Source organism: Dysgonomonas sp. HGC4, from assembly GCF_001261715.1.
Taxonomy (GTDB): Bacteria; Bacteroidota; Bacteroidia; order Bacteroidales; family Dysgonomonadaceae; genus Dysgonomonas_A.
Window position 1 is genome coordinate 1 of record NZ_CVRU01000026.1, and the last position, 51,211, is coordinate 51,211.

The 51,211-nt window shown below is 36.3% G+C and carries 30 protein-coding genes and 1 tRNA gene; 16 read left to right on the forward strand and 15 right to left on the reverse strand.

The genetic code is table 11. The features are described from left to right. Positions 1-239: 239 nt before the first annotated feature. From HGC4_RS02700 to HGC4_RS02735, 8 genes are all read right to left on the reverse strand, one after another. Positions 240-1,424 carry an AlbA family DNA-binding domain-containing protein gene (locus tag HGC4_RS02700; RefSeq protein WP_050708581.1) on the reverse strand — a complete coding sequence of 395 codons (1,185 nt, stop codon included), beginning with the start codon at positions 1,422-1,424 and terminating at the stop codon, positions 240-242. 89 nt (positions 1,425-1,513) lie between these two features. After that, positions 1,514-1,759: a hypothetical protein gene (locus HGC4_RS02705; RefSeq protein WP_050708582.1), complete on the reverse strand. Its 246-nt coding sequence runs from the start codon at positions 1,757-1,759 to the stop codon at positions 1,514-1,516. 17 nt (positions 1,760-1,776) lie between these two features. Then, a complete protein-coding gene (locus HGC4_RS02710; RefSeq protein WP_050708583.1) occupies positions 1,777-2,715 on the reverse strand; it encodes a Fic family protein in 939 nt (312 codons plus the stop codon). A gap of 455 nt (positions 2,716-3,170) precedes the next feature. Then, positions 3,171-3,881, reverse strand: coding sequence for a LytR/AlgR family response regulator transcription factor (locus tag HGC4_RS02715; RefSeq protein WP_050708609.1), 711 nt, complete (start codon positions 3,879-3,881; stop codon positions 3,171-3,173). Between the two features lie 84 nt (positions 3,882-3,965). Beyond that, positions 3,966-5,081 carry a sensor histidine kinase gene (locus HGC4_RS02720; protein ID WP_050708584.1) on the reverse strand — a complete coding sequence of 372 codons (1,116 nt, stop codon included), beginning with the start codon at positions 5,079-5,081 and terminating at the stop codon, positions 3,966-3,968. Positions 5,082-5,146: 65 nt separating this feature from the next. After that, on the reverse strand, positions 5,147-6,199 hold the full coding sequence (locus HGC4_RS02725; protein ID WP_050708585.1) for a sensor histidine kinase: 1,053 nt from the start codon (positions 6,197-6,199) through the stop codon (positions 5,147-5,149). A gap of 135 nt (positions 6,200-6,334) precedes the next feature. Beyond that, the gene (locus tag HGC4_RS02730) at positions 6,335-8,680 is read right to left on the reverse strand and encodes a TonB-dependent receptor (RefSeq protein WP_050708586.1); all 2,346 of its coding nucleotides are present in this window, start codon (positions 8,678-8,680) and stop codon (positions 6,335-6,337) included. 35 nt (positions 8,681-8,715) lie between these two features. Next, a complete protein-coding gene (locus tag HGC4_RS02735; RefSeq protein WP_050708587.1) occupies positions 8,716-8,907 on the reverse strand; it encodes an HU family DNA-binding protein in 192 nt (63 codons plus the stop codon). 306 nt (positions 8,908-9,213) lie between these two features. On the opposite strand from HGC4_RS02735, the gene HGC4_RS02740 reads away from it, so the two are divergent. The 11 genes from HGC4_RS02740 (at position 9,214) to HGC4_RS02790 (ending at position 29,184) form a co-directional block, all read left to right on the forward strand. Continuing rightward, positions 9,214-9,735, forward strand: coding sequence for a GNAT family N-acetyltransferase (locus HGC4_RS02740; RefSeq protein ID WP_050708588.1), 522 nt, complete (start codon positions 9,214-9,216; stop codon positions 9,733-9,735). Positions 9,736-9,835: 100 nt separating this feature from the next. Further along, positions 9,836-11,455, forward strand: coding sequence for a DUF6377 domain-containing protein (locus tag HGC4_RS02745; RefSeq protein WP_050708589.1), 1,620 nt, complete (start codon positions 9,836-9,838; stop codon positions 11,453-11,455). Between the two features lie 291 nt (positions 11,456-11,746). After that, positions 11,747-14,719, forward strand: coding sequence for a SusC/RagA family TonB-linked outer membrane protein (locus HGC4_RS02750; protein WP_050708590.1), 2,973 nt, complete (start codon positions 11,747-11,749; stop codon positions 14,717-14,719). Between the two features lie 18 nt (positions 14,720-14,737). Continuing rightward, complete coding sequence (locus HGC4_RS02755; RefSeq protein WP_050708591.1) at positions 14,738-16,420, forward strand: RagB/SusD family nutrient uptake outer membrane protein; 1,683 nt, start codon at positions 14,738-14,740, stop codon at positions 16,418-16,420. Between the two features lie 286 nt (positions 16,421-16,706). Continuing rightward, positions 16,707-17,999 carry a histidine-type phosphatase gene (locus HGC4_RS02760; RefSeq protein ID WP_050708592.1) on the forward strand — a complete coding sequence of 431 codons (1,293 nt, stop codon included), beginning with the start codon at positions 16,707-16,709 and terminating at the stop codon, positions 17,997-17,999. Between the two features lie 130 nt (positions 18,000-18,129). Beyond that, positions 18,130-19,506, forward strand: coding sequence for a CotH kinase family protein (locus tag HGC4_RS02765; RefSeq protein WP_050708593.1), 1,377 nt, complete (start codon positions 18,130-18,132; stop codon positions 19,504-19,506). Positions 19,507-19,721: 215 nt separating this feature from the next. Next, positions 19,722-20,009, forward strand: coding sequence for a putative quinol monooxygenase (locus HGC4_RS02770; RefSeq protein ID WP_050708594.1), 288 nt, complete (start codon positions 19,722-19,724; stop codon positions 20,007-20,009). Between the two features lie 213 nt (positions 20,010-20,222). After that, a complete protein-coding gene (locus tag HGC4_RS02775) occupies positions 20,223-21,092 on the forward strand; it encodes an OmpA/MotB family protein (protein WP_050708595.1) in 870 nt (289 codons plus the stop codon). Between the two features lie 1,114 nt (positions 21,093-22,206). Next, positions 22,207-23,679: a DUF4992 family lipoprotein gene (locus HGC4_RS02780; protein ID WP_082204045.1), complete on the forward strand. Its 1,473-nt coding sequence runs from the start codon at positions 22,207-22,209 to the stop codon at positions 23,677-23,679. Positions 23,680-23,723: 44 nt separating this feature from the next. Next, entirely contained in the window at positions 23,724-27,041 is a 3,318-nt protein-coding gene (locus HGC4_RS02785) for a SusC/RagA family TonB-linked outer membrane protein (protein WP_050708597.1), read from the forward strand. A 13-nt stretch (positions 27,042-27,054) separates the two neighbouring features. Next, the gene (locus tag HGC4_RS02790; RefSeq protein ID WP_373419302.1) at positions 27,055-29,184 is read left to right on the forward strand and encodes a RagB/SusD family nutrient uptake outer membrane protein; all 2,130 of its coding nucleotides are present in this window, start codon (positions 27,055-27,057) and stop codon (positions 29,182-29,184) included. A gap of 274 nt (positions 29,185-29,458) precedes the next feature. Here HGC4_RS02790 and HGC4_RS02795 read toward each other — a convergent pair. Beyond that, a tRNA-Leu gene (locus HGC4_RS02795) sits at positions 29,459-29,540 on the reverse strand. Positions 29,541-29,705: 165 nt separating this feature from the next. On the opposite strand from HGC4_RS02795, the gene HGC4_RS02800 reads away from it, so the two are divergent. Then, entirely contained in the window at positions 29,706-30,707 is a 1,002-nt protein-coding gene (locus HGC4_RS02800; RefSeq protein WP_050708598.1) for a Stealth CR1 domain-containing protein, read from the forward strand. Continuing rightward, entirely contained in the window at positions 30,704-31,687 is a 984-nt protein-coding gene (locus HGC4_RS02805) for a glycosyltransferase family 2 protein (protein ID WP_050708599.1), read from the forward strand. Before HGC4_RS02800 ends, HGC4_RS02805 begins: the two co-directional genes overlap by 4 nt. Before the next feature lie 7 nt (positions 31,688-31,694). On the opposite strand, the gene HGC4_RS02810 is transcribed toward HGC4_RS02805, so the two are convergent. Then, complete coding sequence (locus HGC4_RS02810; protein ID WP_050708600.1) at positions 31,695-32,987, reverse strand: Nramp family divalent metal transporter; 1,293 nt, start codon at positions 32,985-32,987, stop codon at positions 31,695-31,697. 157 nt (positions 32,988-33,144) lie between these two features. Here HGC4_RS02810 and HGC4_RS02815 point away from each other — a divergent pair, with 157 nt between their 5' ends. After that, complete coding sequence (locus HGC4_RS02815; protein WP_050708601.1) at positions 33,145-38,724, forward strand: alpha-2-macroglobulin family protein; 5,580 nt, start codon at positions 33,145-33,147, stop codon at positions 38,722-38,724. Between the two features lie 193 nt (positions 38,725-38,917). On the opposite strand, the gene HGC4_RS02820 is transcribed toward HGC4_RS02815, so the two are convergent. From HGC4_RS02820 to HGC4_RS02840, 5 genes are all read right to left on the reverse strand, one after another. Continuing rightward, complete coding sequence (locus tag HGC4_RS02820) at positions 38,918-39,862, reverse strand: DMT family transporter (protein WP_050708602.1); 945 nt, start codon at positions 39,860-39,862, stop codon at positions 38,918-38,920. Next, on the reverse strand, positions 39,859-40,494 hold the full coding sequence (locus HGC4_RS02825; RefSeq protein WP_050708603.1) for a nitroreductase family protein: 636 nt from the start codon (positions 40,492-40,494) through the stop codon (positions 39,859-39,861). Before HGC4_RS02825 ends, HGC4_RS02820 begins: the two co-directional genes overlap by 4 nt. A gap of 671 nt (positions 40,495-41,165) precedes the next feature. Beyond that, on the reverse strand, positions 41,166-42,551 hold the full coding sequence (locus HGC4_RS02830; RefSeq protein ID WP_050708604.1) for an efflux transporter outer membrane subunit: 1,386 nt from the start codon (positions 42,549-42,551) through the stop codon (positions 41,166-41,168). A gap of 47 nt (positions 42,552-42,598) precedes the next feature. Then, positions 42,599-45,727 carry an efflux RND transporter permease subunit gene (locus HGC4_RS02835; RefSeq protein ID WP_050708605.1) on the reverse strand — a complete coding sequence of 1,043 codons (3,129 nt, stop codon included), beginning with the start codon at positions 45,725-45,727 and terminating at the stop codon, positions 42,599-42,601. Beyond that, positions 45,724-46,902: an efflux RND transporter periplasmic adaptor subunit gene (locus HGC4_RS02840; protein ID WP_050708606.1), complete on the reverse strand. Its 1,179-nt coding sequence runs from the start codon at positions 46,900-46,902 to the stop codon at positions 45,724-45,726. Before HGC4_RS02840 ends, HGC4_RS02835 begins: the two co-directional genes overlap by 4 nt. 378 nt (positions 46,903-47,280) lie before the next feature. On the opposite strand from HGC4_RS02840, the gene HGC4_RS02845 reads away from it, so the two are divergent. Together HGC4_RS02845 and HGC4_RS02850 are read left to right on the forward strand one after the other, a co-directional pair. Further along, positions 47,281-49,272, forward strand: coding sequence for a DUF3857 domain-containing protein (locus HGC4_RS02845; RefSeq protein ID WP_050708607.1), 1,992 nt, complete (start codon positions 47,281-47,283; stop codon positions 49,270-49,272). Further along, complete coding sequence (locus HGC4_RS02850; RefSeq protein WP_050708608.1) at positions 49,269-51,191, forward strand: DUF3857 domain-containing protein; 1,923 nt, start codon at positions 49,269-49,271, stop codon at positions 51,189-51,191. Before HGC4_RS02845 ends, HGC4_RS02850 begins: the two co-directional genes overlap by 4 nt. The last annotated feature ends 20 nt before the right edge of the window (positions 51,192-51,211 follow it).

Here is a 51,211-nt window from a genome sequence, read left to right on the forward strand (position 1 = left end):
TCTTTTAATAATTTATTGATAAATAGAAGTATGTAGTTGGAGCTTATAAATAAATTTCTACCGTTGAAGGACGCAATTGAGATAACACAATTTATATTTGTCATCTTAATGCTGTATTAATATTGTATGGCAAGTGTATAGCTGTTTTAAAAAAGAGAAATTGATAGTACTTTTTTTGCCTCAGATACTTATAATTTGTAATCTCATCTTCCGTAGGGGGGCTTTTGATAAAGTCGTAATTAGCAATCTTCGGATTGTATTCTCACTTTTAAAATTCTAGAGATATAATCTTTTATATTCTTTGCATAAATTTGGCATTCTATTTCAAATTCATTTATTTCAATGTTGTTCATGACTGAAATTCGAAGCTCTTCTTTAAATGAATCGGTTGATAAGCCATGTTTTATATCTCCTATATTATTTTCAATACTATACATCAACTCTTCTTCCCCAACAGTAGGATAGAATAGGTTTATATTTGTTTCTTCTTTATTAGAATGAGGCATTTTTTTAAAAATAATGATACCATTTATTTTGGGAAAAAGAATTTTAATCGTGGCATCTTCAATATACTTTGAACCACAATTCTTAATTGATAAATTTAGCTTGTTTGATTTTTTATTAAAAACATATGAGTAATCATCATGATAATATATACTCTCTACATTTAGCAATTCATTTTCTAATTCGTCAATAGTATAATCCTCATATGAAATTCCATAACCTAAGCTTTCCGCCATTATTCGCCTCATATTATATAATTCAGGACGACACTGTGTTCCTAGACTATTATATAATTTAGCCTCTTCTTTCTTTTTAGCTAATATTTCTTCAATTTTATCTTTCTGAACTTTTGATGGAAGTTTAGTATTGCCCGCTTTCCTTAAAATAAATTCATTACCGTTAGCATTTTGGGGAACAATTATAATATCATCTTGATAATAATTTTTACTCTGTTTGATCTCATATATTCTATCATAATCTGATCGAACCAATGGAATTTGGAATGAACCTTTCCTGATGTATCCTTCGCCTTTTCGTAAATGTTTATTTCCAAAATTATAATCTTTTTTTATCAAATATGGCTGATCCAAGCAGTTCGATATTTTTAGTATCCCAACAGTTTTGTCATCTATTGTATATGGAAAGTAGTCTATATCTATCTCGGGTTCAATATTTTCATATATAAATTGTTGGATAGTTGCTGAGTCAGTGGGTTGATTAATTCCTTTAATTTCTCTTTTACCATCTGAATTATGCTTTACACCAATAATAATGAATCGATCTTCTAGTGTATCAGCATTAGCCATTGATAGAACATCTTTTAATAGATCTATATTCTTTTCCTTTGTGTATTCTATTGTTTTAAAGTCAACAGAAGTTCCTTCGTTTTCATATCGTATAATATCTTCAATATTAGTCATATTATTAGTCGAATAAGATGGTGATAATTATTCCAATGTGCTAACCTAATCTTAAAGAAAGCGTATAAAAAACGTTTCTATATTATATATTACAACTTATTTCCATTTTTATCTTTGAAGAATATTTCATCGTTGTTTTGAATAAAAAGATAAAAGCCAAATGACAAAAATGCCCATTGTATATAATCTTCAAAGGTTGTGTTTTCTCTAAAAAACATCGCTCTGATTAGCCAAAACCATATGTATATATTACCTGCAAGAATATATATTCTTTTAAAGAATAAATCTATTTTGAACTTTAATTCATTTTTCAATTGTCTTTTATCTATAGACATATTTTTATTTTTGATGATTAATTCTTTATAACTTCCCAATATCCACCTCTAGCTGATCCATGACGGACGATAATGCCTTCCGATACCATTTTTTGAAGATGATATTTAACCCCATCGGAAGTTATACCTAATATAGACGCAAGTTCACTGCGTGTAATCTTAGAATTGTTGCGTAACTGTTCTATGATTTTGTCACGTGTAGAGCGTGGAGTATTACTTTCAAGTGCCAATGTTTCGTCAATCACCCCCAAAATAAACTCAATGAATGGTGTACAACCATCCTCTCCTCCACTAATGGCAATTGCTTTATAATATTCCTTGCGATATTTATAAACAATATTCTCAATCGGTAGATTTTTGAATACAGGTCGCCAATTAGCGAGAATAAGCGTTTGCCATAATCTACCAGTTCGTCCGTTGCCATCTGAAAAAGGGTGTATAAATTCAAACTCATAGTGAAATATACAACTCTTTATCAGAGGATGTTCTTCTGTGCCATTCAGCCACTCGAAAAGATCTTTCATTAATTGAGGCACACGTTCAGCTGGCGGTGCATAATGAATAATCTCTTCACCCGAAGCCACCCCAACACCTCCCGATCTGAAATGACCTGCATCATCAATCAATCCTGCTTCCATTGTAAGATGTGCCTTAAGCAGATCTTCGATATTATTCGAATTTAGTGTTTCAAGCAATTCATAGGCTTTAATGGCATTGCGAATCTCTTGCACCTCATTAATAGGAGCTATGACAGGTTTACCATCCAGAATAGCTGTAATTTGATCTATAGTCAAAGTATTTCCCTCAATAGCCAAAGATCCTTGAATTGTTTTTATGCGGTTAATTCGATGTAGTCTTAATTCCTCTTGAGCATAAAAACTACCCACCGCCTCACTTATCTTTGAAACGAGGTCTATAATCTTTGGTGTTATCTTATATGGTGGTATATATGACATTCAACAAAGTTAGAAAACAATTTCAATTCAGGGTAGTTAATTGGGTAGTTTTTATTGGGTAGCATTACCCAATAAAAACTACAATCCAAATATTTATTCATTGATGAAATATTGGACAATATTTACATTACTTCCTATATAATATTTCGTCTAATAAATAAAGATTTGGTACATTGGTGAGAAATACGTAACTTTCTGATACAGAATAGAACACAAACAGAACTTATAAATCGATTTGTACCGTTAAAGATTTAAAGTATTGAGATAGTGTAAGTTATATTTGTTGTATCGGAATTGAAATATTTGAAGCAAGTGGCATCGCGACACGGCAATTATCTTCTAATTGTACCATACTGGAATTGAAATGACATCACTTATTTGCAAGAGAATCAAAATAACAACTTCTAATTATACCATACTGGAGTTAAAGTAGTAAAGGATGCTCGGTCACACATTTATGTCCTTTTTGCTACAAATTCTTCAAAGAATGAATCTCTGTAAAAGCTGCCTATTGCAATTTCGTATTTCTGGATAAAAATATCATTGTTATCAAACGAATCAATATGGGTTGTATTTACAATATATGATCTGTTTATCCTTAAGAATATGTTTTTGGGAAGTAGCTCGTGCATTGTTTTCAGATTCATTCTGGTAATAATGCGTTGTTCAGCTAACTGGATAATGACGTAATCCTTTAAACCTTCAATAAAAAGGATGTCTTTTAGGCTTACTTTAAAATATCGCCGGTCGGATTTCACGAAAATATATTCATCTTCTATGTTTCCTTCACTTTTATTTTCCTCCGATAGTAAAAGACTGTGATACGAAAGGGCTTTGTCTACCGCTTTTTTTAGTCTATCTGTTTCTATTGGTTTTACCAGATAATCTATTGCTTCTACTTCATAGCTATCTAATGCGTATTCGGAATAAGCTGTGGTGAAAATAATTAGTGTGTTTTTAGGTATGTTTCTCGCGAATTCTATTCCGTTTATACCCGGCATCTGAATATCTAGAAAAACCAGATCGACTTGATTACGCATCATAAATATTGAGGCTGCTTCTGCACTGTTAAAGCTTTCGAGCAATTCCAATTCAGAAATCTGATCAACTATTTTTTGTATACCTTTTCGAGCTATCGGCTCATCGTCAACAATAATACATCTCATAATATAAGTAATATTATATAGGTATGCGATATTTATCGGCATAACTATTTCTGGTTGTTATACTGCCAAAGTAATAAAAGGGTCTTAGACCTTAAATTGTAAATTGACAGTATAGGTGGTGTCTGTTTCGCTTGACTCTAAAGAATAATTATCCCCGTACAATAAGTTTAAGCGTCTTCTGATATTGGTTAAGCCTAGTCCTCCGACTTTTTGCTGAATGGCTTTAGAAGGCTTCGAGTTTTCACATTTAAATGTTAGCTCATTGTTCTTTAGTTCAAAATAAAGATGAACATAGGATAGATTATTATTATCAGGATTATGTTTAACCGCATTTTCTACAAAGGGAATAAATAATAATGGAGGTACTTCTATATTATCCAAATCACCTTCCTTTATAACACTATACTCGAAGTGATCGCGACGTGTTTTCTCAAGATCCAGAAAACTGGTCAGAAATAGTATGTCTTCTTCCAAATTTACTTTATCTTTTGTGCTGTCGTTGATCTGATAACGAAGCATATCGTCCAATTTATTTAATATCTGTGAAGCTATTTCGGGATCTTCACTTACCATTATGTTGGCGTTATTCAGCATATTAAATAGAAAATGTGGATTTATCTGACTCTTTAAAAACTTGAGTTCCGATTGCAATGTTTCCGATTTCAAGTCGCTGATACGTTGATTGTTGATTATCCAGTGTCGGAAGAGCATAAATGCAGACACTCCGGCAATAAGAAGTGATGTCCCGAATATAGATGAGGTGACTCCAAATAAAACAGCTAAGGCTAATTGAGGTTTATCTTTTTCTGGCTGGTGATCAATGGGGGTTCCTTCGGATTCTATAGACAGTTCGCGAGCAATACCGGGTGTGCTGTATAGTACCTCTTGCATCAGCACAATTGCGATTATTGAAAATGTTACTAAACCAACGGCTGATAGAATATACTGGGTAAATTTATTCTTTATCAAAAATTTGGGTACTAGTACATAGATATTAAAGTATATCATCAGCATAGTTATACCTAAATATATAATAGAGATACCAATACGATCAGCTGTCCAAACAATTTTGTCGGGCACATCCCATAATATATTCATTGCAACAACTATAGAGATGAGCAATAGAACTAAATGCCTATAAATTTGGAATTGAGGCTTTAGTAAAAAATCGTTTAAAGTATCCTCTATCTTTTTTATCATTATATCTTCATATTTAGGTAAAAATAGGGGGCTGCATCAATATGTTAAGCAGGTCTATTCGCAACCTACGATCTTAACTCTAGTTTTATGATACCATCTGTTGTTGATAATGTGTAATTACCGTTGTACAATACCTCTAGCCGTTGTCTGATACCTGCAAGTTCGTCTATTGATGGTATTTCATAATTGTCTGGCTGGTAGGTGAAATAGACGATACCACTATCTGACCTAAAGTGTAATTGTATAGTTGATTCTCTATCTTGGGTTTGTATCTGATTTATTGAGTTTTGTACAAAAGGAATGAATAACAGAGGCGAAACAAATACCCGATGTACATCTCCTTCTGAGGATATAGAGTAATCAAACCTATCAAAATATAATTTTTCTAAAGCAAGATAATTGCTGAGGAAGTTGATTTCGGAATTTAATAATACCTTGTCTCTGCTGCAATCATAGAGCTGATATCTTAACAAATGGCTTAATTTTAGAAGCATATCTGAAGCCAATTGAGGATTGCTTTTTGTTAAAGTACTTGCCCTGTTTAATATGTTGAAAAGAAACTGCGGATTTATCTGATCTTTTAATTGTTCGACTTCTGATTGTATCTGTTCATTTCGAAGTTGATTAACCACCTGCTCGTTTTCCATCCAGTATTTTAGTAAAATAACCATCGAACCTCCTGATATACACAACATGTTAATGGTAAAGTTGGATATGGTATCAAGAAATGCTACGTGATTGATATACGAGCTGCGTATATGAGGTATATCTAACAGGGTGTATACAATATATTCTTGAGCGCTCATTCCTAAAACGAGCAGCAATACCATGGCTGATAATATAGTAATGTATGAAAAGTATCTTTTCTTTAAAAGTAATCTTGGAACTAGTATATAGAGATTTAAGTAGACAATAACTATATATACAACAGTGGTGATGAATGCGAGTAAATATATTTTAGAACCTAATAATTCCTGATTGGGCTGATAAGTAATGTATGTCTGATTAAATGATATAACAATCAGTACAAAGACAATCAACAGTACATGTCTTAAAATTCTGTATTTAGAATTGGTAAGAAAGCTATATAAGAATGTTGTTTTTATTGATTCTGACATATACTGTTGATTTTAACCTCGAAATTAGTCTTTTTATGTTTTACTTGTGCAATGTGCAATGTTTATTGCTGCTTTTTATGACTGTAACGATCTGTGAATGTCTTTGTTTACTCTATAAATATAAGGGATGATGCTTTAGAACTCTAATTTGTAACTGATGTTGGGTATAGATGTTGCTTGTCTGTGAGGTTCTATTTCTCCCGTTTTCAGATTGTACTGGTGTCCGAAATATTCTTTGAACCCTGTTGTATTAATCGATTTGATAGCAAACTCATGAGTCACCTTTTTCTTGTTCATTCTAAAGTTGATAGTTGCATTTGTTACAAACATGGGTGAAAACTGTTTCGAATAAGCTCTGGTTTCGTCATACTGAGTTTCTTTATCGGGGCGATTTAATGTAGCTTTGACATCAACAGGGGAATAACGTTCTCCGCCTTGTAACGTAAATTTCAGATTAGCTCCAAATGTGTTTTGTTCGTTATGCCCCATAGTCCACTCTTTACCCACTAAGACATTGAAAGCAAAGTTGCGATTAAATTTGGTATTATACCAAACTCCGTCTCCGCCTCGGTATTTAGAATTGAATACCGATCCTGTTACCATATAATAGAGTCCTTTATCCAAATATCTCTCAAGAGTAATGTCAATACCATAATTACGTCCTTTTCCTTTGTTTACAAGAGCGTCTTCTACATAAAATGTACTGCGATTAAGTACCGAGAAAGAGCTGTCTGCCATTACGGGAACATCGTATAAGTATTGAAAATAGGGTTCAATCTTAAGGTTCACATTTTCTGATATATTGTAATTGAAAGTAAGCATAAGATGGTGAGCTTTTGTAAAGTCAAGATCTTTATTGATAGGTTTACCTTCCGAGCCTGCTGTTTTTACGTAAAATACATCCATTTTTTCCATACGGCTATGTAAACCATAGGCTAATGCAAATGAAGTTTTAGTACTTGTTTGCCATTTTATACCCAGACGAGGTTCTATAGTAAAATGATTATTTAAAGTAAGTAATTGACCATTTACTCCCAGATTTAAAGTAACCTTATCGTTAAGTCCTATCGAAGAACTGGTATAGCCCGAAATCAGATTCGTATTTCCGTCTCCCTGAGAAATAGTTTCAAGGGGTTGATTTCTGTAAGGAGCAAGAGCGAGATCCATATTATAATACATCTTAGTGAATGTAAAACCTGTTTTATTGGTATGTTTAGAACTGAATTTACAATTCAAATAAGTCGAAAAAATAAGATTGGTATAACGGTTCTTTAAAGCTAAATTTGGTGTTGAGTTGAGCTCTCTGTCGTACACATCTTCATCAGCATCGTTACTCGAATAAGTTGTAGCCAATGTTGTTTTTAATTGTGCATTGTTGTTGAAAAAATAACGGTGGGTTACCCCCGCAGCAAGCATATACTGTTTGGCTCTAGCTTTTTTGTTGTCATCGATAAATTCCCATTTGTCAGGATTCTTCTCAAGATCGTCCGAGTATTTGTCTATTAATCCAGTTCCCCATACCGAGAATGTACCTGCTTTCTTTGTAGGAAAGTTCATCTTGAAATTCAAATCTTGATAATCTAAATTACCCGCCAGTTTTAATAAACTTGTTGTGGAATAACGATAATTGAATATATAAGACGAGTTATTCTTTTTACTGATAGGACCTTCTGATGCTGCATCGATACCTAATATACCTATCTGAAATGTGTTTTCTCTTTTTTGATTGTTACCATTTCGCAGTTTCATATCAAATACGCCCGATACTGCGTTGCCGTATTCGGCAGGAAAAGCTCCTGTGAAAAAGTCCGAATTACCCAGAACGTTACTACTTAATGATGATAATATGCCTCCTCCTAAGGTCGAAATATCTGCAAAGTGGTTGGGGTTTGGTATTTCTACATCCTCTAGTTTCCATTGCAATAGATGAGGAGCATTACCATGTATGGATATTCCATTGTTGGATACACTCGATACAACTCCCGCAAAAGAACTTACTAAACGTGCAGGGTCATCCATTCCTCCTGCAAATCGGCTGGCTTCCTCCACGCTAAGCATACGCGCTCCTGTTGTAGCCATATTGTTTAGAGGTGCATTTTTATTTGTTTGTACATGAACAACTACTTCTCCCAGCTCATTTATATTCTCGGTTAAAGGTATTTCTAAATAGATCTCTTTGGCTGAGGTTACCAGTATCTCACGGAAAATATTCGATTCGTATCCTACTGATGTTGCCTGTAAATTATGCCTTCCTAAAGGAACATTCTTTAATACGAACTCTCCATTATCGTCTGTTGTTACACCTATTTCTGGCAAATCTAAAAGACCAATAGAGACATACGACAAAGGTGCTGATGAATTTTTATCAATAACAATACCTCTGATAGTTTGAGTAAGTTGATTACTCCCTTTTTGGGCAAATACTCCTATTGAAGTAAGAAGTAAGCCTAGTATAATTATTAGTTTTGTATTATAATACATAATATCTTGTTTTTTGAGATTTTGATCTCATGTTTTTATTTATTGTCTTTTTTGTTTTTGATGAAGCTCATCATTTTATATACTGTTTCGAAAGCTGCACCTACTCCTTTTGAATCGGATAAGTGGTTACTTACCACCTCCTCAAAAGCATCTAGAACTTTTCTGCAATCATCTTCATCAATACCCGATTTCTCTGAAACCTTTAAAACTACCTCTGCTTTATTCATCTTGTTATCTTGTTTTATTTTTAATTATGATACGAAAGTAGGGTTTGAGCTAAAGGGATATTTAAAGAATATACAGAGTCCTCTTTTTTGTATACGTAATATGGTTTTCTGTATACATAGATATTTTGGTAGGCACGAAATCTCTGCTTAGAATGTAGTATATTCGCTTTCTTTCTGAGGAATATCAGACCTGTCTAATGTTTTAGAGTAGGGGTGAATTTATGTGTTTACCGACTATGAGTACACATATCACTCTGTTTCCTCAAATAAGAAAATACCATTAAATACTTTCATCTACCTGAAATTATGATTGTTGAAAAAGCGACACAAGAAGACATAAACGAACTAGAAGCTCTCTATAATAACTTGAATGATTATTTAGAAGCGAATGTTAATTATTCGGGATGGATCAAAGGCGTTTATCCCATTCGAGAAACTGCTATAAAAGGAATTGAAGGCGATAATCTATTTGTGTTGAGAATAGATAATACGATTGCAGGAAGCATTATTTTAAATAATGAGCCCGAAAAGGCATACGATGAAGTAGAGTGGGGTGTTGATGCTGATTATAAGGAGATTTTTGTTATACATACCCTTGTAGTGAGTCCACAGTATATGCAGCAAGGTGTAGGTTGTGAGTTGATGACCTTTGCACATGAATATGCTCTCAAACAGAATATGAAATCAATACGTCTTGATGTCTCTATACACAATATGCCTGCTATTGCCTTGTATGAAAAACTGGGATATAAATATATGGGAACTGTTGATCTTGGCTTGAATTATGCTCATCTCAAATGGTTTAAGCTGTATGAGCTGCTTTTGTAAGAAAGTGTATTTGACAATAAGATGACTTCTTTTAATATAAAAAATATTGATAGAAAGCCGATTCTATATATCTTCGCTTTGTATCTTTAAATTACCCTGAATGAGAAAAAACATACTACTTGCATTTTTTTTATTACTGAATATCTGTGGATTTGCTTCTAACGAAATAGATTCTTTATTAAAAGTGCTGGACGCTACGATAAAGGAACGTCCTAGGTATGAGCAAAAAAGAGAACTTCGCATAGACAGTCTAAACATAGAATTAAAGAAGATAACAAACCTTGATGAGCGTTTTAACCTGTATCAGAAACTTCTGAGAGAGTACCGTAACTACAATATGGATTCTGCTTTATGGATAGCTAATGAGAGGCTGGAGATTGCTCAGAAATTAAATAAAACGGAATACATTTCTACTGCTAATATGAATATTGCAGAGATATTGGGTATAATGGGAATGTATAAAGAATCGCTCGATATAATAGATCAAGTAGATAGTCAGAAGTTAGACGATAAGCAGAGGGCATATTATTTTCACCTCTATCATTCGATATATACGTTAATGTTCGAAAATTCGTTTTCGCAAAAAGAAAAAACGCACTACGAGAATCTACTTAGCCAGTATAAAGACTCACTTTTGTTAGTTAATGATCCGCAATCATTAGGGTACGCCCTTGTCTGGAACGGAAAGTTGGTGGAAAAAGGCAAGTATGATGAAGCTCTGGCGTTGATGAGAGAGTGTTTTCAGAAATATGGAGAAGATCAATCGCTAGTAGGAACGGTAGCATATGGTTTGTCGGATGTTTATAGAAGAATAGGAGATCATGAACAGGAAAAAAAATATCTGATAATCTCCGCAATTGGAGATCAACGAAAGGCTGTAAAAGGATATATTGCATTGCGTAAACTGGCAATTCTACTCTATCAAGAGGGCGATCTGGATAGAGCATATACTTACATAAAGTGTGCTATGGAAGATGCTATTTTCTGTAAAGCACGCTTTCGGACTCTTGAAATTTCACAAACACTGCCTATTATTGCTGCTGCCTATGATAAGAAAGTGAAGCAAGAAAAGGAGAATCTCATAAAATATCTGTTTCTAATCTCTATACTCTCTGTTGTTCTGGTGATTAGCTTGTTTTATATTTACAAGCAATTGAAGAAGCTTTCCGCAGCCCGAAAGTCAATAAATAAGATGTATGAAGATGTAAAGCGCATGAATGGAGATTTGAATGATCTAAATAAAAAGCTATCCGAATCTAATTTAGTGAAAGAAGAATACATCGGCTCGGTATTTAATCTTTGCTCAACGTACATCGACAAGATGGAAGCGTATAGAATAGACATCAATCGCAAATTAAAATCGGGACAAATAGCCGAGGCTACCAAGATGACAAATTCTACGTCGCTTGTTTCCGACGAGCTGAAAGAGTTCTTCCGCAATTTTGATGCAATATTCTTAAATATATATCCCAATTTCGTAGAAGAATTTAATTCGTTGTTGTTAGAGAACGAACAGATAGTACCTAAGGCAGGTGACATTTTAACTCCCGAACTTAGGGTTTTTGCACTCGTTCGACTTGGTATAACAGATAGTAGTAAGATTGCAAGTTTCTTACACTACTCTCCTCAAACGGTATACAATTATCGACTTAAAGTACACAATAAACTCGTAGTCTCGAAGGACGAATTTGCAGTCGCAATTCAGCAAATAGGCAAATAATACCTGAAAATATTATACCTATACACTAAATACAATCTACTTTGTTTTGTTTTAACTAATTAGGCAATCATCTATATTATAGGTGATTGCTTTTTTTATTTGAGGTATTCCGTTTACTTATAGCTTCTACTATGCTATACAAAGCGATAAAAGGTATAATAGATTTGTGTTTCGTTAACTCACAAATCTTAAAAGCACTAATTCGTTATACCAAGAGGATCTAATTGCCAGTTCGAAGATTTAAGAGAAGCCGAGAGAAAATCTAATAACCAGAAATATGTTAATCTAACCATGATGAAAGAAAAGTCGATTAAAAACAAAAGAAGAAGAACAAGGGAGATGTTCTTGCTCTTGTTAGTAGGAATATTTACATTCTCTACTTCCTTAGCTCAAAATTCGGGAGCCATTCAGGTCTCTGGAACTGTAACAGATAATAAATCTGGCGAAACAGTAATCGGAGCAAGTGTGAAAGTGAAAGACAGTTCTACAGGAACTATAACTGATTACGATGGAAACTTTAAGCTGGATGCGCCTGCAAATGCAACTTTAGTAGTTTCATTTTTAGGATATAAAACAAAAGAAGTAGCCGTTGGTAATAAAACGAAACTCTCAATAATTCTGGATGAAGACTCAGAGTTGTTAAGTGAAGTTGTTGTTATTGGTTACGGACAAGTAAGAAAAGGCGATGCTACGGGTGCATTAACTTCTATAAAGCCCGATGAGCTGAACAAAGGACTTCAAATAACGGCACAAGATGCGTTAATCGGTAGGGTTGCCGGTGTAAATATTGTTCCGGGCGATGGAGCTCCGGGTAGTGGCGGAACTATACGTATTCGTATGGGAGCATCCTTATCTGCAGACAACGATCCTTTGATTGTAATTGATGGAGTTCCGGTAAGTAATACCTCTATCAGTTTTATTAACCCTAACGATATAGAAACCTTTACGGTACTAAAAGATGCTTCGGCTACTGCAATATACGGGTCTCGTGCTTCTAATGGGGTAATTATCATTACAACTAAAAAAGGAAGCCTTGGGGGAAGTTCTAAACCTCAGATTAATTATAGCTCAAATTTCACGGTAAGTAAAATACCGAGTTATTATGAAGTTTTGTCTGCCGACGAATACCGCGAAATATACAAGAGCGGACAAATTAGCGCACCCTCTGATTTTAAATTAGGAGCTGCATCAACAGATTGGCAGAAAGAAATTTACAGAACAGCATTTGGTAATGAACATAATCTTTCTGTAACAGGTACTGCAAAACAAGTTCCATACCGTGTATCAGTAGGATACCTGAGTCAAGATGGAGTATTGCATGCAAATAATTATAAACGTTTTAACGGTGGATTTGGCTTATCTCCAAAATTCTTCAATAAACATCTATCTGTGGATATCAATGTTAAAGGAAGTATGGAGCGCAGCCATCCGGTATCAACGGGTGCAATCGGTAGTGCAATTTCATTTGACCCAACCCGTCCCGTACATGAAAATTATGCGGGTAACGTAGGTCTCGGCTATTATATGTGGATGGACGATGCCGGAAAACCCAAAAATCTGGCTGCAACTAATCCTGTATCAGAACTTGAGCTAACCAGTAAACTAAATACCATAAACCGTTCTCTTGGTAATATGGCTATTGATTACAAAATTCACGGCTTTGAAGATCTTCATCTGAATGTGAATTTAGGATATGATATACGCCGAAATAAAGAAGAAGAAACAATTCCCGATCTAGCCCCTTCTATGTACACGTCAAACAGAAGTGACGGAAGAGGTAAGTTTCATTTAGAAGATAACAAAAACACTAACTATATACTTTCTACCTATGCCAACTATGTTAAGGATATAAATCCGAAACATAATATTAGCGCGATGGCAGGTTACGAATGGCAACGATTTTGGTATAGTACCAATCCTAGAGATGTCGTGAAAGATGTGGTTGATACTTCGCTTCCTGATGAGGATGTGTTATATCTACTTTCGTTCTTCGGCCGTTTTAACTATTCGTTCGATCAGAAGCTGCTTTTTACAGCAACATTGCGTGGAGATGCATCGTCTCGTTTCTCTCCCGATAACCGTTGGGGATATTTTCCCTCTCTAGCATTGGGGTATCGTTTGACCGAAGAGAAATTTATTCGTGACATCAAACCTCTATCGGATCTGAAACTTAGAGTAAGTTATGGACAAACCGGACAGCAGGATATTGGTGGATACCATCCTTACCTATCTCTTTATACCATATCGTCGGATGCAGCTAAATATCCATTTGGAGATGAGTGGCTATATATGTACAGACCAAACGGATACGACCCGAATATAAAATGGGAAACAACAAGTACTTATAATGCCGGTTTGGATTATGGATTCCTTAATAACCGTATCTATGGTAGTATAGATGTTTATAAGCGTTACACCAAAAATTTATTGAATAACATTTATGTTCCCGCAGGAAGCAACTTCACCAATAAATTGGAAACCAATATTGGAGATATGGAAGGGCAAGGGCTCGAGTTTGCTTTAAGTGGTATACCTATCAAAACGAAAGATTGGGAATGGACTATTAGTGGAAACTTTACTTATGGAAAATCGAAGATTACAAAACTGAATACGATTGATAGTGAAGACAGCTATGTGAAAACAGGAAGTGTAAGCAGAAACGATCTTCAAATCCATAAAATTGGCGAAACACCCAATACCTTCTTCTTACTTAAACAAGCGTATGGTGAAGACGGCAAACCTCTGGAAGGACAATATATTGCAAAAGATGGTTCTATAACAACTATTCAGAGTGATGATAATAAGTATGTGACGGGTAAGAGTTCGAGAACGCCTTATTACTATGGGCTTTCTACTCACTTGACTTACAAAAAATGGGATTTCGGTATCAACGGACATGGTAGCTTCGGAAATTATGTATTCAACTATCAACAAGCAAAACAATCGTTAATCGGTGTGTATGGTGATGGAATATCGAGTAACATATCTAAAGTGGCGTTAGAGAGAGGTTTTTCTAAAGAACAATATTTCTCAGATCATTTTCTTGAAAGTGGCGCATTCTTTAAGTTTGATAATATAACATTGGGTTATACATTCAATAAACTTTGGAACACATCAAGCTCTTTACGTATGGCTTTCAGTGCACAAAACATAGCTATAATATCTAATTATTCAGGAGCAGATCCTGAGATATACAACGGTATTGATAACAATACATACCAACGTCCGAGAACTTATACTTTATCATTAAACCTAAACTTTTAATAATCGGAGGAATCATTTATGAAATTACAATCATTTAAATATATATGTACAGTAGTTCTTATGGGATTACTATTTACCTCTTGTCTTGACGACTTGAATACTGAACCTCTTAATAAAAAGAAGCCTCTAAATACAAATGTGTATACTACGGTAGACGGTTATAGAGGAGTACTGGCAAAATGTTACGGTTCTCTAATCTTAAACGGACAGGATGGACCTGATAAAGATGGTGATGTAGGAGGTATGGATACCGGATATAGCGGATATACACGATCGTTGTTTTATTTGCAGGAATGTTCGACAGACGAAATAGTTCTTCATTCAGGAAGTTCACAAGGTAGTTGGGATCTTTTGTTTATGAATTGGAATGCATCAACTAAGATTATCAGTTACTCATATTATCGTCTCTTTATGTCTATTAATTATTGTAATGAGTTTCTGCGTGAATCGACAGACAGTAATTTGAAAAGTAGGGGATTATATGAGGACCTAAAAGACGAAATGCCTTATTATCGTGCAGAAGCACGCTTTATACGTGCGTATTGTTATAGTATGATTTGCGATCTTTACGGATCGGCTCCCTTTGTGGATGAAACAATGGCAATCGGAACTATTCCCCAACAATCGACCCGTGAGAACATCTACAACTATGTGGTTGCAGAAACGGAAGCGTTAGCTGCTGATCTAAAGGCTCCGGGAACAAATCAATATGGACGTATCGATCAGGCTGCAGCATGGTTTTTATTATCTCGTGTATATCTAAATGCAGAGGCATGGGTAGGCAAGAAAGAATACGAAAAAGCATATCAATACTCAAAAAAGATTATTGATAGCAATACATATCCTTTGGCTTCCGATTATCGTCATATTTTCCTTGCGGACAATAATACGTGTAAAGAAATTATTTGGAATTTGCCACAAGATGGGGTGAATAGCATTAATAGTGCAGGTACAAATTTTATTCTTAAGGCTTTGACGAATGGTTCGATGAATGTTCACACAGGACTTTCTTCTTCTTGGGGCAATGCTCGTATCAAAACTCAGTTGGTAGATATGTTCGATGTGTCTGACCAAACATTCGATGAAAAAGATACATGGGGTGATAAAAAGAAAGACAAGAGAGCTCAGTTTTATAGCACCAAGCATACTAAAGAAACTTGGATAGTAGGTAGCAACTTTCAAGCAACAAAGTTTGAGAATGGTTATGCTACTATAAAGTGGCGTAATATGACTAAGGATAGAAAGCCTTTGGAGGCAGAGGGTACTACATATAGCTCTATTGATTACCCAATGTTCCGTACAGCAGATGCTTACTTAATGGCAGCAGAAGCAGTTCTGAGAGGAGCTAGTGGCAGCCGTTCGGATGCATTGAAGTACGTAAATGAGATTAGAGACAGAGCTTACATGTCGGGAGCTTATGGTGATGGAGTTTCGGGAAGAATAAATGACAGTCAATTGACTCTTGATTTTATTTTGGACGAACGTGCACGTGAACTGCATACCGAACTTGTACGCCGTACAGACCTTATCCGTTTTAATAAATTTACCAAAGGGTACAATTGGGACTGGAAAGGTGGAGACGGATCAATAGGAGCCTATGTGGGTAAAGATGTTGATGATAAATACAACCTCTTTCCTATTCCTCAAGATGAGTTCTCTGTGAATCCTTATTTAACTCAGAATCCGGATTACTCAAAATAAACAGGCAAATATAATACAAGATAAAAGCACGATATCCTTTTTTTAGGGCGCGTGATGCGTCCTTTCATGTGACGAAAGCTGCCTTGAATTTTGAGGCAGCTTTTAGTAACAGATTTTGATTATGATAGGCTTTTAATCTGAATAGATTGAATTTTAAAGAAGTAAACCAAGTAACTGTAAGTATTTCTATATAATATTGATATCTCTAAGAGATGCTTATATAATATACTTAATACTTACGAATTAATAAATAGGTCTGTGAGACCTTATTCCTAAAATGTAAAGAATGAAAAGATTAAATCAAAAGAGTTGCTATTTCCTTTCTTTCCTCTTGTTTCTCAATATTTGTTCCGTGTCGGCACAAACAACGAAAGAGGAAATGTTTGCAACACCCGAAAAAACAGGTAGCGTATATTATGCCTATCCGTCAGACGAAATAGTGGCTCAGACTTCAGTTCCAAAAGGATACGAACCCTTTTATATAAGCCATTATGGTCGTCATGGCTCGCGTTATCTAATAAGTGACGAGGATTACAAATGGGTACTCGATCTTTTGGAAGATGCCTATAAAAAAGATGCTCTTACACCACTAGGCGTAGATGCCTATAATCGTTTGGCTAAGGTTTGGATAGAAGCTGAAGGACATGGAGGCGATCTTTCTCCTCTGGGAGTGCGTCAACAGAGAGGTATTGCCGAACGTATGTATAAGTCATTTCCGCAAGTATTCACCGATAATGTTAAGATGTCGGCTCGTTCAACAATTATTATCCGTTGCGTGCTTAGTATGGATGCTTTTAGTGAGCGTTTGAAAGAATTGAATCCTACGTTGGATATTGAACGCGAATCGAGTAATAAGTATATGAAATATATGAATTATCATACAGAAGCTGCTTTATCTTTCAGAGCAAAGAATGGTGGGATCTGGCGTGAGGAATATCGCAAATTTGAAGAAGGTCATACAAAGCCACAACGATTGGTATCTTCCTTATTTTCCGATAGTACCTATATTACTAAAAAGGTAAATCCTTTTTCTTTTATGTGGGCTTTGTATTGGATTGCCAGCGATATGCAGAATATGGAAACCAAGCTGTCTTTTTATGACTTGTTTGAGAAACAGGAACTTTTTGACCTTTGGCAATGTGTGAACTATCGTCATTACGTGTGTGATGCAACATCAGCACAAAATGGAGGTATAATGATGGGGAATGCTAAGCCTCTTCTTAAGAATATACTTGATAGTGCAAATGAAGTAATTAAAGGAGGAGGTAAAGGAGCAACTTTTCGCTTCGGTCACGATGGTAACTTGATGCCTTTGGCAGCTCTTCTGCATTTAGAGGACTGTTATGCAAGTGTAGCTGAACCTTCAGAATTTTATAAAGCATGGAGTGATTTTAAAATTGTGCCAATGGCAGGAAACGTTCAGATGATATTCTTTAAGAAGAAAAATTCGGATGATATCCTTGTGAAATTTCTCCTTCAAGAGAAGGAAACTCTTATCCCTCCGATAAAAAGTGATATACTACCTTACTATCATTGGAAGGATGTTGAAGCATATTATACATCTTTACTGAATAGCTGATTACTAGTCTTATAATTCGAACTCAGCCCATTTCTTATTGTATCTAAAAATCTTAACAAATTCATTGAACACAAAGCATCCGATTGTTGTTAAATAAGATGCATTCGTTTATTAATTAAAACTTTACAAAATGAAAAAAGATGCATTAAGAAATGCTGAGCTCGAAAAAATTTTCGACTTGGAATCCCTTCCCGTGGTAACTCTGGAGATAAAAGTAGCTGATTGGAATCGGTTACTTGATGCCTTCGATGAAGCCCCCGGAGATAATTACTGGATACCGGGTGATTTTGTGTTTGGAGGCAATCCTCAGATTCCAAGCCAAACAGTATCAAATGTTGCTTTGAGGGTTAGAGGTAATAGTAGCCGTAATCGCCCTGAAGGGGAAAAAGGCGAACACCACAATCCCGTAAATCCGGTTTGGCGTCAGGCAAGTTTCGCCCTTCAATTTGCTAGAAATGTACCGGGACAAACGTTTGAAGGATTATCAAGACTCGACCTTAAGTTTATCAGAGAAGATCCGGCGCGTATTCGCGAAGTATACAGTTTCGATTTATATCAAGAGGCAGGCGTATACTCTGGTCCACTAATCAGCATGTGTCGGTTTTATGTCAGTATTATTGACGGAATTTCTACACCGGCGTATTTTGGACTTTACAAATTAAAAGAATTTATTGAGGACGATTATCTAGAGAATCGTAAAGCCTTTTTCGGAGATGATCAACCAGGTGATTTTACCCCTTTCCTCTGGAAAGGAGACAATGATTCTGCTCTAAATAATTACGATCCCAGCGTTATCGAAGATCGTACTGTTTATGATCTTCGAACAAATACTAGTAAAAGAGCTGAGGCTAATGCGCAGTTGACATCTTTTGTTCGTAATCTGGTAACATTGGAAGGAGAAGCGTTGAAAGTATGGGCAAACAAAACAATAGATGTTAGATTGCTGATGAAATCGTACCTTATAAATGTTATTTGTGGTAATGTAGATGACTATTGGTCTAATGCAAACAACTATAATTTTTATTTCAATACGCATGGTAAGTTCTTCTTCATTCCTAATGATTTTGATACTACATTGGGTACAGCATGGGCTAAGGATGCCGCAAGACAAGATCCTTTGAACTGGGGTAATTTTGATCATCCTTTGATTCAAAGGCTTCTGACAATTGCTGAATTTAAGCATATGTATATAAATGCTTTCCATGAACTTACTAATTCTACTGATGGACCATTTCATGTTAGTAAAAGTATTCCTCGCATTGAAAAATGGTATGCGCTAATCAAAGACTATCTTTGGGATGAGACCATACATTTTGGGTGCGATAGTGATGATGCAGGATGTGTTTTACAACCTCAGGAAACGAATTATCAAACTCCATTTGAAGATACTCCTGCTTGGTGGACGTCGGGTGGAGAGAATTCTACTTATCGATTGCTAGAAAGAGGAGAGAATAATTTCTTTGAAGTTAGTGGTGACCCTGCTCGTATGCCACAGATACATGACTAATTTACTCTGAATTAGGAAAGGAAAACAGCATATATAATGTTTTAAGTTACAGAGGTATTGTTTGAATACAATACCTCTGTTTTTATTGTGGAAAAACATAGACTAAGGTTCGATGTTAATTCGCAAAATGTTATAAACAGATTGTAGAGTAAAGTCATTTACTCTTCTTAACTTTACTAATTAAGAAATGTGTTTGTAAAAAAAAAGAAGATAGTATGATTAAGGTAATTGCGGAAGATTTTATTAAAGAAGAGTATCTAGAAATCGTTAAACCTCTTTATGCCGAGTTAGTTGCTAAAACAAAAGAAGAGAAAGATTGCATTGAGTATAATTTGTATGTAGACCAAGATGATAAAACTCACTTTGTTTTTATCGAAGAATGGCCCGATCATGATGCGTTGGACAGACATTGCCAGACAGAGCATTTTAGACGGCTTGTTCCTGCAATCAATAAGTATCAGCGCAAAGAATGTATTTTTACTATAATGGATGTATTTAGCTGATTATTATATCGTATTCCATATCCTAAAAAAGAAAATTTCCGAATAGGAACTTTCTTCTTTTAAGTTAGCTACATATGGAAGTTATTCTTTCTTATTGCTTTTACTTATCTAATAAAATATTAACGGATATAAACTATACTGTCTCAAACAATTAGTAAATACTGTTGTTATATATATTAATTGCACATTAAATTTAATAATGAGATTTAGTTTATGAAGTATTCTTTTTGGTCGCTATTAATATTAGTAGCAGGTATAATGTTTACGAGTTGTGTAACTAAGGGAAAGTTTCGAAATTTAGAAACAGACTACAAACAACTGCAAACAGAATTTCAAGGAAGTCAATTACAATTGACCGAGAGTCGCACTCGTGTGTCGAGCCTTGAAGAGACTTTAGCAGAAGCTCGAAAAAATAATGAAGAGTTGCGTGGAGCTTTGGCTGAAATGCAAAATTCGTTGAATAAGAGCCTTTCACATAACTCACAAGGTAATGCGAATATTGGAAAATTGGTAGATGAGATCAATGCTTCGAATCGTTTTATCCAGCATTTGGTGCAAGCAAAAAACCGATCTGATTCTTTGAATCTTGTGATGGTTAATAATCTTACCCGTTCGCTTACTCGCGAAGAAATGCGAGATATGGATATTCAAGTGTTGAAAGGTGTTGTTTATATTTCTTTATCAGACAATATGCTGTATCGTTCAGGAAGCTATGAAATCAGTGATAAAGCAGGTGAAACACTTAGCAAGATTGCTAAAATCATCTTAGACTATAAAGATTATGGCGTATTGGTGGAAGGAAACACAGATACAGATCCAATTTCTCGTCCTAATATTCGTAACAACTGGGATTTAAGTGCTCTACGTGGTTCTTCTGTTGTTCAGGCATTGCAAAATAATTATGGAATTGATCCTAAACGTTTGACTGTTGGTGGACGCGGAGAGTATAATCCGATTACAAGTAATAGCACTCCTGAAGGAAAAGCTCGTAACCGTAGAACTCAGATAATCATTACTCCAGAACTAGATCAGTTTATGGAATTGATTGATCAAGCACCGACAAGTTCTTTTGATGGTAATTGATACCTTTTAGAAATAAGTAGCTTAAAATATAACAAAGGTTGTCTCAGGTTTGCTGAGGCAACCTTCGTTGTGTTGTAGTAGTTGAGTATTTCATTGGATGTCTTAGATATAATTTCAATACAGTTGAAATCACAGTTTAAATATCCTTATTCCTATGAATTTTATTTTAATCCCATTAAATATCTTTGCAGCCTTAATCTTTCAGTTATAAAAATTGAATAAAAGCTCTCTAATTTTTCTTTCGTTTAAAAGGATGGGCAAAACAAACCTAAAAGACTAATATAGCCTTGTACATAAATTGCGATATATGCGCTTACACTTACTTAATTCACTCACTTCGAAAGATCAAATTAATTACAATTTAGATCAAATTATATAGATAAGGACATAAATAAGCAGATACATTTGTAAATGTTATAATATATAAAAAAATCATTTTTTAGTAGATTTAAGTTAAACGTTTAAGCGAGGTTGCTATTTTAAGTTAAACGTTTAATTAGAACTAAAGCCTTATTGTTAACTTTTATTTATGTGTAAAATTATGAAAAACAAGTCACTGAATTTATTTAAAAACAGGGTGAAGTATAGATCTCTGAGTTCTTTTCTCAGGAATATATTTTGCTTCTTATTGGTTTTGTATGCACTACCTCATCAAGCCAAGAGTCTAACCTTCCAAAACACAATAATCTGAAATTAAAGAAAGCGAAACATTGTTGATGAAAAAGAAGAGCCCGTTATTGAAGAAATTCTTAATAGTTGTGAGACAAGACATTGATAGAGTATTCAATATCGGAGAGTGAACTGATTTTTCTGCATTGCCAAACAGAATCTAAAAATATAGTTTGTCAGCTCCATAGACGATAGCTTTAGACGACGAAACAAGCATTGCAAATATAACCTTAAAAGTTGCCAATATATAAAAGACCAAAATTATGCCTGAATTTCACAAATAAGCAATAGAATTATATAATCAACAGATATTAATTTGTTGGTAATTATTAATACATAAAATACTATTGCCTGTTCTTGAAACACACAATTCAGTAATGGCGTACTTCTTTATTTATTAGGTATCTACATGTTTTAATACTTAACTTATTTTAAAATTTAATGTATGAATACAAAAAAGAAAACTAGACCGATAATAGGCATTCTATGCTTTTTGATGGCTCTATTCATTACGTCCTGTGTCGATGGATATAAGGATGATTATACATTCTCCTCAGATGTGAGGAATACACAACTGGTATCACCTGATGGCAGTAAGGTTACGGCTACAGCTGTAGCTAATATAACAGGGGGACAAGATCTTAAAATAGTATGGCCTGTGGTCTATGGTGCTGGAGGGTATCAATTCACTCTTTACAATGTGGATGATCCGGACAATCCTATAGTAGTTGGTGTAGAGAACGAAGTTATTGACGGATGTTCTGTTACTCGTGAACGAGCTGACGATACAAAATATAAAATTGTTATTAAGACCTTGGGGAATACTGAGCTTAATAATAAAGAGGCAACTGAGCCAACAGAGGTTGAATATTCTACATTGATTCCTGTATATGCGTCTATCCCTAGTGGAACTGACCTTGGAGTATATTTTGAAAATAATCCTGTTAAACCACAAGAAGGCGATGCAACAGAGATCGTTTATGAGCTGGAAGCAAATGGTGAATATACGATGGGATCTAATGTTGCTCTCAAATCAACGAATATTACTCTTCGTGGTGATAAAGTTTATCGTCCGAAAGTAAAAGTTACTGGCGATGCATCCTTCATCAGTGATGGAGCTGGATTTAAAATAAGATGGACCGATTTCGATCTGAATGATTATTCCGGGGTTGGATTTATCCAATATAATACTACCATAGATGAAACACATGCAATTTTTTACAATGGCGATCCTTGGATTGTCGTAGAAGCTTCATCAGGTATGGAATCTTGTAATGTTAGCAATCTAAAAACTTCTTTAATTAGTGATAGAGGTAAAAAATATGCCTTGAGAAACTTCACCTTTAATGATTGTATTGTCGAACAACATGCTACATCGAGCAATCCGTTTATAAACTTCACTGGTGCTATAATAAAAGAATTATCAATGATAAACTCTACATTCTACAACAAGAATAAGAGTTATGGAAGTACCTGGATTGTATATGCGAATGTTCGCGTTGTGCAAGTTGCCGACAGGGTTGTATGGGCAAGTGAGAAAGGAAGCATAAATATCCAAAACTGTACGTTTTGGCAGGTTGCTTATAGTAAACAATTTTTTAACTCTAATGGTTGGGCGCAGACTTCAAACTCGGTGAATGTGCAGAAATCTATATTTGTAGATAGCGGAAATAAAGAGATTCTTAGACGTATCAGAATGTCTAGCAATAATGTTGCTGCAACTTTCAATCTAAATACCTACTGGTATGGTGGGGCATTAGCCGAAAATGAGATTACTCATAATCAAGGAGACAAATCGGGAACCCATATAGAGTCTGACCCTAAACTTGCAGATCCTGCAAATGGAAACTTTACTGTAGGCGGAGCAGCTCAGATTTCTAGCGGAACGGGAGACCCTCGATGGTTGCCTGCTCAATAATAAATTAAAAGAGAATTGATTGTAAATCAAAAAAGATAAAAGATATGAAGAAAAGATATTTAATAATTCTCGGTTTATGTATGAGCTTTATTTTGGCTTTTGCTTTGCCGGCTCATGCACAAGACTCCCAGACGGTTAGTGGAGTTGTTGTATTCGAGGACGGAGAGCCCGTAATTGGGGCTACGCTGAAAGTAGAGGGCACTACTACTGCTACAATAACTGATCTAGATGGTATGTATTCAATTAAAGTTCCAGCGGGTAAGAAGTTAATAGTATCTTATATAGGACATGCCAGTCAGACTATTTCTAATTTTGCCAATACTCGTATTGTTCTAAAAGAAGATGCTTTGCAACTGAACGATGTAGTAGTAGTTGGTTATGGTGTGCAAAAGAAAGCTCACCTTACCGGCTCTATTGCTACTACCAATATGACTGATGTTACCGACCTTGTCACTGGTGACCTGTCTTCGGCCTTGAGAGGATTAATGAATGGTGTTTCAGTGAGTTCGAGTGGAACTTCCCGTCCCGGAGCAACATCTCGAATAGATATTCGTCAGAATAATGTTGTAAGTGGCAGCAGTACAGCTAATGAAACAGATCCTTTGTATGTAATTGATGGATATGCCTATCCTATGCAGGAAGGTGCAGCGGCTTTTAATAATTTGGATGCTACAATGGTAGAAAGTATTTCGGTATTGAAAGATGCTTCTGCTGCAGTATACGGTTCACGTGCAGGTAATGGTGTTGTTTTGGTGACGACAAAACGCGGACAGATTGGAAAACCTAAAATTTCATATAGCGGACAATTTGGTTATGCAGATGAAATCTCTCGTCCCAAAATGCTAAATTCTTATGACTATGGAAGACTGTGGAATGGTGTGAGGGCAGCTAACCCTTCTGAACCATACGATTCTCGCCTTGATTTGTTTCAAGCAGATGAACTGGAAGTTATGAAAGGTCTCAATTATGACCTTCTGGAAGATGCTTGGAGTGCAGCCTTTACACAAAAACATGCTGTAAATATGGGTGGAGGTACCGATAATGCTAACTATTTTGCAGGTATAGCATATTACTCACAAGACGGAAATATAGGAAAACTCAACTACGAGCGTTGGAATTACCGTGCTGGTATGGATCTTAAAATCAACAAATGGTTGAAAGCATCGTTACAAGTATCGGGTAACTATGGAGAAGATACTAAAGCTTATAATGGAGTTGCTTCAACTACCGGTTCTGAGGCCGATTATAACAGATTGTTGACACAACCACGTTATATTCCATCATCTATAGACGGACGTCCGATAGCATCATATGGTATTACAAATGCAACTGTACATAATTCTCAGCTATACAACTTTGATGCAATTCAGAATTCGGGTGACTATAAAACCAATATAAACCAAGAGATGAACATCAATACAGGGTTGGAATACGACTTTGGATGGAATCAGCAATTGAAAGGATTAAAACTTAAATTCTCTTATATTAAGAGTATAAATACTCTCGAATCAAAACAATTAGGCACAAGCTATACCCTCTATAATCTGGTAAATCGTGGAGGTAGCGGTAATCACCTTTATTCAGGAGGTGGTGTAGACTTGTCGAATAGTAATTTCGTAGGATCTACTATAAATAATGGTGGCATGGTCGATCGTACTATGTCTCGTACAGATAACTACCAGATGAACTTTCTGGCAACTTATCAACGTACATTCGGCAACCATGATATAAGCGGATTGTTTGGTATTGAAAAATCTGAAAGGGTATTTGAGGATCTATATGGATCGAGATCAGACCTATTCCCAAATTCAAATGGACAAAGTTCTACTACTGGTAATGATGCTACAACTAAAGATAATAGATTCTCGCGCGCAGAATCAGCTAGCCTTTCATATATCGGACGTATAAACTATGCTTATAAGGACAGATATTTGTTCGAGTTTCTGATTCGTTCAGATGCTTCAACCAAATTTGCCCCTGAAAATTATTGGGGAGTATTTCCATCTGTGTCAGGAGGATGGATTTTATCTCAGGAAGAGTGGTTTAAAGTAGAGGCTATTGATTACCTGAAATTGCGTGGATCGTTCGGGCTTACCGGTCGTGATAATATTCCGACATGGACATGGGCTAAAAATTATAACTATAATTCGGATAAAGGTCCTGTGTTTGGAAGTTCTAGCTCTGCAAGCGGTAATTACATTACGCTCCCAGATCAGGGCTTTAACCGAAACGCCAAATGGGATAAGAGTTATAAGTCTAACTATGGTCTCGACCTTGGTTTGCTTAACAATCGTTTGAGCTTTAATATCGACGGTTACTACGAATGGAACCGTGACATATTTACTTCACTCAACAATACTATACCAAGTACTGCTGGATCGAACCCTGCTAATGAAAACTATTCTTCAATCGATACTTATGGTATTGAGATTGCAGTGGGATGGAAAGACAAAATAGGTGACGATTTCAAATATGGTGTCAGAATAAATACTGGATACTCCGACAATAGATTAAATAAAACGAACTGGCCGTCAACAAAAGAGCTGGATGGTATAGTAGAAGGCGAGCGCAGAGACAGAGGAGTATGGGGTCTCGAATGTTTAGGCATGTTTAAAAGCTACCAAGAAATTGAAGAATACTTTGATAAAAACAACATTACGAACTACTTAGGTCTTTCTAAAGCCGATATGCGTCCAGGTATGCTGATATACAAAGATGTACGCAGCACCGATCGTGACGAAAACGGATACTATATAGAGCAAGCGGATGGAGTTATTGATGAAAAGGCTGATCGTGTTAAAATATCTAACCGCAGTAACAACATCTATGGCTTTACTGTAATTCTTAATACTGAATGGAAAAGCTTTTCGCTAAGTATGCAGCTTAATGCCAATTGGGGGAGCTACACTGTAATGTCGAAAAATATGCGTTCTATCTACAATAGCGTATTAAATACATCGGGATACAATTCGATGCAGTACACCAATCTACCATCTTTCTGGGCCAATGATATGTTTATTTATGAAGACGTGCTTGATGCTAATGGTAATGTTGTAGCTGAAGCCAATCGTAATGCCAGATATCCTAACCTAATGTATGATAAAGTAAACAGTGTAGAGTCTACATTCTGGAGAGTAAATAACGCTTCTGTATCAATGAGTAACATCACATTAGCTTATACACTCCCTAAAGTGTTTATAAAAAAGGTGGGAGTAGAAAACTGCCGTTTGAATATGACAGCACAAAATGTATTGAATTTCCACAATTCATATCCTGACAATTTCTACAGTTCGTTTGCTGGGGCTTATGGACAATATCCAAACTTGAGGAAAATTACATTAGGAGTAAATGTTTCATTCTAAAAACGAAAAGAAAATGATGAATACAAGAAAAATAATTGGTTCTGCTACTGCTCTTCTGGCTGCAGCGCTCATCCTCACCGGATGTAGTGACCAATTTCTGGAAGATAAAAAAGATTATTCTAAAGTAACCGATCCTTATAGTAACTATGCCACAGCAGAAGCGGCTATCGACGGTATATATGCTTTAGCTTTATCGAACTCGGTTGGTAGTTTCGGTTGGAAATCGTCAAGTGCCGGTTCGAGTGATATATATTCTCAATCCACAGAAGAATATTCAGGATTGTCGGTTTTAGTTGATGGAACTATATTAACAACCACTCACAACGACTTACCTGGTATATTTTATAATGAGCGAAAAACCTCAAATAATTTATACGGATGGATTCTTTCTTGCAACGATGCTATTGAGAGTATACCCGCAAGTTCAGGGCTTACTCAAGAACAGAAAGATAAACTGATGGGTCAGGCATATTTCTTTCGGGCATGGGTTTACTATCGTTTGGTGAAAGAATTGGGAGGCGTACCGATTGTAACAAAGGTTCAAAATCCTATCAGTGCCGAAGTTGAAGCACTGACAATTCCACGTTCAACAACAAAAGAGTGTGTCGATTTTATTTGTGAAGATTTACAAATAGCAAGTACACTCCTACCTGCTTCATGGGGTGGTAATGATTATGGTAGGGTAACTTCAGGTGCAGCATTAGCACTTCAAGGCCGTACTCGCCTACTATATGCAAGTCCGGTATTTAACCGTGGCGACAATAAAGATCGTTGGGAACTAGCTTACCAAGCTAATAAAAGTGCAATCGCTACATTGACAGCCGGTGGTTTTGGATTGGCATCTTCGGATGCTCCGGGATTAAATGCTACTGGTTGGGGAAGAATGTTTTCCGATTTTTACTCTAAAGAAGCTGTATTTGTAACGCTATATAACAATGTGAATAAAGGAACTAATACTAGTCCTAATCTATGGAATGGTTGGGAGAATGCTATTCGCCCTACTAATGCAAATGGAGGTGGTGGAAAAAACACCACAGACCTGATGATAGATATGTTCCCTATGGCTGATGGAAAGAAGCCGGGACAATCATCATATACTTATAACAAAAATCGTTTTATGATGAATAGAGATCCACGCTTTTACCGCACGTTTGCATTTCCCGGAGTGTATTGGAAATTCTCGGGAGATCCTACTACCAGTAATACTGCTTCTTCTATTGCTTATCCATATAAAGGAAATGATTATGCGTTGTGGAACTATACATGGTATGATACTGCAGAAAAACGTGCGGCCATGGATCAAAGTGGATATTCTGGTGATGGTTTAGCTGAAAACTACAAAGGTGTATATATTCGTAAACGTACAGATGATTTGGATATTAATAATGCCACACCATTGTATGTATATAAACTCGATAAAGGGAATGGCTTTGAACAATCTGCCTCTCCATATATGGAGATACGATATGCAGAAGTATTGTTGAATTTAGCCGAATCTGCATGTGGAGCCGGTTATTACAATGAAGCTCTGGAAGCTTTAAGAGATATACGCAAGCGTGTAGGTTATACAGGAGACTGCGGTTTAGATAATGCCTTAGCTAGTGATAGAGGTGCGCTATTTGCGGCTATTCTCTACGAACGCCAGATAGAATTGGCTTACGAAGGAAAACGCTTCGATGATATGCGTCGCTGGATGCTTTGGGATGGGGGTGTAGGACAAGCTTCTCTACAACCAACCTGGGCATTGACCGGATTTAATGGTAATACATGTAGCTATCTGGGTGTTAAGCCTTTTAATGGTAGTAGAAGAGGTCTCCTTGAACTTTGTGTTACTGTAAAAAATGGAGTTGTAGGTAATGCGTCTGCTGCCGATCCTTATAAAGATACTCGCCCTGTGGCATGGAATCTAGCAACACAGACACTCTCTGATCGTTCTGATTTGGTTACATTCTACACCGATGGTTTGGTGCGTAAGGATAGAAAAGGTGATGACTTGACAAAGACTGTTTCGTATCAGCCTCAATACTATATTGTAGGTCTTAAATCGAACGCACAATCGAATAACCCTACATTGGAGCAAACCATAGGCTGGTTAGATATAATAAAAGGTGGTACCGGAACATTTGATCCTCTTGCTGAATGATAACATAAATATATTATAGAGAAAAAAGCCTTCTGCTGAGAACTGCAGGAGGCTTTTTTTATGCTGAGGGGGTGTCTGTAAAGACGTTTAATACTGTAAATAGAGCGAAATTGCAGAATTTAGTGTTTACCGAAGTTGTTTTCTATGACCAAGAAATCGAAGATTATCGAACTCCAGAATACAATTCATTCCTTCTTTTAATTGGCACAGAAATAGTAAATTATAGAAATGAAAAAGCGACAAAAAGAAGAAATCTTCAGTTTGTCGCTTTCAGTGCGGATGAAGGGACTCGAACCCCCACGCCTCTCGGCACCAGATCCTAAGTCTGGCGCGGCTACCAATTACGCCACATCCGCGGCTGCTATTGTGTTAGCGGGTACAAAGATAAATCTAATATTTAATAAAACAAGCTTTTTGTGAAAAATATTCTAAAATAAAATCGAGAAAATACATCTGACATTAAATGAGCCTAATTATTAAAATAAATGTATTTTTACATTATCTTATTTCAATAGAAAAGTATGCAGGATACTAGCCAGATAGATATCGTATTAACATGGGTAGATGGTGACAATTCCGAATGGAAGGCTCTTTATCAAAAATATAGTAACGAGGTTTCGATAGGCGATAAAAGAAATATTCGCTTTAGAGATTGGGGTTTACTTAAATATTGGTTTAGGGGTATAGAAGAATTTGCACCCTGGGTTAGAACAATACATTTTGTTACTTCTGGAGAACGCCCTGACTGGCTTGATATAAATCATCCTAAATTAAATTGGGTAAAACACGAGGAATTTATCCCTAAAGAATTTCTGCCTACTTTTAATATTAATGCAATAGAAACAAATTTGCATCGGATAGAAGGGTTAAGCGATCAGTTTATTTTCTTCAACGATGATGTGTTTTTGACAAATACTACTAGGGTCACTAATTTTTTTCGAAATAATTTGCCTTGTGATTTTGCTATTCTTGATCCGATCTTTCCGGAAGAGTATCCTGAAATATTTGTGAATGATATAAAGATAATTAATCGTCATTTTTCGAAAAGAGAAGTGATAAATAAGAATATACTAAAATGGATAAATCCGAAATATGGAAAATATCTACTTAAAAGTATATTGCTTTTGCCTTGGAAAAAGTTTCCGGGGATGCTTGATGCACATTTAGCACACTCGTATTGTAAGGCAACATTAGAAGAGGTTTGGAAAGCTGAACCCGATGTCTTACATAAAACAGGTTATTCTCGTTTTCGTTCACATACGGATGTCAATCAGTGGTTATTTAGGTTCTGGCATATAGCGAAGGGGGAATTCTCCCCAACAGATATATTATCTCAAGGACAAACTTTTGAAATAGCAACTTCTACGATCGATGATATATGTGAGGCTATCCGCACTCAAAAGTATATGCAAGTTTGTATTAATGATGGTGAGGATATTCCCGGCTTCGAGGGTGTGAGCCGTAAAATACAGGACGCATTTAATGATATTCTTCCTAATAAATCGTCATTTGAAAGAGTATGACAATAAGTTTTATAATACCTGTTTATAATACCGAACGTTATCTGGATAACTGTGTGTCCAGTATTTTAAACCAAGGAATAGGTGAGGATTTGTTTGAGATTATCATTGTCAATGATGGTTCGACAGACAGTTCAGCTCAAATAATAACGAATCTGGCGAAAGATAGAAATACTATCAAATATATAGATTCCGAAAATCTGGGATTGGGAGCTGCTCGAAATAAAGGACTAAGTATTGCTCAAGGTAAGTATATCTTTTTTGTGGATTCGGACGATTACCTTTTTGATAACTCATTGCCGAATCTTTTCGGATATGCAGCATCAGTCTCTTATGATATAATAGGTCTTGATTGGGCGGAAGTTTATTCTGATGGTTCTGTGACTCGAAAAGAGAGAAAGTCTTCTACTTATAATTCTCTAATGTCAGGAGCTGAATATTTGAGTAAGTTTAATCTAAGTGGAGGTGTTTGTCCTTACTTGTTCTCAGCCTCTTTTCTAAAAGAGAAGTCAATCTTGATGCCTGAGGGCATTTATCATGAAGATGAATTGTTTCTATCGGAGACTTTTACATACGCACATCAGATTGTATTTGTAAATCAATTGGTATATGCCTATTATCAACGAGAAGATTCGATCACAAATAATAAAGAAGAAAAACAGATACGTAAAAGAATCTGCGATACCATATTCGTCTTAGATCAGCTTGTTTCTTTAGAGAAGAGATTACACTTAAATGAATTACAAATAAAAGGATTGAGGCGAAAAATTACCACCCTCTCTGTCGATTTTATTGTTAATCTCATTCGCTTTAGAGTAGATAAAGAAATGGTTGCAAATAAGCTTCACGAATTAAGAATTCGCAAATTATATCCTTTGCCTAAGGCTGCTTACTCTTGGAAATACAATCTTTTCCTGTTTGTTTTTAATTATGAATCATGTATTGTCTTAGCATCTAAGCTAGGCTTGTTCAACAAAGATTGATAAACAATTAGTCGGTTACCACCCATCCTGTTGCTAAGCTGTAAAGCAGCCAGAGATTTAGGGCTGTAACAATACTAGCTATTAGATATAACATATACTTTGTCATGGGTTTGTTTGCGTACTTACCCATTACTTCTTTAGATGAGGTCAAACGTACTTGAAGAAATACTGTAATTGGCAATTGCATACTCAGTATTGCCTGTGAAATAATAAGCCCTTTGAAGGGGTTGTTAATAACGAATATAATTAAGAGAGCTACCCCTAAAGAAATTGCTACACCTGTACGCGAATGTATGTCTTTGATGTTATAGGGTTCGTCATACATACCGGCAAAGATGGATCCTGCGGCAATTCCCGAAGTCATAGAAGAAGAGATACCGGCAAATAAAAGTGCTATGGCAAAAACAATAGCCGCATTTGCTCCCAATAGTGGTTCTAAAAGACTTTTAGCTTGTTGTAAGTCGTCTACTATCAATCCTTCTCTAAAGAATGTAGAAGCAGCAAGTAAAATCATTGCACTATTGATTGCCCACCCGATAACCATCGAGAATAAGGTGTCGAAAAATTCATATTTCAGTTGCTTCTCAATAACTTTATCATCTTTCAGATTCCATTCTCTACTTTGAATCACTTCCGAGTGAAGAAACAAGTTATGAGGCATAACCACTGCTCCCAATACACTCATAATAATAAGGATACTTCCATCGGGCATAGAAGGAGTAACCCAAGCTACAGCAGCTTCCTGCCATTGAATGTCGACTAAAAAAAGTTCGTATATAAAAGATAAACCTATAAGAGAAACGAAGGCTATGATGTATCGTTCTATTTTTTTGTATGAGTTGGAGAACATCATACAAGTCACAAAAATGGTGACGAGTATAGCTCCGATTTTTATAGGAACATCAAAAAGCATTTGAAGGGCAATAGCCCCTCCCAATATCTCGGCAAGAGAGGTTGATATAGATGCTCCGATAGCAGACCAGAGGGTGACTCGTGAGGCTCGGCGAGATAGATACTTGTTGGCGGCTTCTGATAAACACAAGCCGGTAACAATGCCCAAGTGAGCCACATTGTGTTGGAGTATAACCAGCATTACAGTCGAAAGAGTTACCACCCATAGGAGAGTGTAGCCAAATTCAGATCCTGCAGCAAAATTAGATGCCCAATTTCCGGGATCAATGAAGCCTACGGTAACCAATAGTCCGGGACCTATGTATTTTAATAATTCGAAAGCTCCCGATTTTAACTTCGGGTTTTTCTTTTTGTAGTCTTTTCGTAATTTTAGCCAAAGATTTCTCATACAGTGGTTTTCAAGCTCTATTTTAGCAAAGTTAGTATAAAAGGGTATATCTCAAATATCCAGTTTTAACTTTTTATTCCTTAAAGAAACAATATAGACTTTATAAAGTTTACTTACATTTGTTTTTAGTTTACACATTTACTAAAAATAGCACTTCATGAGAAAAAAAATAAACCCCATATTGGTCTTAATGCTGACAATTGGGTTTCTGTTATTGACAAATGCTTGTAGTCGCAAGGGATCACGTACTATCGACCCCGAATTTGCACGTTATATTGCAGCTTTTACTTACGGATCGGTTTCCTCTGTATCTTCTATCCAGATTGAATTGAATCAGGATATGCCTACTGTGGAATTGAATGCCGAAGTTGACCAAGATTTATTCGAGTTTTCGCCTAAAATTAAAGGGAAAGCTTATTGGGTTAATACACGAACAATCAAATTTGTACCCGAACCCGGCGAGTTAAAGCAAGGTGAAACTTACGATGCTTGGTTTAAACTCGATAAAGTGCTTCAAGTTGAGAAAGACTTCAAAGAATTTTACTTCTATTTTAAAGTGCCTGAGCAAAATTTTGCGGTAGATGTACTTCCTTATTCTCCAACTAAAGATAATGATCTTACCTGGAATACGGTGAGAGGAACTCTCTCTCTGGCAGACGAAGCAGCGATGCCTGATATCGAAAAAATGCTGTCGGTAGAAGGAAATTCTAATACAGCAGTTGTAAAAATAGAAGCTACAAGCGTAAAAGGTAGATATGCTTTTTCTATTGATAGCCTTAAGAGAACAACACAAGATTTGACTTATACGCTGAAAGTAGATGGTTCATCTATCGGAGCAAAGAGAGATGCGGAAAAGCTTCCGATTGTAATTCCTGCTATAAATGCTTCTTCTTTTTCGGTGATTGATGTAAGAACAGCTTACGAGCCATCGGAATGTATCCGTATCACATTTAGTGATCCGTTATCTAATAATCAGAATATACAAGGATTGGTTAATCCGAATGGAATTGAAAACTTCTCGTATGAAGTTCAAAAGAATGTATTGAAGCTTTATTTAGATGGCAACAGTAGTAATACAAGTGTTGATCTGAATATTTTTAAAGAACTGAAAAGTTCAGAAAATAAAACATTAGATAAGAATTACAATTATCAGTTATCTCTTGAAAAGAATAAGCCTGAAATTAAGTTACTGAACTCAGGTAATATTCTTCCAAGTTCCGATAATCTGAATATACCTTTTCAAGCAGTCAATCTATGGGCTGTGGATATTACAATTGTCAAGATTTTTGAAAACAATGTGTTAGGATATCTTCAATCGAATGATTTTGGAGGGGATAATGAATTGAGACGTTTTGGACGTTTGGTGCTTAAAAAGCAAATCAGACTCGATGAAGACCATACTCTACGATTGGATCAATGGAATAATTTTTCAATAGATTTATCTACTCTTATTAAACAAGATCCGGGTGCAATATATCGGGTTAAGTTTACAATGAAGAAAGAATACTCATTATACCCATGTAGTGGAATAGTTCCACAAATTCCTCAAGAAGCAGGTTTGGAGAGATTCGATAATCGTATGACAGAGGAGGATGAAGCTATTTGGGATATCCCGCAAACCTATTATTACGATCCTATGGATTGGGAGGATTATAATTGGGAAGAAAGAGAAGATCCTTGTAAAAGCAGTTATTATACCAACCGTTCATCCGATTGCATTGTTTTTGCATCAAATATTGGTTTAGTAGCCAAAATTGGTTCAGATAAAAAAGTGACGGTAGCATTGACCGATATTCTTACAACTCAACCTATATCAGGAGCGGTGGTAGATGTGTATAACTTCCAGATGCAACGAATTGGTTCGGGAAAAACCGACGGTAATGGATTTGTTTCAATAGATTATAAAGGTGGAGTTCCTTTTGTGGTAGTTGCTTCAAAGGATAAAGACAAAGGTTATCTGAAATTGACGTCTAATCTTTCGTTATCGCTAAGTAATTTCGATGTCAGTGGAAAAGAAATACAAAAAGGACTGAAAGGTTATATATATGGCGAAAGAGGTGTTTGGCGTCCGGGAGATTCTATTTATCTGACATTTATATTGGACGATAAAGTCAATCCCCTGCCTAAAGGACATCCGGTGTCATTAGATTTATTTACGCCAACAGGTCAGCTTTATCAAAAACATGTAAATACATCGGGCAAAGACGGTTTCTATACTTTCAAGCTAGCGACTGATCCGGGAGCTATTACCGGTAACTGGCGAGCAGCAATCAAAGTAGGGGGAGCAACTTTCTCGAAAACTATAAAAATAGAAACAGTAAAACCTAACAGACTTAAAGTTCGGTTGAATGTTGGAGAACTGATTGATGCGAGTAGAGGTGTATTGAATAGCACTCTGTCATCGCAATGGCTTCATGGAGCAGCAGCGTCTAATCTGAAAGCAAGTGTTGAAATGACTCTGTCTGTCGCAGGAAATCCATTTAAAGGATATGAGGCATATTCGTTTAATAATCCTGCAAGTAATTTCAGTACCGATACATATACCATATTTGAAGGAAGGCTCGATGCAAGTGGCAATGCTAATGTTGCGGGTAAACTACCTCCGGCATCTAATGCTCCGGGAATGCTTAAAGCAACTTTGGTATCTAGGGTGTTCGAAACAGGAGGTGATGCAAGTATCTATTCGCAAACAGCGGCTTATTCTCCTTACTCGGCGTATGTCGGTATAAAATCGCCTAATGAATCTGACTATGAAATGTTGGAAACAGGGAAAGACAATGCGATGGATATTGTAACATTGTCTCCTGATGGAAAGCTTCTTAATAGATCGGACGTCAATGTGAAAATATATAAAATTAAATGGTCGTGGTGGTGGAATCGCAATAATGACGATTTATCTTCTTATGTCAACAATACATCAGCTAATGTGGTGTTGGATAAAGATGTGTCGACAGTTGGTGGAAAAGCCAAGGTTAATTTTAAAGTAGAAGATTCTGAATGGGGACGTTATCTTGTAATGGCTACCGACAAGCAAGGCGGGCATATAGCAGGTAAGATTATTTATGTTGACTGGCCTGCATGGAAAGGGCGTTCGGATAAAGAAGATGCTTCGGGATTAACTATGTTATCTTTTTCTACTGATAAAAAGACTCCTTACAATGTGGGTGAAAAAGTTACAGTAACTATTCCTAAAAGTTCGGATGGTAGAGTATTAATAAGTATTGAAGATGGCACGAAAGTAATACAACGCGATTGGGCGAAAACAAGTGCTAAGGAAGATACAAAATATACATTTGAAGTAACGGATGAAATGAATCCTAACTTTTTCATCTTTGCAACACTTTTACAACCTCATGCTCAAACCGATAATGATTTGCCTATCCGTTTATATGGAGTGTTGAATATTAAGGTAGAGAATAAGAATACGATATTGACTCCGGTTATAACTATGCCTGATGAACTTAGACCTGAAAAGGAATTTACAGTTGCAGTATCAGAGAAAAATAAAAAGGCTATGACATATACTTTGGCTGTTGTGGATGAAGGTCTTCTTGATCTTACTTCATTTAAAACACCAAATGCGTGGACTGATTTCTATGCTTATCAAGCATTGGGTGTGCGTACATGGGATATGTTCGATATGGTAGTAGGAGCACAAGCCGGAAAGCTAGGTCCATTGTTGAGTATTGGGGGTGACGAAACACTTAAACCTTCAAGCAATCCTTTGAATCGATTCAAACCGGTTGTAAAGTTCTTAGGACCATTTACAATGAAAAAGGGTGAAACGCAATCTCATAAAATAAAACTCGATCCGTATATCGGTTCAGTACGTGTGATGGTAGTGGCTGGATCACAAGAAGGAGCATATGGAAACACCGAAAAAACAGTGGCGGTGAAAAACCCATTGATGGTTTTATCTACCCTCCCAAGAGTTGCGGGACCTGATGAGGAAATATTACTTCCTGTAAATGTCTTTGCAATGGATAAAAAAGTGAAGACTGTAAATGTAACAGTTCAGGCAGCAAACGGATTATTCCAGTTTACAGATGGAACAACAAAATCGGTTACGTTTACTGAAACAGGTGATAAGGTGATTTACTTTAAAGTGAAAGTTGCTAAAAGAACAGGAGCTGAAAAAGTAACTATTAAAGCAAGTGGTGGAGGCGAAAGCTCAAATGAAACCATAGATATAGAGGTGAGAAATCCTAATCCTCCGATTACATTAACTTCTGATGCTTTGGTTTCGGCTGGTGATTCACACGAGTTAAATATTAATCTTGATTCGCCAACTTCAGATGATTGGGTTAAACTTGAGGTGTCGCGTATGCCTGCTGTTGATCTAAGCAAGAATATGGCTTATCTATACGACTATCCTTATGGATGTTCGGAGCAAGTAACTTCGCGTGTATTCCCCCTATTGTATGTAAGTGCATTCAGAAAATTCTCGGATAAAGAAACTGAGAAGATGAAATATAATATCAATGAAGCGATCAAGATATTATCGTCACGCCAGTTGGGTGATGGTGGTATTGTGTATTGGCCGGGTAGCTCATACCCAACAGAGTGGGTGAGTACTTATGCCGGACACTTCTTGGTAGAGGCTAAAAACAAAGGATACAATGTTCCTGAATCTGTTATCAGTAAATGGAAGCAATTCCAGAAGAAATCCGCACAACGATGGAATAGGGGAGATCTTTACAGTTCTTACTACTCATATTCGATGACCGACTTGCAACAAGCCTATCGTTTATATACTTTGGCTCTGGCAGGTGATCCCGAATTGGGAGCAATGAATAGATTGAAAGAAATGAAAGATCTTTCGATACAAGCTCGTTGGAGATTGGCGGCAGCGTACGCTATTACAGGTAAAAAGGATGCAGCACAACAGATAATATCGAATGCTCCTTTGACTGTTGATAATTATTCAGCATTTAATAATACTTATGGTAGTCCGGCTCGTGACGTTGCCATGATAATGGAAACTAACTTGCTTCTTGGCAGAACAGAAAAAGCTTTATCTCTAGCTCCTCAGGTGTCAGCAGAATTGAGTTCCGATTATATTTCTACTCAAACAGCAGCTTATGGTTTAATAGCCATGTCTCAACTGGCTGAAAAGATGGGTAAAGGAGCAATAGCTTATGACTGGAGTTTGAATGGTGTACCTCAGAAAGTCGAAAATTCGGCTCAGGTGTTCCGTGAATATACGATTAAGCCCCAAGAAGTTGTAAATATCAATTTCACCAATAAGGGAGAAGGGCAATTGTATGTTCGTTTGATTGGGCGCACTCAACCTTTAGTCGATAGATCTCATCCTAAAAATGATGGTATAAATCTGTATGTGAAATATGTTGATGATAATAATAATGATGTAGATATCACTTCGCTTCAACAGGGAACAGAGTTTTTCGCAAATGTGATTATACAGAATGTTTCGGGCGAATCTATCACCGATTTGGCACTTACTCAAATATTCCCATCAGGTTGGGAAATATTTAATAACCGATTGTTTAATGCAGCGGCTGATGCTACCAGTGGGTCGTTTAATTATCAAGATATACGAGATGACAGAGTGATGACATTCTTCAATCTGGGTAATGGATATTCAACAGCAGTTAAAGTTCGTTTACAGGCAGCCTATTGCGGTCGATTCTATCTTCCTGCAGTATCTTGTGAAGCAATGTATAAACCACAAACTCAGAGTCGTACTTCGGGTATGTGGGTTGAGGTGAAACAGTAAAAGCGATACTCTATATAAGAAAAGCCGTATACAATCAATTGTATACGGCTTTTTTATTTAAGGTTTTAGACCTTTTATTATCCAATAAAGTATAACTGCAATTGTTGTTATACTTTGAGTAGCTTAAACGTTTACTATCCTTTTTGATTACAGTAGACTGTATTTTAAAATGCCTAAGAAAGAATGAATCAAGTTATTTGCTTTCTTGTATTGTAGCTTGTTGTTCAGCTTCCACGTCTGCTCTCGATTTACTTTGAGTAACCAGATATACCCCTATCAAAATCATAATCCCTGATAAAGCTTTAGTGGCAGAGAAATGATCTTGCCCCAAGCCAATAGCAATAAATGAGGCTATAAGCGGTTGGAGGTTGTTGTACATAGAGATTGTTGTTGCTCTGATTCTTTTCTGAGCCACAGGTATAAGGGTGTATGCAATGAATGTTGCAAACAGCAATGTATAGCTTATAAGCACATAAGGTAATACTTCTGATTGTGAGAACAGGGGAGCATTAACCAAATCTTTATATAAAAATGGAAGTAGTATAACAGTTGAATATAAGAACATCCATTTCATTAGGGTTATAGAGGAATATTTGGATGTTAAGGGGCGTGTTACAACCAAGTATGAAGCATAACTAAGAGAACTGCATACTACGGCCATATTACCTTTCATGCTCGAGTCGGTGGTAATGTCTCCGTGGTGGCTTGTGTAGACCAAGAATATAGCACCGAGTCCGCCCAATAAAACACCCGAAACCTTTTTGCTTGTGATAGGCTCTTTTAAAACAAGAGCTGCTATAACCATTGCAAAAAGAGGGGTACTTGTTGTGATTATAGATGCATCAACGGGGGACGTATTATTCAATCCGAAGATAAATAATCCTTGATTAAATGTAATCCCTAAAAGTCCTCCAAGAAAAATCGTGAAATGATCTTTTCGCTCAATACGCTCTTTAGTTACAAAGAGAGATGCTATCCAAAATGTAATAGTGGCAAAAGTCATTCGGGCAATAGTAAGTCCATAAGGACTGATATAGCCTGATTGAAGAAGGTATTTACTGATGGGAATGTTTATTGCAAAAAAAGTAACAACACTGAACATAGTTATATGTCCAACCTGTTTTTGAGAAAGTTTCATTTTTTATATGTATTGTATGATACAATTTCGTTTGTTGATTTTCGTTTTTTGGATCTTAGCTCCTGAGCAGGATAGCCGATGAGGATATCGAGTATCACTCGTTTAGAATCAGGTATGTTTAATAGTTTTTTTATTTTAGATTCATTGAACCAGCCCAATATGCAACTACCCAAACCTTCGTCTTCGGCAGCCAGGCAAATATGAGAAGCAGCAATACCTATATCAACATAGGCAAAATGCTTGTCTTTGATAACTCCCCCAATTCCCGAACTTAGATTAACTTTTTCTTCGACCAGAAGAATATGTATAGGTGCTTGTTTTGTGAAGTGATTCATACCCAATAAGCGCGCAGAAGCAGCATCGGCAACCTTGTTCTTTAACTCTAATTCGTCTACTATAACAAGATGTACGGGTTGTGTTTCGTCTTCAGTAGGATGTTCAATTGCATCAAGCGTTTTATCCATTAATTCAGCGTCGTTTACTACCACAAAGTGCCAAGGTTGTGCATTACAAGCAGAGGGGGCCAAACGTGCGGCTTCTATGATTCGTTCAATCTTTTCGGCTTCTACCAATCTGGTTGTGTCGTACTTGCGTGTGCTTTGTCTTCTACTTGCGAGTTCAAGAAAATCCATAGTGTATTTGAAATAAATATAGCCAAATAATTATTGTCATATTATTCAATAATAGTGAATTCTGGTTATGACATTTACCAGATACACAAATTAGGTCTGAGACCATAATTAAAGCCTCAAAATTACGCAATTAAATGATAGGAAGCCTTTTCGCTCCGATATATTTTCAGGAAACTATTTCTTTGTCTCTTTCGCATATTTTATATCATTTCTATTCCACTTGGGGCTTAGTTGTAGCAGTAATTTAAATGTAGTTTTTATCAAGTAATCGTTTAATCAATGGCATCCATTTAAAGTTTTGAGAATTGGTTATGCTGTTTTCTCCTTTTTCTTCTGTTATGCTTATTATAATGTCTTTTCCTATCCAATTAGGAATCTGTGGTGGATGATCTTTATTATTCGAGATATTTCGTCAAGCTAGCAATCTTTTTGTAAATAAATTTCAATTGCTGTTTGTTTACAATAAATAGTGATATTCAAATATATGAATTGCTGCCGAGATAGCCATGTTTTTGTCTATTAAAAACGATAAGATATATATATGGTTTATGTGCTCGAGTTTTGTGTCTTTATTAGATTGAGTACACCTTTGTATCAGTTACACATAAAAAAGCATCCCTAAAGTTTAACAACTAAAGGGATACTTGAATATCGAAAAGATATGTATTCTTTTATTTAACGAGTCCTCCTCCTAAAGCTTTGTATAACTGTACGGTTGACGTAAGCTCATCCAGAATTGCGTTGTTGAGAGTAATCTCTGCATCAAACATCTGACGTTGAGCATCTAATACATCCATATAGGTAACAATACCATTTACGTATTGTAGTCGGGCAAGCTTTTGGTAAGAGCGTACAGAGTTATATAGAGTTTCTCGCGATTTGCGTACCTCTTGCGTTTTCTGATAAGTATTAATGGCATTGTTTACTTCCATAAATACAGTTAGAATTGTTTTTTCGTAGCTGTAAACCTCTTGTTCGTAAGCAGCTTTTGCAGCTTGATGAATTGCTTTATTCTTACCCATATTGAATATTGGTCCTGCAAGGGAACTACCAATAAACCATGCCGGACTTTTAAGGAAGTCTGTTAACTCCGAGTTTTCGGCACCTAATCGCCCCGTAAGATTTAAGGAGGGGAGAATACTGGTTAAAGCTACACCTACTTTGGCATTGGCTTCTATTAGTTTCTGTTCGGCTTGTATTACATCAGGACGACGTTCAAGTAATGACGAAGGAACATCTACTGGTAAGCTCGGTAATATAGAGTGAGTACTTATGTCTGTATTACTACGTGGAATACCTGATGGAAATTCTCCCAAAAGAACAGACATATCATTCTCCATTAGTTTAATTTCGTTTTCTAAGCTTGGTATAAGAGGTTCGGTACGTGCTACCTCTACCAAACTTTGACGGTATGGCATCTCCGAAGTTAAACCTCCCTCATATCTTAGTTTAGCAAAATGGGCACTCTCTTGAAGAGCTTCCAGCGTTTGCTTTACTATTTCTAATTCGCGATCTAAAGCTCTTAGCTTGAAATAACTCTGTGCCACTTCGGCAATAATAGTCAGGCGCAATGCTTGTTGGGCTTCTACCGATTGCATATACGATGCAATTGCAGCATCGTTTGCCCATCGGAGCTTGCCCCAAATATCTACCTCCCAGCCAAAAGTAAGGTTAGTATGTATTTCGGGAGTATATTTCGGATTATTTCCTCCATAATTTAGATGCTCTTTTTGAGCAACTCCGTCAATGCCTATTTCGGGAAATATATTTGCAAAAGAAATACGTTTATTGGCTATCATTTCATTGATACGGGCAGTTGCAATAAGCACATCTCTGTTGTGGTCGAGAGCTTTTGTGATCATGTTTTGTAAAACAGAATCTTTGTATAATGTACTCCATCCTATGTCGGCAGCTTCTCCTTCCTCAAGTCCTTTGGCTTCAAAAGAATGTGGCATGCCATCCATCACCGGTCGTTGATATTTGCTTCCTATCTTACAAGAGAAGAATATAACATTACAGAGGACTAATACACTACATATATATTTGAGTTTGCTCATTTATCTTTGTTTAAAGGTTATCAATAAGTACTTATGATATTTATTGATTATTTTTTTCTTTTAAATATCTTGGGATATTTTATATCGGGTAACTTGAACTTCTCTTTTGCTTTATATACCATTACAAAGAAGAAAGGAACCATTACAATTCCAAGTGTACTTGCTACTATCATACCAAAGAATACACCTGTACCTATTGAGTGCCTGCTTGCTGAACCGGGTCCCGAAGCCATTACCATAGGAAGCATACCAAGTATAAATGCAAAAGATGTCATCAAGATAGGTCGGAAACGTAATTTTGCACCTTGTATGGCTGCAAATACGGGTTGCATACCTTGGTCTACCTGTATTTTTGCGAACTCAACAATCAAAATCGCATTTTTGGCAGCCAATCCTATAAGAGTAACTAAACCAACTTGAAAATAAATATCGTTATCGAGCCTCAGAGCTGTAATTCCTAAAAATGCACCTAACAACGCAATAGGCATAGATAGCAATACGGCGATAGGAACTGTCCAGCTTTCGTACTGAGCGGCAAGAAAAAGGAATACAAACAAGAACACCAATCCTAAAACGATGCCGGTTTGTCCCGTTGCTTTTTGTTCCTGAAATGATAATCCACTCCAAGCGAGACCTATATTTTCGGGTAGTCTCTCTTTGACTATTTGTTCTATTGTTTCCATCGTTTGTCCCGAACTGTAACCTTGTGCAGGCGTTATTTGCATAGATGACGATGTATACATATTGAATCGGCTGATATTACCGGGGCCTGTTGTATAACTTGTTTTCCCCAATGCTGTTAGAGGAACCATAGAACCGTTTTCAGTCTTTACAAAAAAGAGGTTTATATCATCGGCTGTAGCTCTGAACGATTGATCAGCTTGGATATATACTTTGTAGATACGGTTGAACATATTGAAATCGTTCACGTAAACCGATCCAAGATAAGCTTTCATCGTAGAAAAAATATCTGACATGGGTACTCCCAATAACATTGCCTGATCTCGGTCTACATCAAAGTATAATTGAGGTATTTCAGATTGTAATGACGATGATACGTTGGCAATACCTTTAGCTTTAGAAGCATAATATACAAATGTATCGCTAGCAGCAACAAGGTCATCCCAAGTAGCATCCGATCGTGCTTGTAGTTTCATTTCTACACCTCCTGCTCCCCCCAATCCGGGTATGGCTGGCGGACTACTAACAAATGCCCGTGCTTCTGGATAATTATAGAATTCTTTTTGTACATCTCTTATTACATCATTAACACCTTCGCTTCGTTCTTCCCACGATTTAAGGATAACGGTCAAAGTAGCCCGTCCTTGGTTAGTTCCTACACGAGGGCTCGATCCCGTTACATTTTGTACATAATCTACGGATTCGTGATGATCCAGATAGTTTATGGCTCGTTCGGTAACAGTACGCATACGTTCAAGAGTTGTACCTTCGGGCATTTCAAGTTCTACTGTAAAGTAACCTTGATCTTCTTGCGGGATAAAACTTGTAGGTGTTATTTTATTGAATACAAATATGAGGATGAGTACCATTCCGAATCCTGCCATAATTCGGCGAGGATTATTAATTACCTTAACCAGAAGATTTCCGTATTTAGAATTTCCGGCGGCTAGCCATGTATTAATCTTGCGGAATACTACATTTTTTTCTTTATGAGATGGTTTTAATATTATGGCACACATAGCAGGACTCAGAGTAAGAGCTACTATTGCCGAAATAATTACTGAGACAACTATTGTTACTGAGAATTGTCGATAAAGCGAGCCTGTAATACCATCCAGAAAACTTACGGGAACAAATACGGCTGCCAACACGAGAGCTGTTGCTACCAATGCTCCTACAAGTTCTTTCATGGCGATGTGAGTTGCCTCTCTTGCGCTGATTCCCTTTTCCTCCATAATCCGCTCCACATTCTCTACGACGACTATGGCATCATCAACAACGATACCAATGGCGAGAACCAGTCCTAATAGCGTGAGCATATTGAGGGAGAATCCCATCATAAGCATAAAACCAAATGTTCCGACTAAGGATATTGGAACAGCCACAATAGGTATGAGAGATGCACGCCAGTTTTGTAGTGATAAGAAAACCACAAGTATCACTAAAAATAAAGCTTCGAAAAGTGTTTTATATACTTCGTGAATAGATTCAGAAATATATTTTGTCATATCGAAAGGGATCAGGTAATCAATACCTTCGGGGAAATCTTTCTTAAGATCTACCATCGTAGCTTTTACCTGATTGGCTACTTCCATGGCGTTAGCACCCGGTAGCATATATATACTGAGGATAGTTGCACTTTTTCCGTTCAATCCACTTTCTGTACTATAAGATGAGGCCTCAAGAGACACGCGTGCAACATCGCGCATACGTATGAACGATCCGTCTCCACTTGCTCTTACTACAATGTCTTCAAATTCACTAACGGTCGATAAACGTCCACGTGCAGTGATGGGCATTGCTACATCTACATCTATTATAGGTTGCTTGCCGAGTTCTCCGGCAGCCGATTCTCTATTCTGATCTTTTAAAGCATTTTGTAAGTCTTTTACAGTGAGTCCGAAACTTGCCATTTTATCAGGATATACCCATATTTGCATACCATAATAACGGCTTCCAACGTTGGAAACCCTACCCACTCCGGGAATACGTCTGATAACATCCAGAACGTTTATGGTTGCATAGTTGCTTAGATATATCTCGTCAAATTTAGGGTCGTTCGAAGCCAATGCTATCGTAAGTAATTGGCTGGCTGCTTGTTTTTCTACTGAAATACCATTTTGAAGCACTTCAGCAGGCAAACGAGACTCTGCTAGTTTTACTCTGTTTTGTATCTCAACTGCAGCTAAATCTACATTGGTGCTGACATCAAAAGTAACAGTAATGGAAAGTCCTCCCGAATTGGAACTGCTCGACTCCATGTAAATCATACCGGGAGTACCGTTCAATTCCTGTTCTATGGGTGTTGCTACAGCCTGAGATACGGTGGTCGCACTCGCTCCGGGATAGGATGCACTGATTTTAACTACCGGAGGTGTTATCTGCGGATATTGCTCAATAGGTAGAAGGGCTAACCCGATAATTCCGACAATAACGATGAGTAAAGAAAGTACGGTCGAAAGTACGGGTCTATCTATAAAAAATCCGGCTTTCATTTATTTTCCTCCTTCTTGTTATTTTGATCTAGTCTTACTTGTGCGTCTATTTTCTTTTGCTCGTCAAGAGTTCTGGGTATAACTTTCTCACCGTGAGTAAGCTTTTGATAACCTTCTACTACAATTTTTTCTGTTGTAGATAGTCCTCTTGTTATTACAATCTTGTTGTTTTGTTCAGGTCCGGTTTCTACAAAACGTTTTTCGGCAATGCTGTCGGGGCGAATTACAAATATAAATGCACCACCTTTTTCTATTGATATTGCCTTACGTGGGACTACAATTACATTATCTAATACGTCAAGTAGTAGCTTTACGCGTGTAAACTGTCCGGGAAGAAGTACTTGGTTAGGGTTAGGAAGAACAGCACGTACTCCAAATGTCCCCGTTTTTGGGTCTACCTGAGGTGCAGCAAAATCGACAATTCCTTTTTCACTATAAATAGTATTATCTGCCAGTGTAACCTCTACTGTTGGTTGCCACGATCGAGTTGAATCTTGTTCTCCCAAATGCACATTACGGCGTTGGCTCCTTAGATAATCAAGAGATGTTAGTTTGAAATCGACTAAGACTGTATCTCGTTGAACTATTGTTGCCAGCAACGAAGTTCCAGATGTGCCCACTAGTGTTCCTATATCTACATAACGTTCGCTTATATAGCCTGATAGGGGCGACCTTACTATTGTATAACTCAATTGAAGTTCAGCCTGTGCTAAATCGGCTTGACTCATCAATACACTGGCGTTTGCCATGTCGAGAGCCGCTTCGGCATTGTCTAGGTCTAGCTGACTGGCTGCATTTTGCATATATAGAGGGCGTAACCTTTCTACATCTCTTTTAGATTTGGCAGCCATAGCTTCATCTTTTTTTAGTTGAGCTTTTGCTTTTTCTACTCTGGCTTTATAGGTTGCATTGTTGATGTAAAATAGAGGCTCATCTGCTGAAACCTTTTTTCCCTCTACGAATGTCATTCTTTCAAGGAAGCCTTCTACCCTCGCACGTATCTCTACATTACGAGCAGCTTTGATAAGACCAACATAGTCTCCGAAGATTTGGATATTATCAACTTTCACATTTTCTACTTCTACAATAGGAGGCTGTGTTTCATTTTTTTTGCATGCGCCTAATAGCAATATGCATAGAGAAGAGATAAAAAGGATAGGTCTGATATTTTTCATAAAGAGACATTGATTACATAAAGCGAAACATAGTCAAGCAAGGCGTGATAAAATTTCCCTTCTTGAGATAAATAGTATTGTTGTTTCGAAAATGTTTAATTCTATAATGGGTGCAAAATTAGTAATCCGAATCAAAATACTAAACTTGAACACTCTCTTATTGTGTATTGTTCGTTTATTTTAAGTGATATTAGTATAGTAGGGAGATTTATTGCTTTTTATTCTATCATAGCCAGATGTGGTTTAGAAAATGAATGTCGCTTATGGTGTTGGTTGTTAGTTGTTTAAAACTTATCGTTAAAAAGATGTTTAAAAATGTTTCTTTTATTAAATTTTTAGATAGATTTGTGGATTAAAATAATCCAATTTGAACGACTAATGAAAACTCGTTGCACTATTTTTTTATTCTTATTTTTTCTAACTGTAGAAGCTTGTTTTTCCCAGTCAAAGTATGGAAATGTTACAATGGATGAATTGAGTATGACTGTATATCCTCAGGATACCACAGCTGCAGCTGTAGTTCTACTTAATGTTGGAGAGACCCGATTTTCATATAGTGAGCAGGTAGGCTTTCAATTTGAGTATACACTTCAAGTAAAAATAAAAATTTTAAAGAATGAAGGTCTTGAATTATGTAATCGGAGCATTTCCTTTTATCAGGAAACATCAACTACAGGTGAGAAAATATCAGGATTAAGTGGTACTACTTATAATCTGGAGGATGGTAAAATTATAAAAACAAAGCTATCTAAAGATGTTATATTTGAAGAAAATACAGATAAGAAATGGAAGCTGAAAAAATTCACAATGCCTGCGGCTAAAGTAGGTTCGGTTGTTGAATTTAAATATACGCTGACCTCAAAATATTTCTTTGATCTGAGAGATTTCGTATTTCAAACTTGGGTTCCAGTTGCTTATACCTCTTATGAAATAACACTTCCTGAGTATTTCTATTATAATGTAAACATGCAAGGATATGAGCGTATTGATGCTAAGAGGAAGTCTGTTAACGAAACTTTCCAGATAAGCTATAAGGATGATTCAGGACGGCTACAAATAGATAATGTACGTTGCAGCGCTGAAGAAATCACTTTTGTAGGAGAAAATTTACCAGCTATAAAAAATGAACCTTATTTATGGGCTTTAAACGATTATATCACAAAAGTAAGTTTTGAATTACAAAGTATAAGATATCCTTGGACTACAATTAAAAACATAACTACAACATGGGCAGATATCGATAAAGAATTATTTAGTTCGAGTGAGTTTGGAGGTAATACTAAAAAGACAGGATTGTTTAAAGATGAAATTACAAAATCGAACTTAACCTTACAGGAGGCAAAAATTATTCAAGATTTAGTGAAGAGTAAGGTGAAATGGAATGATAAGATAGCCTTTTCTCCGAATAATCTTAAGGATGCTCTTAAGGATGGTTTGGGAAATAGTGCTGATATGAACTTTCTTTTGATTAATGCTCTTAAAACCGGAGGGTTTGATGCTTTTCCTGTAGTCTTGAGTACAAGAGAAAATGGACGTTTACCTCTATCTCATCCATCTCTAAATGCATTGAATTATACTATAACAGGCCTGAAAATTGATACCCTCATGTATTATACGGATGCTTCAGCAAAGTTTGGGGACTGGAATATTTTACCACAAAGATGTATGGTGACTCAAGCTCGTATAATGAATGAAAATAAAGTCGACTGGGTCGATTTGTCCACTTTTTCTTCGGGGGCATCATTGATAAGTGTTCAGATGAAACTTGATAATACAGGACTAGTCATGATTGTTTCTGATTTTAGGCGAGGTAATTCAGCTTATGACTTTAAAGTGAATTTTTCTAATTATAAAGACAAAGATGAATATATAGAAAAACTTGCTTCAAAGTTGAATGGAAAGATTGAAGATTTTAAAATAACCGGAGAGAGTAAAGCCGGAGGAGATGTGAAAAGCGAATATACATTGATTAAGGATGCTACTTTGGGTGATGAGTTTATATATATAACTCCAATGGTTGATCTGTTATTCTTGGATAATCCTTTTAAAAAAGAGGAACGTAAATTTCCTGTAAATCTTGACTATTTGGAAAACTATAAACAACTGGTAAATATAACAATTCCGGAAGGATATGTAGTAGAAGAATTGCCTACTTCTCAAAAATATGTATTTGGAGAGGATGATGACGCTATTACATTTATGTATCGAATAGTGCAGAATGAATCTACAATAGCACTCCAATATCAATTTCATACTAAGCAACTAATGATAGGACAAGATTTGTACCCTGCCTTGCGTGATCTGTTTGCTAAAATAGTTTTAAAGAATTCGGAACAGATTGTTCTCAAAAAAAATATTGCAATAAAATGAAAGACATAAAAGAGAATTATAAAGCTTTGACGTTAGTTCTCTGTTTCTTCTTACTTTCTTCATCGTTGATTGCGGCGGACGATAATAAATATCCAGTAGCAAATATTCCGGATAGTCTGAAAAAAGGAGCTTATGTTGTTGTAAGGGAAAATTCGGAGGTTTTTACCCAAAGTGATATTAATCATGCAACTTATAAGGTGACTAAGGTTGTTACTATTTTGAGTAAACAAGGTGACGATTTTGCCCACTTTACATTGTATGGAGATAAATTCAGGGAGCTTACTAACTTCACTGGGATAATAAGGGATGCTTCGGGGGCAGTGGTGAAGAAAATAAAGAAGAGTGATCTGAGATTCTCGTCAGTGTCGGATGACGCACTATCTACAGATAAGTATATTATGGCTTATCAATGTGATATACCTTCTTATCCTTGTACTGTGGAATATCTGTATCAAGAGAAATGGAAGAATGGAATATTGTCTTATCCCGTATTTAGTCCTTATGATGGATATTTTGAAGCCATAGAAAAGTCTGATCTGAGGATTGAGACTCCTCTAAATGTTGAAATGCGTCAACGAAACAATTTTGGAGGAACTCTTAAAAAGGAAGTTGTAGGTGATAAAAATATATACACTGTATCCCTTCAAAATAGAACGGCAATAGCAAAAGAGCCTTTAGCAGCTAACAATAGAGAGATCTTTCCTGTTATGATGGCTGCTCCTGCTGATATGTGCTATGACTCTTTTTGTGGCGATATGAGAAATTGGAATAGTTATGGATTGTGGGTTAATGGTTTACTGAATGAGCGAGATAAATTATCTCCGGAACTTGTTGCTAAATTAGAGGGACTTGTGAGTGGAGCAAAAAACGTACGAGAAAAAACTCAAATAATCTATGACTATTTACAAAAAAATACCCGATATGTAAGTATTCAACTCGGAATCGGTGGTTATCAGCCTATAGATGCACTAACTGTCTCAAAAATGGGCTTCGGAGATTGTAAGGGGTTAACCAATATGATGAAGGCAATGCTAAAGTCGGTAGGTGTGGAGTCTAATTATTGTGTAATAAGTATGTCTGAAAAGGACTTATATGCTGATTTTCCTAATTTCTATCAATTGGATCACGTAATCCTAATGGTACCTCAGGAGGAAGATAGTATTTGGCTTGAATGCACTAGTCAGATATTACCTTTTGGTTATATACACCGAAAGATAGCAGGACATAATGCAATTATTATATCGAGTAAAGGAGGCAAAATAACCAGATTACCATCCTACACAGACCAAGAGAATAGTAAGGAGTCTGTTATGGAGATTACAGTTAAAGAGGATGGGAGCGCAAAAGGGAAAATAATATTTATCGAACATTTGGATGGTTATGAGGATGTATTTGTGGGCTTTCAGTCAAAAGATAGGGAGCGAATCTTGAGGTATATAAATGGTAATGTAAGACTTCCTCAAATGAAAGTGGGGGAGCTTATTACCTCTGAAGATAGGTCTTCATTTCCTTCTACTCGTATTGAGACATCCTTCGAAGCTTCTGATTTTGCCAATCGAACAGGTACAAGACTATTTATACCCTTGTGTCCATTGACAAAGACTAATCTTAATGTTTTTACTGCTTCAACTCGTAATTGGGACATTCATATAGAGAGTGGATTTTCGGAATCGGATACTATAACTATTAATATTCCCGATTTATACACATTGGAATCTTTACCTAAAGATATTGACATTAATACTCCCTATGGTTTCTATAAGGCATATATTCAACAAGAGGATAGCAAAATTATCTATATTCAAAACATTGATATCTTGTCAGGACGTTATAAAAGTTCTGAATATAAAGAGATCAAAGATTTTTTCACACAAATCACTTCTGGTGTAAAGAGGAATTTGGTTTTGAAAAAAATATAGTAAATAAAGAGAAAGTGAGG

Bases quoted from the DNA above. Each gene is read 5' to 3' on its own strand.
- HGC4_RS02780 (WP_082204045.1), top strand. From the start codon at position 22,207: ATGAATACAAAAAAGAAAACTAGACCGATAATAGGCATTCTATGCTTT.
- HGC4_RS02755 (WP_050708591.1), top strand. From the start codon at position 14,738: ATGAAATTACAATCATTTAAATATATATGTACAGTAGTTCTTATGGGA.
- HGC4_RS02840 (WP_050708606.1), bottom strand. From the start codon at position 46,902: ATGAAAAATATCAGACCTATCCTTTTTATCTCTTCTCTATGCATATTG.
- HGC4_RS02830 (WP_050708604.1), bottom strand. From the start codon at position 42,551: ATGAGCAAACTCAAATATATATGTAGTGTATTAGTCCTCTGTAATGTT.
- HGC4_RS02790 (WP_373419302.1), top strand. From the start codon at position 27,055: ATGATGAATACAAGAAAAATAATTGGTTCTGCTACTGCTCTTCTGGCT.
- HGC4_RS02740 (WP_050708588.1), top strand. From the start codon at position 9,214: ATGATTGTTGAAAAAGCGACACAAGAAGACATAAACGAACTAGAAGCT.
- HGC4_RS02815 (WP_050708601.1), top strand. From the start codon at position 33,145: ATGAGAAAAAAAATAAACCCCATATTGGTCTTAATGCTGACAATTGGG.
- HGC4_RS02850 (WP_050708608.1), top strand. From the start codon at position 49,269: ATGAAAGACATAAAAGAGAATTATAAAGCTTTGACGTTAGTTCTCTGT.
- HGC4_RS02750 (WP_050708590.1), top strand. From the start codon at position 11,747: ATGATGAAAGAAAAGTCGATTAAAAACAAAAGAAGAAGAACAAGGGAG.
- HGC4_RS02845 (WP_050708607.1), top strand. From the start codon at position 47,281: ATGAAAACTCGTTGCACTATTTTTTTATTCTTATTTTTTCTAACTGTA.
- HGC4_RS02820 (WP_050708602.1), bottom strand. From the start codon at position 39,862: ATGAAACTTTCTCAAAAACAGGTTGGACATATAACTATGTTCAGTGTT.
- HGC4_RS02805 (WP_050708599.1), top strand. From the start codon at position 30,704: ATGACAATAAGTTTTATAATACCTGTTTATAATACCGAACGTTATCTG.
- HGC4_RS02770 (WP_050708594.1), top strand. From the start codon at position 19,722: ATGATTAAGGTAATTGCGGAAGATTTTATTAAAGAAGAGTATCTAGAA.
- HGC4_RS02735 (WP_050708587.1), bottom strand. From the start codon at position 8,907: ATGAATAAAGCAGAGGTAGTTTTAAAGGTTTCAGAGAAATCGGGTATT.
- HGC4_RS02765 (WP_050708593.1), top strand. From the start codon at position 18,130: ATGAAAAAAGATGCATTAAGAAATGCTGAGCTCGAAAAAATTTTCGAC.
- HGC4_RS02720 (WP_050708584.1), bottom strand. From the start codon at position 5,081: ATGATAAAAAAGATAGAGGATACTTTAAACGATTTTTTACTAAAGCCT.
- HGC4_RS02760 (WP_050708592.1), top strand. From the start codon at position 16,707: ATGAAAAGATTAAATCAAAAGAGTTGCTATTTCCTTTCTTTCCTCTTG.
- HGC4_RS02705 (WP_050708582.1), bottom strand. From the start codon at position 1,759: ATGTCTATAGATAAAAGACAATTGAAAAATGAATTAAAGTTCAAAATA.
- HGC4_RS02715 (WP_050708609.1), bottom strand. From the start codon at position 3,881: ATGAGATGTATTATTGTTGACGATGAGCCGATAGCTCGAAAAGGTATA.
- HGC4_RS02810 (WP_050708600.1), bottom strand. From the start codon at position 32,987: ATGAGAAATCTTTGGCTAAAATTACGAAAAGACTACAAAAAGAAAAAC.
- HGC4_RS02700 (WP_050708581.1), bottom strand. From the start codon at position 1,424: ATGACTAATATTGAAGATATTATACGATATGAAAACGAAGGAACTTCT.
- HGC4_RS02800 (WP_050708598.1), top strand. From the start codon at position 29,706: ATGCAGGATACTAGCCAGATAGATATCGTATTAACATGGGTAGATGGT.
- HGC4_RS02825 (WP_050708603.1), bottom strand. From the start codon at position 40,494: ATGGATTTTCTTGAACTCGCAAGTAGAAGACAAAGCACACGCAAGTAC.
- HGC4_RS02725 (WP_050708585.1), bottom strand. From the start codon at position 6,199: ATGTCAGAATCAATAAAAACAACATTCTTATATAGCTTTCTTACCAAT.
- HGC4_RS02785 (WP_050708597.1), top strand. From the start codon at position 23,724: ATGAAGAAAAGATATTTAATAATTCTCGGTTTATGTATGAGCTTTATT.
- HGC4_RS02710 (WP_050708583.1), bottom strand. From the start codon at position 2,715: ATGTCATATATACCACCATATAAGATAACACCAAAGATTATAGACCTC.
- HGC4_RS02730 (WP_050708586.1), bottom strand. From the start codon at position 8,680: ATGTATTATAATACAAAACTAATAATTATACTAGGCTTACTTCTTACT.
- HGC4_RS02745 (WP_050708589.1), top strand. From the start codon at position 9,836: ATGAGAAAAAACATACTACTTGCATTTTTTTTATTACTGAATATCTGT.
- HGC4_RS02835 (WP_050708605.1), bottom strand. From the start codon at position 45,727: ATGAAAGCCGGATTTTTTATAGATAGACCCGTACTTTCGACCGTACTT.
- HGC4_RS02775 (WP_050708595.1), top strand. From the start codon at position 20,223: ATGAAGTATTCTTTTTGGTCGCTATTAATATTAGTAGCAGGTATAATG.